A 42,401-nucleotide genomic window follows, 5' to 3' on the forward strand; every position below is an offset into this window, starting at 1 on the left:
AGGGAGAAGCCGGAGTCGGCGTGGCTGATCAGGCCCTGCACGTACGGGCGGTAGTCCGCGGCGGGGTCGTAGTAGTCGACCTTGCCGCCGGTGATCGGGAAGATCAGCGAGCCGTCGGTCAGGGCCGCGGTGCCCACCACGCCGGGGGTGAGCTTGAGGGTTTCCAGGGCCTTGGCGAAGGAGGCATCGAGCTTGACCGCGGTGGAGGTCCCGGTCAGTGCCGGGATCGCGGCCAGCGGCTTGGGCATGGCGGCCATGGCGGAGGAGGAGGCCGTAGAGGTGGCCGGGGCGGAGGAGGCGGTGTTCGCCGGGCTGCAGGCGGCCAGGGAGAACATGAGGGAACCGGCAGCGGCAACGCCGGCGAAGGTCTTGAGGGATGTGCGCATGGGAGTGCTCCTTGAAAGCTGTGGGGTGGTGACCGTTCCCGCGGGTGGTGCTTTACCGAGTGACTCGGGGCGGGCCCGGTGCTTGTCTGTCAGGAGTACTTCGACAGCACAGCCGTCCCGGATGGGTCAGCCCCGATCCGTCACCAATCCGTTACCTCGGGCAACGGGACCGAACAAGGGTCACGGCCACGGCCGCCGTATAGCGGGAACCGGTCGCCGTCGGCGCTACGAGGAGCCCAACGACGTTGTCAGGAGGGTTCCCCCCACCCCGACCAGGACCGCACCGGAACCACCGACGATGAGCCGGTGAACACGGGGGCGGGCGAGAACGGCGGTCACTTGCTTCAACGCATGGACCAACAGCACGTACCAGGCCAGGGCGATCAGCAGGAAGATGCCCGCCATGAGGGCGTGCTGGCCCAGGGACGGCAGCGGCGCGAGGTTGAATTGCGGGAACAGCGACAAGTAGAAGACGGCGACCTTGGGGTTGAGGAGGTTGCTCACCATTCCCTGCACAAAAGGTGAATTGCCGCCGAAGTGGCGCCGGTCCACAGGCACCGCGGGCCGGCTTCGCGCCCGGGTGAACGCCTCCCGGAGGGCGCGGGCACCTAGATAGAGCAGGTACGCGGCACCGGCGATCCTGACGACCGTTCCCAGAATCTCCGATGCGCCCAGCAGCGCGGTGACGCCGAGGATGGCCAGCAGGGCAAGAATCGTGTTGCCAGCCATGATGCCGGCGGCAGTGGTGGCCGCTGACCCGGGTCCGCGGGGCGCGTTTCTCAGCACCAGGGCGAAATCCGGACCGGGCACGAGCACCACGACCAGGCAGGTCAGCGCGAATGCGACTAACTGCTCAAAAATGTTGGCTGCCTCCGGCGTCTGGTTCTCAAGGCGATGCGGGATCCTGCATGGAACACAGCCCGAATTCCCAGTGCATCACTTTAGCCCATCCGGCGCCGTGGATCCGGGCGCCCGGCGGGGCATACGCGTCCTTCAACCCATCCGGCAGGCCCTACCAGTTGCAGGCATCGCTAAGGCTACAGCTCTGGCTGCTGCATTGCCGGTCGCTGACGCGCCAGTCCGGCTGGGTGGCAGCGACGGAACGCTCGTCTTTCCAGATCGGAATTACCCGCGCACCGCACACCGGGCACCGCGGCTCGACGTGCGCGCGCCTTTGCGCTTTGTTCATCTATCCCCCCAAAGATTCTCCCCGCCCGTATGCGTTCGATGTACGTCCCTCATCCAGGCGGTAGGACGAACCTAACGGTAAATCCACCGAATCTACAAACACGAATGGGGCTGCCCGTGATGGCCCGTTCCCCAGAAGAATACGCAGGGCCACCGGGGTGTTCTACCGGCCGGGGCGTCCGACGCCGTCGTCCGCGGCGAAATGTCCTCATGCCGCCCAGGTCCGGCCTCACAGGAGTAGGGTGTGGCTAACTGACGAAGGGGTCATCATGAGCTACAAATTTCGAACGGTCCGGGTTCGCGGCACCGACCTGGTGGGAACCATTGCCCGCAAGCACGGAAGCGCGGGCGAGATTTACGAAACGTCGAAAGACCCAAGCACGTCGGTAGTACCAGTATTCTTCCCGGCAACGGGGGAAGTCCGCTTTTTCGACAGGTCGGCGCTGGAGGACGTGGTGCCACCGGCCGGCTAGCCGGATATCGCTTGACATGACGCAGGTCACCATCCAATATGGATCATATACGATGTTGTACATGATCTGGAGATGGTCTTGAGCGAAAATATCAGCAACCAGCACGCCGGGCTTCCCGCCGTCGACGCGGCAACTCTCCGGAGGGTCCGGAAGGTCCTGGCTGTCCACCTCTCCTATCCGTCCCGCGCCGCCCAGCGGGGACGCGTCCCGCAGGAGCCGTCCTACTTCATGAAGGCGACGTCCTCGCTGAGCGTCACGGGCTCGACCGTGGAGCGCCCCGCCGGGACCGAACTGCTGGCCTTTGAAGGCGAAATCGCCCTCATCATCGGCCGCACGGCCCGCCGCGTCGGCGTCGAGGAAGCCTGGAGCCATGTGGGCGCCGTGACGGCCGCCAACGACCTCGGCGTCTACGACCTCAAATACGCGGACAAGGGCTCGAACGTCCGTTCCAAGAGCGGGGACGGGTTCACCCCGCTGGGCACGTACCTGGTTCCCGCCGACAGGGTGGACCCCACAGCTTTGCGGATCCGGACCTGGGTCAACGGGGAGCTGGTGCAGCAGGACACCACGCAGAGCCTCCTGTTCCCCTTCGCGCAGATTGTTGCCGACCTGTCGCAGCTCATGACCTTGGAGCCCGGCGACGTGATACTCACGGGCACCCCGGCGGGTTCCTCAGTGGTGGTGCCTGGGGACGTCATGGAGGTCGAAGTCGACACGCCAGCCCACGACGGCGGCACTGCGCTCAGCAGCGGCAGGCTGACGACGACCGTGGTCCAGGGCGAGAGTGCCTTCGCCGATTTTGGTTCCACCCCTCGAATCACCGACCAGGACCGGGTGGAAGCCTTCGGTTCCGCGGCGGCTGCAGGGCTGACACCGGAGGCCCCTGTCCTGACACCGGAACTCAAAGCCAAACTCGGATCCGTTGCCACCGCCACCCTTTCCTCCCAGCTTCGGCGGCGGGGGCTCAATAACGTCAGCATCGACGGGCTGCAGTCCACCCGTCCGGAACGGCGCGTCGTCGGACTGGCACGCACCCTGCGGTACGTGCCCAACAGGGAAGACCTCTTCACAAGCCACGGCGGCGGATTCAACGCCCAGAAACGGGCCATTGACTCCGTCAACGAAGGGGACATCCTGGTCATGGAGGCCCGGGGCGAAAAAGGAACCGGCACCATCGGCGACATTCTGGCGCTCCGCGCCCAGGTGCGCGGGGCGGCCGCCGTCATCACCGACGGGGGAGTGCGGGACTTCACCGCCGTCGCGGGACTGGACATGGTCACCTATTTCGCGAACCCGCATCCGGCGGTCCTGGGCCGCCGGCACGTTCCGTGGGACACGGACATCACGATTGCCTGCGGCGGGGCCACCGTCCAGCCGGGGGACATCATCGTTGCCGACGCCGACGGTATCCTCGTGATCCCGCCGGCGCTTGCCGAGGAACTCGCCGACGACTGCATCCGGCAGGAGCAGGAGGAGGCCTTCATCTTCGAGATGGTCAAGGAGGGCAACAGCGTGGACGGGCTCTATCCGATGAATGCGCAGTGGCAGGAAAAGTACGCCCAGTGGCGCGCCGCTTCCGGCCGGGAACGCTAGGCCACCTCATGGGCATCAGCGCACTCGAAGCCGCCGCCCCCGAGGGCTCCAAGTCCGAGCAGGCCTACCTAAGGCTCAAGCAGCGCATCACCGGCGGGGAACTCGGCCCGGGATACCGCCTGGTACTTAGCACGATTGCCCGGGAACTCGGGGTCAGCGTGGTTCCGGTCCGTGAAGCGATCCGGAGGCTGGAGGCGGAGGGCCTGGTGACTTTCGAACGGAACGTGGGCGCCACCGTGGCAGGGGTGGATCCCACCCTGTACCTGCATACGATGCAGACCCTGAGCATCATTGAGGGTGCGGCCACCGCTTTGGCGGCGCCGCTGATCGATGCCGCCGACCTCGCCCGCGCCAGGGGGCTGAACGAGGAGCTGCGGGCGTGCCTGGCGGATTTCGAACCGGCCCGGTTCACCCGGCTGAACACCGAGTTCCACGCCGTACTCTATGGCCGGTGCCCCAATCCGCACATCCTGGACCTGGTCCACCGGGGCTGGAACCGGCTCGGCGCCATGCGGACCTCAACGTTCAGCTACGTTCCCGGCCGCGCCCATCAGTCGGTGCTCGAGCACGACGCGCTGCTTGAGCTGATCGAGGCCGGCGCTGCCGCCCACGACGTCGAAATGGCCGCCCGCGCCCACCGCACCAACACACTGAACGCTTTCCTGGCGCAGAGCCACCAGCCGCCGTCGGCGCTCTAACCACACCCGAACCCACGCAGAAGGAAGGCCCATCATGGCCGAGCACTACATCCCCGACAACCTGCCCACCCACATCCGGCACTTCATCAACGGCGAGTTCGTCGACTCGATCAACGGAGCGACGTTCGAGGTCCTGGATCCGGTCACCAACGTCACGTACGCGACGGCGGCCGCCGGCCAGAGGGAGGACATCGACGCCGCGGTCCGGGCAGCGCGGCAGGCCTTCACGTCCGGGCCGTGGCCGGGCATGAAGCCGCGTGAACGTGCCCGGATCCTGAACCGGATCGCCGACGCCGTCGAGGCGCAGGAACACCGGCTCGCCGAAATGGAAACCTTCGACACGGGTCTGCCGATCACCCAGGCGAAGGGCCAGGCGCTCCGGGCGGCGGAGAACTTCCGCTTCTTCGCCGACCTGATCGTGGCCCAGTTCGACGACGCCATGAAGGTCCCCGGCGCGCAGATCAACTACGTCAACCGCAAGCCGATCGGCGTCGCCGGCCTGATTACGCCGTGGAACACGCCCTTCATGCTTGAGTCCTGGAAGCTGGCGCCCGCGCTGGCCACCGGCAACACTGTGGTGCTCAAGCCCGCCGAGTTCACGCCCCTGTCCGCGTCCCTGTGGGCGGACATTTTCACCGCCGCCGGTGTCCCCGCCGGAGTGTTCAACCTGGTCAACGGGCTGGGCGAGGAAGCAGGAGACGCCCTGGTCAAGCACCCGGACGTCCCGCTGATCTCCTTCACCGGGGAAACCACCACCGGTCAGACGATTTTCCGCAACGCCGCGGAACACCTCAAGGGCTTGTCCATGGAGCTCGGCGGCAAGTCCCCGTGCGTGGTGTTCGCCGACGCCGATCTCGACGCCGCGATCGACTCCGCGCTGTTTGGCGTGTTCTCCCTGAACGGGGAGCGCTGCACCGCCGGATCGCGGATCCTGGTCGAGCGCGCCATCTACGAGGAGTTCTGCGACAAGTACGCCGCACGCGCCCGGAAGATCGTGGTCGGCGATCCGCACGACGCGCAGACCGAAGTGGGCGCCCTGGTCCACCCGGAGCACTATGACAAGGTCATGGGCTACATCGAAATCGGCAAGACCGAAGGCCGGCTGCTGGCCGGCGGCGGACGGCCCAAAGGCCTAGCGACCGGCAACTACGTCGCCCCGACGGTGTTCGCCGACGTGAAGCCCGACGCCCGGATCTTCCAGGAGGAAATCTTCGGACCGGTCGTGGCGATCACCCCCTTCGATTCAGACGCGGAAGCGCTTCAGTTGGCCAACGGCGTCAAGTACGGGCTCGCTGCGTATATCTGGACCCGGGACCTCTCCAGGGCCCATACCTTCGCGCAAAACATGGAGGCGGGAATGGTGTGGCTGAACTCGCACAACGTGCGCGACCTCCGCACCCCGTTCGGCGGTGTGAAGTCCTCGGGCCTCGGCCACGAGGGAGGCTACCGCTCCATCGATTTCTACACCGACCAGCAGGCCGTCCACATCACCCTCGGACCCGTCCACACGCCCAAGTTCGGCGCCTGAGCCCCCGGGCCCCCAGCCACACACGACACCTCACGACTCGCCTCAACGAAGAGAGAACACCATGAGCACCGACATCCCGACGCCCTCCCTACCGGCACCTGACATCGTGCGCTGCGCGTACATGGAGATCGTGGTCACGGACCTCGCCAAATCCCGCGAGTTCTACGTCGACCTGCTGGGCCTGCACGTCACCGAGGAAGATGAGGACACTATCTACCTGCGTTCCCTCGAAGAGTTCATCCACCACAACCTGGTCCTGCGCAAAGGCCCGATTGCCGCTGTGGCGGCCTTCGCCTACCGGGTTAAGTCACCGGCCGAGGTGGATGCCGCGGAGGCCTACTACCGGGAGCTGGGGTGCCGCACCGAGCGCCGCAGGGACGGGTTCACGAAAGGCATCGGCGACTCGGTGCGGGTGGAGGACCCGCTGGGCTTCCCCTACGAGTTCTTCTACGAAACCGAGCACGTGGAGCGCCTCACCCAGCGCTACGATCTCTACTCCGCCGGCGAACTGGTCCGGCTGGACCACTTCAACCAGGTCACCCCGGACGTGCCGCGCGGCCGGAAATACCTCGAGGACCTGGGCTTCCGGGTGTCCGAGGACATTAAGGATGCCGACGGCGTGACCTACGCGGCCTGGCTGCACCGCAAGCAGACCGTGCACGACACGGCCCTGACCGGCGGGGACGGGCCGCGGATGCACCATGTTGCCTTTGCCACGCACGAGAAGCACAACATCATCCAGATCTGCGACAAGATGGGCGCGCTGCGCATCTCGGACCGGATCGAACGCGGGCCCGGCCGGCACGGCGTGTCCAACGCCTTCTACCTCTACATCCTGGATCCCGACGGCCACCGCGTGGAGATCTACACCCAGGACTACTACACCGGAGACCCGGACAACCCCACGATCACGTGGGATGTGCACGACAACCAGCGCCGCGACTGGTGGGGCAACCCCGTGGTCCCGAGCTGGTATACCGAGGCCTCCCTGGTCCTGGACCTGGACGGCAATCCCCAGCCGCTGGTCATCCGGACCGAGAACAGCGAGATGGCAGTGACGGTGGGCGCGGACGGCTTCGCGTACACGCGCGAGCCGGCCGAGGAACGCGGCTTCAAGCTGGGGAACCAGCTCTGATGCTGGACCGCAAGGCTGTTGCCGCCATAGCCGACGAGCTGCTTGAGGCCCGAAGGACGCGCACGCCAATCCCGCGGCTGACGGCCCGCTACCCGGAGATGACAGTGGAGGATTCCTATGCCGTCCAGAGTCTGTGGAGCAATCGCCTGCAACAGTCGGGCCGGACCCTCGTCGGCCGGAAAATCGGCCTGACCTCGAAGGCCATGCAGGCCGCCACCGGCATCACGGAACCTGACTATGGCGTGATTTTCGATGACATGGTGCTGGAGAACGGTGCCGCGCTGGCGTGGGAGCAGTACACCCACCCGCGGGTCGAAGTGGAACTGGCCTTCGTGCTCGGCAAACCGCTGTCCGGTCCGAACTGCAGCATCTTCGACGTCCTCGACGCCACCAACTACGTTGTTCCGGCCCTGGAAATCCTGGATTCCCGGATCGAGATGGAGGGCCGGACCATCGTGGACACCATCTCCGACAACGCGGCCATGGGTGCCATGGTGATCGGCGGCAATCCCGTGAAGCCGCGGGACATCGACCTGCGCTGGGTTGCGGCGCTGCTCTACCGGAACCAGGTGATTGAAGAGACCGGGGTGGCGGCCGGGGTGCTGAACCACCCCGCCGCCGGGGTCTACTGGCTGGCCAACAAACTCGCGGCCCACGGTACCGCCCTCGGCGCCGGAGAAATCATCCTGGCCGGATCGTTCACCCGCCCCATGTGGGTCTCCAAGGGCGATTCGGTCTACGCGGACTACGGACAGTTGGGAACCATCACATGCCGCTTCGAGTAGAACCCGGGGAATCCTTCGGCGCGCGGCTGGCCCGCGCCGGCAGTCCCCAGACCGGAATGTGGGTCTGCTCGGGCAGCTCACTGGTCGCCGAAATCTGCGCCGGTTCCGGCCTGGACTGGCTCCTGATCGACGCCGAGCACAGCCCCAACGGGCTCGAATCCATCCTTGCGCAGCTGCAGGCCGTCCAAGGGTATCCGATCCAGGCCGTCGTCCGGCCGCCGGTCGGCGACACCGTGTTGCTCAAGCAGTACCTGGACCTGGGCGTCCAGAACCTGCTGATCCCCATGGTCGATACCGCGGAGCAGGCCGCCGCCGTCGTCCGTGCCGTCCGCTATCCGCCGCACGGCGTCCGCGGGGTCGGCAGCGCCCTGGCGCGGGCCTCCCGCTGGAACCGGATTGATGACTATCTGGGCCGCGCGGACAAGGCCATCACCGTCCTAGTGCAGGTCGAAACGGTGACTGCGGTCAGCAACGTGGCGTCGATCGCCGCCGTCGACGGCGTTGACGGGGTATTCATCGGGCCCTCCGACCTCGCCGCGTCGATGGGACACCTTGGCCAGCAGGACCATCCGGAAGTGGTCTCGGCGGTCGAACACTGCATCAGGACCGTCACCGGCCTGGGCAAGCCTGCCGGGGTGAACGCCTTTGCCCCAGCCACCGCCCGCCGGTACCTGGACGCGGGCGTGGACTTCATCCTGGTCGGCGCCGATGTGGCACTCCTGGCCCGGGGGAGCGAGGCCCTGGCCGAACGCTACGGCGCTGCTGCCGACGGGGAGTCCCGGCCGAGCTACTGACTGGTCGTGGCCGGACGGCCAGCGTCCTGTTGGTGCGCGGTTCGAGTACGGGTTTCGCCGCGCCGCCGGATGCGCTTCTTGACGCGGTACATGTCCAGGTCCGCCTCGGCGAGGAGCCGCCGGGCCAAGTCCTGCCGCAGTCCGGAGTTCAGTGGCAGGACCACCGGGCTGATGGCCCTGCCGACAGAGAGGCTGACTCTCATGGTCTCGCCTTCAACGGTCATGGCTTCCTCGAGGCTGGCGTGGATGCGTCCGGCGACAACGTCCAGTTCAGCCGGGTCGCCAAGCCCCGGGACCACGACGACGAACTCGTCCCCGCTGTACCGTGCGGCCGTATCGGCGGTGCGGATGGCGTTGCGGAGTCTGCCGGCAATATTCTGCAGCACGGTGTCCCCGGCCGCGTGGCCGAGGGTGTCGTTGACGTGTTTGAAACCGTTGACATCGCAGAACAGCAGACCGGTCCTGGTTGCCGCGGCTCCGGCCTGTTGAAGGGCTGCGTCGATCCGCTCCTCCAGCAGCCGCCTGTTAGGCAGCCCGGTGAGCTCGTCGTGCGTTGCACGGTGCCGTGCATCTTCCAGGAGCTGAGTGCGCTCTGCCTCGGTTTCTTCCAGCTTCCTGAGGGCGTGGGCCAGTTCGCGTTCGTAGAGCCTGCGTTCGGGGACGGCGAAGAGGATGATCCTGTCGGTCGCCGCAGCTGACTGGTCCGCCTGGGCTGACTGGTCCGCAGGGGCCGGCGGGGCCGGCGAACGGGAAATGGAGAGTAGAACGGGCTTTCGGGTGCCCCCGGGGCCCAGAATTTCTACCGACAGCTCGGTCAATCCGCCCGTGGCGTCGAGCGTGGGCGTGGCATGGCTTCGAAACATGAACCTGTCGCCCGCGGGCATGAGCTCCAGAAGGCTAGCCCCGAAGAGTTCGTCGCGGGAGCGTCCTGTCCACGCGCAGATGGTGTCATTGGCCTCGATGATGACGCCATCAGCGTGCGCCACGAGGTATCCGGCCGGAGCCCCGTGAAACAGGGCCTGGAAGTCCGTTCCGCCGGGGGAACCGTGGTTCATGTCGCCGGCTGCAGGTAGTTCAACATTGCGGCCGCGGTTTCTTCCGGGGCGCTGGACTGAGGGAAATGCCCGGTGGCCGTCAGCCGCGTCAGGACGCTGTCCTTGATGCCTTGATGGAGATAGGTTCCGACGTGGAACGGGGTCACAACGTCGTCGGAGCTTTGCAGGACCTGGACGGGGATTCGGATCTGGCCGAGGAGGTGCCTGACATCGGACAGGAAAGCTACCCGGGCGAAGTCCCGGCCGATCCGCGGGTTGATGCGGCAGAAGCTGCCCTGAATTTCTCGGTCGAGGTCAGGGGCGTGCGGGGCATTCATGAAGACCGGCGACATGGCGTTGGCCCACACGACGTAGTTGGCGTCGAGGGACTCAAACAGCTCATCCAGATCCTGCCGGGAAAAACCGCCGACGTAGCCGTCGTCGGGGTGGTCCAGGTAGCTGGGCGAGGCGGCGAGGAGCACCAGCCGCGACAGACGCCCCTGTACGTCCTGGGTGGCGGCGCTTACTGCCATCATGGCGCCCACGCTGTGGCCGATCAGCGTCACGTCCCGCAACTCAAGGTCTGCACAGATTTCCAGCAGATCATTTACGTAGGCCTGCAGATCTGAATACCTGTCCGATGCGTAGGCTGACTGGTCCGACTGGCCGGAGCCGACGTGGTCGAAAAGGACCACCCGGTAGCGGTCGATGAAGTGGGGCAGGATCTTTCCCCACATACCCTGATCCGTGCCGAAGCCGTGCGCGAAGAGGAGAACCGGACCGTCCGCGGGGCCGTATACCTGGACGTTGTTTCGTGCCCTGACCCCGGTGACCAGCAACATACATTTCCTCCCAGATCCGGATTTTAGCGACCCGTCCAATCTAGTCGATGCAAAGGTCCCGCGTGGCCCGCCGTCGGGGAGATCATTCCTCTTCACCCGGCGGCAGTCTTTCGACGTTTCGGCGTCTCCTCCCCTCCACGGCAATTCCCACAAGTGCCAGCAGGGCAGCGGCACTCACGGCGTAGAGCAGCCCGCCCCAGGGGGTGTGATCGCCGCCGGACGTATTAAAGGCATCCGCGATGCCCATGCCTCCGGGAAAGGCCACGTACCAGTGCGTTGGCGCTGCCAGGACCAGCAAGCCCAGATAGCCGGCAATGACCTGGCGAACCACTGGCTTTCTGGCCAGAAGCGTGCCGATAAGCACGCCAACTGCCAAGGTAATCCCGGCCAGGCTCCAGGCGAAAACCAGCGGCGCGGCCAGAGATTCACGGGCGGATTCCATGGCCGCGTAGATCTCGCGAAGACTTGCCCCCGGGACAGCCGCCAGCGGATTCCACACCAGAATCTGCAATGCGCCGGCAATCGCGTACGTTGCCACTGCCGCGAAGCCCACGCTGGCCGCGGCCACCGGGGTGCGCTTGGAATCCCTGACCCCATGTTCCATGCAACGAGTGTAATCGCCGTGCGGTTGTGGTTCCCCGACGACAGCCACCCGTACCGGGAACCGGCTGAAGCGGCGGGCCGCACTTTGTGGGCACAATGAACAGGTGACTTCCCTGCCCGTCCCCCTGCACCCTTCCTGCGCCCGCGGCGTGTTCGACGTGGATGCCATCGGTGCCGGCCTGGCCTTTGCGGACGCGTTGGGGGAGCTGGCCGCCGCGCTGCGGGCCGGCGGACCGGCGGCAACGGCAGTGGTCCAGGCTCCCCCCGGCACGGGCAAGACCACCCTGGTTCCGCCGCTGCTGGCCAACATCTTGTCCGCGCATGGGGCGGGGGAGGGCAGGGCGCGGGTCGTAGTCACGCAGCCGCGGCGGGTCGCCGCACGCTCCGCGGCCCGGCGCCTCGCCGCCCTGGACGGAAGCCGGCTGGGGGACCGCGTTGGTTACACCGTGCGCGGCGAACACCAGGCCGGCCCGGGCACCCTGATCGAGTTCGTGACCCCGGGTATCCTGCTCCAGCGGCTGCTCGCGGATCCCGGCCTGGGCGCCACCGACGCCGTGATCCTCGACGAGGTCCACGAGCGCGGGCTCGACACCGACCTGCTGCTCGGCATGCTCGGCGAGGTCCGGGAACTGCGTGGAGACCTCACGGTCGTTGCGATGTCGGCCACGCTGGACGCCCCGCGCTTCGCCGCCCTGATCGGTGACCACGACGGCGGCGGCCCTGCTCCCGTCGTCGACTGCGCGTCTGCGCTGCACGCGCTGGAGGTACAGTGGGCGCCCGCCGCCGTGCCGCGGCTGGACGAACGGGGGGTGGCGCGTGCCTTCCTGGACCATGTTGCGGACACTGCCGCGTCCGCACACAGTGACGCTCTCGCCGGCGGCAAGGACGTCGATGCCCTGGTGTTCGTTCCGGGGGCCTGGGAAGTGTCCTACGTCGCCTCCCGCCTCCGGGGCAGGGTCCACGCGGAGGTGCTCGAGCTGCACGGCCAGATCGGTCCGGCGGAGCAGGACCGGGCCGTCTCCGGGCGGGATCCGGGCGCTCCCGCCAGGATCATCGTGTCGACGGCCCTCGCCGAGTCCTCCCTGACGGTTCCGGGCGTCCGGCTGGTCATCGACTCCGGACTGTCCCGCGAGCCGCGACGCGACGCCGGCCGCGGCATGTCCGGGCTGGTCAACGTGTCCTGTTCCCGGGCATCCGCCGCACAACGCGCCGGACGGGCTGCCCGCCAGGGACCCGGCCGGGTAGTCCGCTGCTACGACCAGAAGGCCTTTGGCGCCGCGCCGGCCCACCGCACCCCCGAGATTGCCGTGGCGGACCTGACCGCCGCAGCCCTGATCCTGGCCTGCTGGGGATCACCCGGCGGGCGGGGCCTCGCCCTCCCGGACGCCCCGCCGGCGGGGTCGATGGCTGAGGCCCTCGAAGTGCTGCGTGAACTCGGCGCAGTCCAGCCGGACGGCCACGCTACAGAGCTTGGAAAGACCTTATCCCGGGTTCCGGCTGACCCGCGGCTGGCCCGCGCCCTCCTGGTCGGTGCCGCCGCCGTAGGCAACCGGAGCGCGGCGGAGGCAGTCTCCCTCGTCGCCGGGGACCAGCGCGCCCCCGGCGGGGATCTTACCCGCCTGCTGTTGTCGCTGCGGAGCGGAAAGGACCCGGCGTCCCGGCGCTGGGCGGACGACGTCCGGCGGATGGAGGCAATCGCACACGGGGTAAGGTCCGGCGTCGTTCCTTCACCCGTTGCGGCTCCGGTGCCGGCTGCGGAGGCGGTGGGCTTCGTCGTCGCACTTGCCTTCCCGGATCGGGTGGCACGCCGCGTTCCCGGTGACGGGCCGGCGCAATACCTGCTTTCCTTCGGAACACGGGCGGGGCTGCTGGCCGGCAGCGCCCTGTCAGGGCACGAGTGGCTCGCCGTCGCCGAAGTTTCACGCGCCCGGGGACGTGCCGCGGCGGGGACCGGGGCTGTCATCCGTTCAGCGGCTCCGCTGGCGGCTGACACGGCGGAGGCCGCCGCCCGTCATCTCCTGAGGGACAGTGTGGAGGCCCGGTTTGGCCAGGGCCGGGTTACGGCCCGGCGGGAACGCCGGCTGGGTGCGATCGTCCTGTCGTCGACACCGGTGCGTCCGTCCGCTGCGGACGGACGTGCGGCCGTGGCCCGCGCCCTCGCGAAGGAGGGGCTGGGAACCATCGGATGGTCGACGGCGGCCGATGCGTTGCGCCGCCGCCTCGGCCTCCTGCGCCGGGAACTGGGGGACCCCTGGCCGGACGTTTCCGAGCCGGCCCTGCTGGCCAGGCTGGACGAGTGGCTCGCGCCTGAACTGGAGGCACTGGCCGGCGGGGCCGCGACGAGCGGGATCGATTTGGCTGATCCGTTGCGCCGGCTGCTTCCGTGGCCTGATGCGGCCCGTCTGGGGGAGTTGGCTCCGGAACGGCTTGAGGTGCCCAGCGGCTCCTGGGTGAAGATCAGCTACCCGGACGTGGACGACGCCGGCGGCCGACCGGTGGTGGCCGTCAAGCTGCAGGAGTGCTTCGGCTGGGACCAGACGCCGCGGCTGGTGGGCGGAAGGGTCCCGGTGCTGTTCCACCTGCTCTCGCCCGCCAGGCGACCCTTGGCCGTGACGGACGATCTGGCTTCCTTCTGGTCCGGGCCCTACGCGCAGGTCCGGGCCGAGATGCGGGGCCGGTATCCCCGGCATCCCTGGCCGGAGGACCCGTGGACTGCGCCGGCGACGGCGCGGACGAAAAGCAGGAACTGAACGCCCGGGCCGCCACGGTGTTACGCAATTGTGACGTAGCACACGGCGCGTTGGGTATCCTAGAGGCGGTCAGGAAGTCGGCCGCCAGTGCACTACAGGGGGCTTTTGACCATGACCAGCAAACTCGGCACTACAGTCGCCGCAGACCTCACGTGGCAATCAGTATTGAAAGCACCAGGGCGGCAAGGGAGCCGGGCCGTCCGGACACACGCGGGGACACGGGCGGGGACGCGCGCGGCGGGTCGGGATTCGGCGGCATGAGGCCGGAATTCGCCTGGGGCTACGGAGCCCTGGCCCATTCGCACCGCGCGAACCCGCTTTTTGATTCCTTCCGCCGCTGGCCCTTGGTACCTTCTTCCCAGCTGCTGCGCCTCCGTACCGCGCTGTTGCAGTGCGTCGAACTGGCGTCCCCGGACAACGGCCGGGATCTCTCGGATTCGGCGAGGAAGCTGTTGCGGCTGGTCACGGATGAGCTGGACCGGCGCAGCGGTGCACCGGCGGGCCCGGCGGTTCCGCCTGCCGGATTCCGGCAGGCCAGGCGCCGTCCGCACGTCTAGGCGGCAGTCTCGAGTACCTGCGGGGCGGGACCTCGGAGCATGTCTTATTTCGACACGTGAATGCCCGCCGCCTTCATCGCGTACGTAACATTGAAGCTGATACAGGCCCCGGCTTGCCATATTTGCTGAAATGGACTAACGAAGATGCCTCTCGAATCATTGCCCGTCCTCGATTTTTCCCGTCTGAATGCGGGGCCGGACGAAGCAGCCCGGTTTCGTGACGAACTCCGTGACGCCATGCACGAAGTCGGTTTCCTCTACCTGGCCGGCCACGGGGTCCCGCAGGAACTGACGGACGCCATGCTGGAGGTCTCCCGCCGCTTCTTCGACCTTCCCGAGGACCAGAAGCTCGCGGTTGAGAACGTCCGCAGCCCGCAGTTCCGCGGCTACACCAGGGTCGGCGGGGAACTCACTGACGGCGCTGTTGATTGGCGCGAGCAGATCGACATCGGCGTCGAGCGCAGTACCGTGGAGCCGGGTCCGGGAGTGGCCGAGTACTGGCGGCTCGAAGGGCCCAACCTGTGGCCCGAGGCGCTGCCCGAAATGCGTGCCATTGTCTCGGAGTGGACCGCGCGGCTGAGCGATATTTCACTCACCCTCCTGCGGGCCCTGGCGGTGTCCCTCGGGGCGCCCGAGGATACCTTCGACGCCGCGTTCGCCGAGCGGGCCTTTCCGTTGCTCAAAATTGTGCGTTATCCGGGGGAGTCCAACCCGGAGCCCAAGCAGGGTGTTGGCTCGCACCGCGACGGCGGCGTGCTGACGCTGCTGCTGGTGGAGCCCGGAAAGGGCGGGCTCCAGGTCGACTATCAGGGGAAGTGGATCGACGCGCCCCCGGTGCCGGGAGCCTTCGTGGTCAACATCGGCGAGATGCTCGAGCTGGCCACGAACGGTTACCTGAAGGCAACGCTGCACCGCGTGATCTCACCCCTCAAGGGCACCGACAGAATCTCGCTGCCGTTCTTCTACAATCCGGCGCTGGACGCTACCATGCCGCAGCTTGCGGTGAACCCGGACTTCCAGGCCCGGGCCCGCGGCCTGTCGGTCGATCCGACGAACAGTCCGATCCTGGAAACCTACGGCGACAATGCCCTCCGCTACCGGATGCGGGCGCACCCGAACGTCGTCGAGGAACACCACATGGACCTGCTGACGAGCTGAGCGCCGGTTCCCGGCTGGTGCGGGGCACTGGGGCGCCCGGAACATCAGTGGTGATGGAGCACCGGCTGTGGAAGAAGTGGGTCAGCTCCGAGGCCTGCCCGGATCACCGTTGTGTAAGCAGATGCTTACAGATAGGCTCGCGGTATGAGCACCGCTACGACTGATCTGACCGCTTCACTGCATGCCCTGGGCGATCCCTCGCGCAGGCAGCTCCTGCAACGGCTCGCCCTCGGTCCGGCAACAAGCGGACAGCTGGCGGACGTCGTGACGGTCAGCCGCCCGGCCGCCTCCCAGCACCTCGGCATCCTGGTGCAGGCCGGCCTCGTCCGTTCGAGCAACGCCGGCCGCAACCGCTGGAACGAGCTCAATCCCGAACCCCTGGTGGACGTGGAGACCTGGATCCGTGCGCTGCTGGACACCTGGACGGACTCGCCCACCCTGTCCACTCCCCGCAGTCCCGTACGGAAGGAAATCCGATGACCGAACCCGTGTACTTCATGGAAATCAACAGCCCCAACCACGCGGAGTCGGCCGAGTTCTTTCGCGCCGTGTTCGGCTGGGACCCCCAGCCGTTCGCCGCGCCGGACTACCTCGTGGCGCCGCGCGGGGACGCCGGCGGCGTGGACAGCGCCATCCTTCCTTCGCGGGACGGCCAGCCCAGAGCCGTCCCCGTGATCCGGGTCGCCGATCTCGACGCAACCCTGGCGGCCGTTCAGGCCAACGGCGGCAGCGTGGTCGTTCCTGCATTCGAACTCGGCCAGATGGGGAAGGCCTGCTACATCAATGACCCGGCCGGCGTGCTCGTCGGGCTGCATTTCTACTACCCGCCGCAGTAGGGACGTGCCGGGACCCGCTATTCCCTTGACGATTGCCCCGGGGGTAGCTTGTCCCCATGGCCAGGGAAGAAACCACGCTCACCGTCAGCAGCCCGCACGGAACCCGCGACGTGCGGATCTCGAGTCCCGGCAGAGTGCTCTGGCCCAAGCACGGACTGACGAAGCTGGACCTCGCGCGGTACATCGTCGACGTCGGGGACGCTTTCCTCGCAGCCAACGGCGACCGACCTGTGACGCTCCAGCGGTTCGGGGACACTATCGAGGGCGACCAGTTCTACTCCAAGAACCCGCCCAAAGGTGCGCCGGACTTCGTGCGGTCCGTGCCCGTGGTCTATCCGAGCGGACGCTCCCATCCGCAGCTGGTCATCGACGAGGTCGCGGCGGCTGTCTGGGCGGTGCAGATGAATACGGTGGTGTTTCATCCCTGGCCGTCGCGGGCCGGCAATCCGGACAATCCCGACCAGTTGCGGATCGACCTCGACCCGCAGCCGGGCACTGGGTTCCAGGAGGCCATTCCGGTCGCCCAGGAACTGCGGGACGTCCTGGCCGAGGCGGGGCTGACGTCCTTCATCAAGACCTCCGGCAACCGCGGGCTGCACGTTTTTGCCCCGATCGAACCCCGGCAGGAGTTCCTGGAGGTGCGGCACGCCGTCATCGCCGCCGCCCGCGAACTGGAACGGAGGATGCCGGAGAAGGTCACCACGGCGTGGTGGAAGGAGGAACGCGGTCCCCGGATCTTCGTTGACTTCAACCAGGCGAACCGCGACCGGACCATGGCTGGCGCCTACAGCCCGCGCGCGCTGGAAAACGCCACTGTTTCCTGCCCGATCGGCTGGGATGAACTGGAGCACGCCGACACCCAGGACTTCACCATCACCACTGTTCCGCAACGGCTCAGGACTACCGGGGACCCGTGGGCGGACATGCATGCCACCGCCGGCAGCATCGATGTCCTGATGGGCTGGTGGGAGCGGGACGTCGCAGCGGGTCTGGGGGAGCTGCCCTTCCCTCCCGATTTTCCCAAGATGCCCGGGGAACCGCCGCGGGTGCAGCCCAGCCGGGCCCGCAGCAAAGGGTAGGTGGCCCGAACGTCCTTGAAGGCCCCTGCGAGAGATGAGAGGGCACTTGTCATAGCCACCGCCGCACGTATCCCACCGGGGGGGCAGTGCCGCCCGCAAACCGGGTGCGGGGGACCCTTGGTGGGTCTGGGACGTCTGGCCTCTGTTCGAAGGCCACCGCTGCGAATAGATTGGGGCAAAAGGACGCCGTCGGAAGAGAGGCAAGCGCCATGACGATAACCACAGGTGTGGCAGCACGGCTGGCCGAGGGGCTGGCCATTGTCCTGGGCACTAAGGAAATCCCGGTCCGGCTGCAGGCCTGGGACGGCTCCGAGGCCGGTCCGGCGGGCGCCCCGGTGCTGGTGTTCCGGACTCGCCGGGCTTTGCGCCGGATCCTGTGGTCACCCGGGCAGCTGGGCCTCAGCCGCGCCTATGTCGCCGGGGACATCGATGCTCCGGGCGACATCTTCGAGGCCTTCACGGCGCTGAGTTCCGCCGGCAAGTTCGCGGAACCGGGTCCGTTCCGTCGGCTGACCGCCCGGGAGCTGGGAACGCTCGTCAAGACGGCCGTCCGGCTCGGGGCGCTGGGGCCGAAACCTGCGCCGCCGCCCGAGGAAGCGAAGGTTGTCCGTGCCGGCCGCCGGCACTCCAAGCAGCGCGACGCCGCGGCCATTTCGCACCACTACGACGTCGGCAATGATTTCTACGCCATGGTCCTTGGGCCGTCGATGGTGTACTCCTGCGCGGTCTGGGAGGCAGAGGACGCCGGCCTGGAGGCCGCCCAGGAGGCCAAGATCGACCTCGTCTGCCGAAAGCTGGGGCTGCAGCCGGGCATGCGGGTGCTCGACGTCGGCTGCGGCTGGGGCAGCTTCGCCCTGCACGCCGCCCGGCGTTACGGGGTCGACGTCGTCGGCGTCACGCTCTCTACGGAACAGGCGTCACTCGCCGGCAAGCGCGTCGCGGAGGCCGGGCTGGCGGACCGCGTGGACATCCGGGTCCAGGACTACCGCGACGTCGAGGACGGCCCGTTCGATGCGATCAGCTCCATCGGGATGTCCGAGCACGTCGGCCGCGACCAGATGCCCCACTACGCCTCCCGGCTGCACGGGCTCCTGCGCCCCGGCGGACGGCTGCTCAACCACGCCATCTCCTGGAATGCCGGGCCCGCCGCACCGGACCCGGATTCGTTCATTCCGCGTTACGTCTTCCCGGACGGGGAGATGCTCAGCCTCGCGGAGACCGTCGTCGCGCTGGAGTCCTGCGGGTTCGAAGTGCTCGACGTCGAGGCCCTGCGCCGCCACTACGCCTTGACCCTCCGGGCCTGGGTGCACAATCTCGAGGAGCGCTGGGATGAGGCCGTGCAGGCCGCCGGCGCTGGACGGGCCCGGGTATGGCGGCTCTACATGGCCGCGAGCGCCCTGGGCTTCGAGACCGGAATAACCGGCGTCAACCAGGTCCTCGTGCAGCGGCCCGGCGGCGACGGACCGCCGATGCGCCGTAGCGCCTGGATGTGAGGCCGCCCCGGCCCCCGATTTCCACTCCGTGGCCGGACGCTGATCACACGGTGTGCCGCTTCATGAACGCCGCAACCGGCCCGGCGAGTGCGGCACCGACCTCTTCCGGGGTGCGCTTCAGGCCCGCGACCTCGAAGGTGTGGCCGCCGCCCTCGCACCACTGAAGGGTCGCCCGCGATCCGATCCGGGCAACCACGGCCTCGAGCAGCCCAGGAGTCGCGAACGGATCCCGCGTGCCCTGCAGGAATAGCATCGGCAGCGACAGGCCATAGAGGTGTTCATCCCGGATCTTCTCCGGCTTGCCCGGCGGGTGCAGCGGGTAGCCCAGATAGACCAGACCCGCGGCCTCCATCCCCTCTGCCACGGCCATCGAGGCCATGCGCCCGCCAAAGGACTTGCCGGCCGCCCAGACCGGCTCCCCGTCCGAGCGCGCCCGGGCCTCGGCCATGGCGGCCCGCCAGGCGGATATCGCCGCCGGGGGGCGGTCCGGGAATTTCCTGCCGGCCTCCCGGTACGGAAAGTTGAACCGCAGCGTCGCGACGGATTGCGCGTTCAGGGCTCGGGTGAATCCGGCCAGGAAGGGGTGCTCCATGCCGGACCCCGCGCCGTGCGCCACCACCAGCGACGCGAAGGGATCGCCGGGGCGGGCATAAACGCCCGAAACGGCTGTCTCGCCGACGGCAAATGTGAGGGGGGACTCCGGGATGCTCATGGTTCCATGATGGGGTCTGCGCGTCGTGTGCGCCGATCGGTAGGCTGTCACCATGAGCAATACCGAAGTTGCCCCTCAGGAAATGCTCTGCGCATCCGGCGCCGATTGTGCCGGCGTCGAAGTACTGGTGCCGCGGCAGGTTCCGTTGGGCGGCCCGCGGGCCATGGATGTGCGGCGCACCCTTCCCCAGCGCCAGCGCAGCCTGATCGGAGCCTGGTGCTTCCTGGACCACTACGGGCCCGACGCCGTCGGTGTGTCCGGCGGGATGCAGGTGCCGCGCCACCCGCATACGGGGTTGCAGACGGTCAGCTGGCTGTTCACCGGTGAGATCGAGCACCGCGACTCGGCGGGCTTCCACGCTGCGGTGCGGCCCGGGGAAGTCAACCTGATGACGGCCGGCCGCGGCATCAGCCATTCCGAGTTCTCCACCCCGGGAACGACCGTCCTGCACGGCGCCCAGTTGTGGGTGGCCCTTCCGGACAGCGCCCGCCATATGGAACCGAGCTTCGAGCATTACCGTCCCGAGCCGCTGGCCGGGGACGGCTGGACCCTGCGCGTGTTCCTGGGTTCGCTCGCCGGCTCGCGCTCCCCGGTCACCACCCACACCCGGCTGCTGGGCGCCGAGATCGTGCTCGACGCCGGGGCGGCGCTGACGCTCGACGTCGATCCGGGCTTCGAACACGGCGTGCTGGTAGACCAGGGGAGCCTGGGCCTCGACGGGCACCCCGTTGCCAGGGACCACCTGGCGTATCTGCCCGCAGGGAGGGACTCGCTGACGCTGGGCGCCGGCTCCGAACCCTTGCGGGTGCTTCTGATCGGCGGGGAACCCCTGGGCGAGCAGATCGTGATGTGGTGGAATTTCGTCGGCCGCAGCCACGAGGAGATTGCGGGCTACCGGGCGCAGTGGCAGGCCGAAATCGGCGCCGAGGTCCGTCCCGGTGGGGCAGATGAGGCCGGGGATGTCCCGCGATTCGGCACCTTCCCGCCGGGCGAACCCTCACCGCTGCCCGCCCCTGTCCTGCCGAACGTCCGCATGCGGCCCCGCGGCTGAGCCGGCTCGAACGGAAAGCGATGATTGCGGGACCCGCGGCAGGGTTTTAGTTGTGGGATTCAGCCCCGGAGCCGGCCGGGTGCGTGAGGAACCGTTCAACGCGCCGGTCCGGGATCAGCCACAGGGCGGCCACACCCGAGTAGACGGCGAGGCCCAGGACGGGGTTCACCAGGCTAAGCCCCATGCCCAGAAGGTAGAGGAGGGGGGACGCTTTCCCTTTCCAGTCCCGGCCCATCGCGCGCTCAAGCGGACCATCCCGTCCCTGCTGCCGGATCAGGGTCAGCTTCAGCAGGTAATAGGCGATGGCGGCAAGCAGCAGGTTCAGGCCGTAGACCAGGACGGGGACTTCCATCCAGCCGGCGCTGTTCATCCACCGTGTGGTGAACGGGAACAGCGACAGCCAGAACAGCAGATGAAGGTTGGCCCAGAGAACCGCTCCGTTGATCTTGCCGGCCAGATGGAGCAGGTGGTGGTGGTTGGCCCAGTAGATCCCGACATACACAAAGCTCAAGAGGTAGCTCAAGAATGTGGGGAGTTCATCGAGCAGCGCCTGCCAGGTCGGCTCCGCAGGGATGTGCAGTTCCAGGACCATAATGGTGATGATGATGGCCAGCACACCGTCGCTGAAGGCCTCCAGCCGGTTCTTGTTCATGAGGGCCTCCCAACCTTCATATGTCTGCGAGGAGTCTACGCCGGGTGCATGGCCGCGGCCAGATTGTCGCGGCGCAGCCGCTCCAACTCGACGACGTCGCGGCCGAAGGAAAGAGCCAGCAGCACCAGCGCCAGGGCCACCGCAGCCGCTCCCGGCCCACGCTGGACGCCCGGTGTCAGGGCAAACAGCAACGCGGCCGACTGGAGGGCGCCGATGATCTTACGGGCGGCATTCGGTGGAAGGGGTTCCCTCAGTGAGGGCCGGAACCATCCCGCGGCAAGGAACGCATAGTACAGCAGCCCGATCCCCAGCGTCCACGGGCCCGTGACTGTGGCGGCCGCGCAGGAAAGCACCAGGACGAGGGCGCCGTCGGTATCAGTGTCCAGGCGCGAACCGGCGGCGGAAGCGGTGCCGGTGGCCCGCGCCACCGGACCGTCGACGGCGTCGAGGAGGTAAGCGGCCGTGCCAAGCGGGACGAGGAGGCTGCCGGAAGGGACTCCGGCCAGCAGACCGGCGGCAGTCAGCGAGGCACAGCAGGCCACCAGCACGGCACGGACCAGCGTGATGCGGTCCGCCGGTGTGCAGACCGGGGGCACGCGGCGGAGGATCGAGGCTGCCGCACGGCCGATCACCGCGCCGCCGGCGGCAATCGCGGCGGCAAGGAATACGTACTGTCCTGGGACGGGGAAAGCCGAGACGCAAAGCCAGGTTCCGGCAACCAGGAATGCTGCCACCGCGGCCGTCACGTCAGCCACCGCTCGCGGCGCTGACCTTCCGTCCACCAACCATCTCGCCGCCATGCCAGCAAAACCTTCCGCGCCGGGTTCAGCACGCTCAATCTACGTGCGGGGCACCAGCGTATCCGGTGGCGGGGTCAGGACGAGCGGCTCTGCGCGCGCGTCGTGCCAGGACGTGCGGTCCGCGGCGCACGGGCGAAGCCGATAGCCGCCAGGACAGCCCCGGCGGCCTCCGCCACCGCACTGAGGGATTTCTCGAAGAACCATGTCGGATCGTACATGGCCGGAAACGGTCCGAAGGCCGGGATGTTGACGTATCGGTAGGTGATGACTGCGGCGAAGGCGCTCAGGGCCACCACGAACGCGACCGCGTAGGCAGCGCGGGTGCCGCGCAGCAGGACGTACGCCGCAGCGAGGATGGCCGCGGCGGCCTCGAGCAGGAACAGGGTGCCCTGGCCGATCCCGCCCGCGCTGGCGGCCTGGTAGCCGGGAGCGAGGTGGATGTGGACGCCGGCGTCGACGAGGAGGGCAAGGGCGGTCAGCACCCGCAGGGCGAGGTCAGCACCCCGCACGGCGGCGGTATTTCCGGTGCTGCTTGGGGCGCTCATCTGACTGTCAGCGTCCCGTGCATGCCCGGATGGAAGGTGCAGTGGTAGGCGTACGTTCCCGGCTGACTCGGCGCGGTGAACGTGCCCGTGCCGCCGTTGCCCTGGACGTCCACGTCAAACGCGGATCCTTCGTCGGCCGTCACCGTGTGCCGGGCACTGTCCATATTGGTCACGGCTACCGTTGCGCCCGGGGACACGGTGATCGGGGCTCCGTAGCCGAAGTCCTTGACGGTGATGGACGTCGCCACCGAGCCGGACGCCGGGGCACCTGTTGTGGCCTGGCCGGCCGGCGACGTCGCGGCCGGGTTTGCGCCGCCACTGGAGCAGCTGGCGGTCCCAGCCAGCACACAGGCCAGCAGCAGTGCCAGCGTGAGGGAACGGAGCCTGCCGGTAGTCATGTCGCCACCATCCTCTGCAGCACCATCCTCTGCAGTGGGAAGGGAAGTGCAGGCGGAGCTGATACCACCCATTCTGCGCCCGCCGCGGCGAAATGGCACCGGCCATCCGGTTTTTTCGATCTGGCCGGAATCCGGCGCCCCGACGGAGCTAGCTCATGCAGTCAGCACAGAACGAGTGGCCGGCCTTCTCGCTGGCCAGCTGGGAGCGGTGCCGGACAAGGAAGCACGAGTAGCACGTGAATTCGTCCTCTTTCTGCGGAATGACTGTCACTGTCAGTTCCTCGCCGGACAGGTCGGCGCCCGGCAGTTCTACGCCCTCCGAGGTGTCTGCCTCATCGAGTTCACGCACGACGCTGCGCGCGTCCGGCGCATTCGCGGAGCGCAGGGCCTCAAGGGAGGCGTTGCGGGATTCTGCGACGTCGGATCGGACTTCGTCATAATCGGTTGCCACGTGTTGGTACTCGTTTCCGTTGTTCTGGGTTTCCCGGGATTGAACGGTACAGCATCCAACCGTTAATACTCTGGGTGTAGGGGGCCTGTGTGCAGTGACCCTCATGACACCGGGCAACGGGCCGGCGGATCAGATCACGCTCCAGCCGCCGTCGTTGTTGATCCATGATGGTCGCCCGGATTTCATGTGGCGTTAATGGCGCAGCCCTATCCTGATTCCTTAGGCACCATCCGCCGGAAGGGAATCATCATGGCCGATATCGCTGTAGTGCTGGGGCGGCTCACCCCGCCCGAACTCGACGGACTTCGGTCCCTCGGCCCCCACGGGCATCTCACGAGGCCCCTCATCGAGGCCCTGGACCGTGCCGCCGGCGGCCCCGGTGCCGGACGCGGATACTACGTTCCCAACGGCAACGTCAGCGCCACGGGCGGGCCGCACCTGGTTCTGCGCAGCGACGTCGCCGGCTGGCTCTTCGACTCCGTGCCCCAGATGACTCAGGTCCAGGGAGACGGCTAGGAATCGGGGGTTCGCACCCCAGATCCACCCGGAAGCGGCATACTGTCCCTGAGGAGCTGTCCCTGAGGAGAGGAGTCGCGCCATGAGGGTTCTGATGGTGGAGGATGAGAAGGTTCTGGCCGATACCGTCCGCCGGGGGCTGATCAATGAAGGGTTCGTCGTGGATCTTACTCACGACGGCGTCAGCGGACTCTCCGCCGCCACGGAAAACCCGTATGACGTCATCCTGCTCGATCTGATGCTGCCGCTGAAGAACGGCTACGACGTCCTGAAGGAACTGCGGCAGCGGAAAGTCTGGACGCCGGTGCTGATGCTCACCGCGAAGGACGGCGAATATGACCAGACTGATGCCTTTGACCTTGGCGCCGATGACTACCTCACCAAGCCGTTCAGCTTCCTGGTGCTGGTGGCGCGGATCAGGGCCCTGATCCGCCGGGGAGCGCCCGAGCGGCCCGTGGTGCTGACGTTGGGGAGCCTGACGCTGGACCCGGTTGACCGCAGCGTCCGCCGCAGCGGCCGGCTGATCAGCCTGACCGCCCGCGAGTTCGGGTTGCTGCAGTATCTGATGCGCCGGCACGACCAGATCGTCTCAAAATCGGAGATCCTCGATAACGTCTGGGATTCAGCTTATGAGGGCGGGGACAACGTGGTGGAGGTGTACATCGGCTACCTGCGGCGGAAGATCGATGCTCCGTTCGGCGTCAGCAGCCTCGCGACGGTCCGGGGGATGGGGTATCTGCTCAGCGCCGAGAAGATCCCAGAGGGCGCAGCCGGGCAGTAGCCTGGGACGGGACCTGCGGCGGAACCGGCGTCTTCGTAATCGGGAAGACCACCTCGGGGAAGACCATCTCGAAACGGCATTCGCCCGCAGGGCCCTCGGTTGCCCGAATGGTCCCCTGGTGAGCTGACATGATGCCCGCCGCAATGGCCAGGCCCAGCCCGCTGCCTCCGCCCTCCCGGGACCGGCTCTCATCGAGCCGGACAAACCGCTCGAAGATCCGTTGCCGGTCGTCCTCCGGCACCGGATCGCCGTCGTTATCGACCGACACGAGAGCCCCCTCGGGGGTGGTGCGCAGGCTGACACGAATCATCGAGAGCGCATGCCTGTCCGCATTGTCGAGGACATTGCGGAGCACCTGCGCCAGCCGCCGGGCGTCGCCCTTGATCCTGACCGGGGTGAGATCGGCGCTGACCTGGTGCCGGCTTGCCGAGCGCAGGTGGCGGACTTCCTGTGCCACGACGTCGTCGAGGTCCACGTCCACACTCTCAATGCTCACACCGCCGTCATTCGCCTTCGCCAGCGTCAGCAGGTCGTCGACGAGGTAACGCATGCGGGCAGTCTCGCCGGCCAGGACATCCTTCATCTGCAGCCACATGGCACCGGACGGATCTGCCGCGGCAATCTCCACGCCGGCGCTCAGGGTCGCCAGGGGGCTCCGCAGTTCGTGGCTGGCGTCGGAGACGAATTGCCGCTGCTCCCGGTCCGAGGCCTGCAGCCGGTCCAGCATCATGTTCATGGTCTGCGCCAGGGCCTGGAGTTCGTCCTTGGTGGGCGGAACGTCGACGCGGCCATCGAGGTGCTCGGCGTTGATCCACGCGACCTGGCCGCGGATCTTCTCGACATGTCGCAGCGACCCTCCCACCAGCAGCCACACCGCAACCGCGACCACGGCCAGCAGGAGCGGCATGGCGGCAAGCATGAGCCAGGCCACGGTGGCGACGGTCTCGGACTGCACCTGCACCGACGAGGCGACCACAACCGTGTAATCCCGGACGCCAACCCGGACGCCGGTGGCGACCACATGGAAGTCATCGTTGTTGCCGATGTTGGGGAGGCTGGAAACGTCCTGGATCGCGGTCTTTCCGGGGCCGGGACGCAGGCCCGTGAGGGGCAGGACGGAGATCTTCGGCTGCGAACCGGCAACCACATCGCCGGCCGGGCCCAGAAGCTGCACGAACTGGCCCGCGTAGCCGGTCGACAGGATGTACTCGATCGCATCCTCGATGTCCTGGTCCACCGCGAGCTGCGCTATGACGTCCTGTGCTTTCTGCCGGGCGGACGATTCGGTCGAGGCGGTCAGCGTCGTCTGCAGGAGGACCAGCCAAATCAGGCCCCCCAGCAGGAGCGCCATCGCGACGACGCCAACGGCGGCCGCCGTCGTGCGCTTCCGCACGCCCCAGCTGTTCCGGCCGCGGCGGGGCCCGGATTCCGGGGGATCGGACGTCACGTGGTCCATGTTCCAAGAATGCGGCACCGGCGGCCTCCCGACAACAGTCGGGAGGCACTATTCTTCCGGCCGCTCTTCCCGCCGGTTCACCCCGGCGGCAGCGGTCCGGTCCTCTCAGCGTCCTCTCAGGTGCTCTGGGTCACAGTTAGTGCAGGACGAACTGAACAGGTTGCGGGATCGGATTCCCTCAACCAAGGACCCCGGCCACGTGCAGGGGACCACGACAGGCTACCGGCCGCACGCTCTCCTCAACCAGTGTGCGGCCGGTCATCGTGTGTCCGGAGTTCGTGCAAAGTGCGCAGATGCTTTCAAAGCGACGAAGTAGATCCGCTGCCTGCTTGCCCGGCGGCTGAACCTGGGACCCGGATGATCAGCGGGTCCAGGGGCTGGCCCGCTGCGTACTGTCCGTCGAACAGCTCGGACCCTTCGGGGGAGACCACCACCTCGACGTGCTCCCAGACAAGGGACCCCTCAAGCTCGCGGGGTTCAGCGGCCCGCACGAAAGCGACCGTGATCCGGTCCCGGCCGCTGCCGCCACCGGTGCTGATGGACAGAACCCCCGTGCTGCCGGTGAAGGTGATCCACGGATCCAGCAGCCGCAGCAGCAGCATGCCGTGATGGCCGCCGAGGCGGACGTCGCCGCGAAAGCGCAGGGACCCTGCAGCGCTTGCGGGGTTGTAGCCGGGGTCGTCTGCGCCCCTGGTGTCTGCGGCGTCGTCGGGGGCGAAACAGAACAGGCCGGATTCAAGCACTTCTGCACCGTCCGCCGCCGAGACCGAACCGTCCGGCAGGCTGCCGATGTAGTCGATGAAACTTCGCTTGATGCCCCAGGTCAGGCCCAGCGGAGACATCGGATGAGGCGAGGCGGTGGGTGGGTTCACGAAGGTACTCCTGTGGCTAAAAGACTGGTCTCCCCACGAGCCTAACGGCGGAACGGCGGCGCGGTGAACCGCGGCCCGGCGCCGCGGCGTCGGGCGTATTTCTCTCACGGCGTACGCCGTGCCGGTCTAAGGCAGGGTGCCCGGTGGTTGACTTGGATAAGAACCGCTTCAAGGAGGTGCACCGTGGCTACTGCGATCAGCAGGGCGTCCGGAGCAGATGCGAACGATGAGTCAGACCCCACGGAATCCCTGCTGGATTCCTATTCCGCAACGGTAATTCGCGTGGCCGAGACGGTTACGCAGCACGTCGCCGCACTCGAAATGACGGCCGGCAGCGGACGCAACGGCAGGTTCCGGGTGGGGGCGGGCTCCGCGGTCCTTTTCACCGCGGACGGTTACCTCGTCACGAATGCGCATGTGGTCGGTGGTCTGCGGAGCGGCCATGCGGTCTTCGCCGACGGGACCAGGACGGCAGTGGAGCTCGTGGGTGCAGACCCCCTCTCGGATCTCGCCGTCGTCCGGGGCAAGGCGCCGACGGCGACGCCGGCGGACTTCGGTGACGCGGAAGGACTCAAGGTGGGGCAGTTGGTGATCGCCGTGGGCAACCCCCTGGGCCTGTCCGGTTCCGTCACCGCCGGTGTGGTCAGTGGGCTGGGCCGTTCCATTCCGGTCTGGTCGGGGCGCAACCGCCGCGTGATCGAGGATGTCATCCAGACGGACGCCGCCCTCAACCCGGGAAGCTCAGGCGGTGCGCTCGCAGACGCCCGGGGGAGGATCGTTGGCATCAATACTGCCGTCGCGGGGGCAGGCCTTGGCCTGGCGGTCCCCATCAATGCCACGTCCCGCCGGATCATCGCCGCACTGCTCAGGGACGGCCGCGTCAGGCGGGCCTACCTGGGCCTCGTTAATACGCCCATCCAGTTGCAGCCCAGCGCCGTGGTCCGGACCGGGCGCCGCGACGGACTGCTTGTGGTCGAAGTCCTCGCTGACTCGCCGGCGGAACGGGCGGGACTGCGTGCCGGAGACGTGCTCTTGAGCGTTGGCGAGAAATCCGTGTCAAATGCGGAGAGCCTGCAAAAACTCCTATTTGCTGAGGCGATTGGCGAGCCACTGGAACTGGCCGTGCTGCGGGAGGGAACGGAAATGCGTGTCGTGGCGGTTCCCGATGAAATGACCGAAAAGCAGCCGTAAGGTGTGTATTGCCGACTGCCGGAATTTGCCGAACTTCCGCCGGCGAATTAGCCGTTGTAGACGGTGGCCCGGGGGGATTTCGGCGGATCGGGAGACGGCTCGTCGAGGAATGGGTTTCTCCACGCGCCGGCCATCAGGAGATCCTCGGGCGGCGTGCCGCGTAGTCCACGGTTGACCGGCCCTAGACCGATCGGCAGCCTGCGGATCATCCCGCCTAGCCGGGCACGGCACTCGCGAAGGTGCCGGCCGCGGGGGCGGGGCACCTGGACGGACGTCAGGCCGAAAGCGCCGCCGGGAGTTGTATGAGCCATGTCCGTACCCTTCTGGGCTGGGGGGACTTCCGGACGCTCCGACCGTACGGGTCCGGCCTTCTGAAAATCTGGACGCGGCAGTGCGTCATCCACAGGAGCCTGGGTGCGGTTTCGCGGGTTCGTGCGGCCGGACGCACGATTACTTGGTGCTTAAATTCTCAGCGGCGTAGGGCTACTTGGCAGGCCGGGCGGATACCTGCAAAAGCCGTTCAGGAACTTACCCGGCAGTACTTCCCGGTGTACCCGACTTTCCTCCGGGTAAAGAACGCGTAGTTTCATTCCTTGTTGCGCCCCTTTTGGCATGTCACGGTTTCAATGGAAAGCCGGAAGGAACAGGGGTCTCAGCACCGCAAAGTTCCGTTGAGGATTCGGCTCTTCGAGATGCGATTAGGTTCGTATTGTCTGGGGAAAACGGAGAACATCGTGGAAAATTTGACAGGTCCATCACCAACTATTTCTGTGCGGCTTTTTGGAACCTTTGAAATTCACCGGGAGGGCAGCACGCTCACCGCGGCGGACATGGGCGGCTGCAAGCCGCGGCATATCCTTGAAATTCTTTTGCTCAATCTGGGGACACCGGTGTCCAAAACCCGTCTGATTGAAATCCTGTGGGGCGCCGGCGCCACGGATGGCGCCGTCGCAACCCTGGAGAGCTACGTCAGCGGCATCCGTCGGGCAATCCAGCCGGGCCATACGAAGACCGGCCCGCTCCGCACCGCCAACGGCGGCTACGTTCTGGACCCGCAACTCGTGGACCTGGACCTCTGCAACTTCCGCCGGCTGGTCCGTGCTGCCGGCCAGTCATCTCCGGACGAGGCTTACGCGCTTCTGCTCCAGGCCCTGGAGATCTCGGCCGAGCCGCTGCTGGGCTTTGAACTCGCAGCAGACTGGGCCGATGAGGCCCGGACCCGCCATGCCGCTGAAAAAGTGGCGGCGCAGATCTTCGCCGCGGAGACCGCCGCCTTCCTGGACAAACCGGACGCCGCCATCCATCTGGCACAGGCCGCCATCCGTTCCGAGCCCCTCAACGAGAGAGCCTGGACGGTCCTCGTGGCCGGGTACGAACAGTCGGGGCTCCCGGTTGAGGGCCTGTCGGCCTACGATCGTTGCCGCCGGCTCTTCGACCGCGATCTCGGCTGCACGCCGGGCCCTGCTCTTCAGGCCGCGCATCTGAGGCTCCTGAGGCAACGCGCCGAGGGGAACACCGAACTTTCGGAAGTCCTGGCCGCCTTGCTGTACCTCGGCGATCGGCTCCATGGGCCCAAGTGTCCGCAGGTGGCCGCGCCCGAATCGCGTCGAATGCAGGAGAATGCCGGCCGCGTCCTCGACTCATTCCTTCAACGGGTCCGTGCCGCTGTGTGAGCACGCTCAATCCCTGTCCGCCGATGACATTGCCGACCCCGTAGATGCGGGCCGGCTAGGGTTCCGGCGCCGCACTCCGGAGTTAGCTTCATCACGTAGAACGGATTCGTGAAAAGCTAAGTCCCGGCGGGCCCCATACTTGAAATGACCCCGGCGAATATTCCCACCGCCAGGCATGAGGAGGGTCCGTGAAAACCTTGAGAATTCTAAAGAGTACCGCCACGAACGAGTACTTTCCGGCCGCGGCCGTGCTGTCCGTCGTGGTTCTGTTCTGGGCCCTGGGCTTGGTCGGCGGGCTGTCGCTGCTGAGCAAGCACCAGTCGCTGCTGGCGACGATCTCATGGCTGCTGTTCGTCTACGCAGCTGCGGTGCTTTCACCGCTGGCAGGCCTGCTGGCCGCCGGCGACCTTATCCGTCGCTGGCTGCGCAACAGACAACGGTCCGGAGCAGCGCCGTCCGGCGCAGACCCTGCCCGCGCAGAACCTGCCGGCACGGCCTCCGCGTAGGCCCGGGCCCTACTCGAACCGGGAGGGGTCACCCATGCCGCGGCGCACGACTTCTGCGACGCCGCTGGAGAAGTCGATGACGGTGGTGGGCTCGGAGCCGCAGTCGCCGGAATCAATCACTGCGTCCAGCACATAGTCCAGCCGTTCCTTGATTTCCCAGCCCTGGGTCATGGGTTCCTCCTCATCCGGCAGCAGCAGCGTGCTGGACAGCAGGGGTTCGCCGAGTTCAGCCAGCAGGGCCTGGACCACCACGTTGTCCGGGATGCGCACGCCGACCGTTTTCTTCTTCGGGTGGAGCAGCCGGCGAGGGACCTCTTTGGTGGCCGGCAGGATGAAGGTGTAGCTGCCCGGGGTGACGGCCTTGATGCTGCGGAACACATCGTTGTCGATCTGCACGAACTGGCCCAGCTGGGCGAAGTCCTTGCAGACCAGCGTGAAGTGGTGTTTGGCATCGAGATGGCGGATGGTCCGGATCCGGTCCAAAGCGTCCTTGTTCCCAAGTTGGGCGCCCAGTGCGTAACAGGAGTCGGTGGGATAGGCGATGAGGCCGCCTGAACGCACGATTTCCACGGCCTGGTTGATGGAGCGCGACTGGGGGTTCTCGGGGTGTACGTCAAAGTATCTCGCCATGGGACGAGCTTACGCCGGGGGGCGGTCCGGCTGCCGCACCCGGCCGGCGTCGTGGAGCTCGTCATGGTGGATCCGTTCCCCGAGCCGATGGAGGGGCTCCCCGCTGCCGCACCACTGCTTCGCGATGATCTCCGCGGCGATAGACACTGCCGTTTCCTCGGGGGTACGGGCGCCCAGGTCCAGCCCCACCGGGCTGTGCAGCCGGGACAGCTGCGCGTCGCTCAGTCCTGCGTCACGAAGCCGCGCAATCCGGTCCTCATGCGTCCGTCGCGACCCCATGGCGCCGATGAATGCGACCGGGCTGCCCCGCAGCGCCACCTCCAGCAGCGGGACATCGAACTTGGGATCATGCGTCAGCACACACAGCACGCTCCGCTCGTCCACGAGACCTTTCGCCAACTGCTCGGCCAGATAGCGGTGCGGCCACGCGTTGACCACTTCGGCAGCATCAGGAAAGCGCGCCGCGGTGGCGAAGACCGGCCGGGCGTCGCAAACAGTGACGCGGTAGCCCAGGAAGGCACCGAGCCGGGCCAGTGCCGAGGCGAAGTCAATCGCCCCGAAAACGAGCATCCGCGGAGGCGGGGCGTAGCTTGCGAAGAAGACGCGCATCCCGGCGTCAAGGCGTTCGCCGTCGAGCCCGTAGTTCAGGATGCCGGAGCGCCCGGCGGCGAGCATCCCCTGGGTGTCATCGCCGACTGCCTGGTTGGCCCGCACGGAGCCGAGGTCACCCTCAAAGCCGCCGGGCCGTACGACGAGATGCCGTCCCAGCCAGCGGCTGTCCGCGTGCTCGATTACCGTAACGACCCCCACCCGCCGTTCGGCGGCGATGTCCGCCCTGACGTCATCAAGTTCGGCGAAGCTCCGCTGCGAGACCGGCTCAACGAAGATGTCAATGATGCCGCCGCAGGTCAGGCCGACAGCGAAGGCGTCGTCGTCGCTGATCCCGTAGCGGACGAGGACGGGGGTGCCGTCGCCCATGACCTGCGTGGCGAGGTCGTACACGGCACCCTCGACGCAGCCCCCGGAGACCGAACCGACGGCTTCCCCTCCGGCGGTGACTACCATGGAGGCGCCCGGGAGCCGCGGGGCGGACTTGAAGGTGCCCACCACGGTGGCCAGGCCGGCGGTGCGGCCCTGCTCCCAGTCCGGCATGATGGCAGCGAGCACATCACGCATGGGCGGCCCGCCACGTGCCGTACATCTTCATGGTGCGGAAGGCCGACCGCCGGCCCGCCCAGTAGGCGACGCAGGCCACCACCGCGACGACGGCAAGGATCTTCCCGGGGCTGGAGAGCTGGTCCGCGGCGATGCCCCGGGCCAGGCTCAGGGCGTCCAGGCTGCCGGCGGCCGCGACCGGCGACGGCGGCAAGGCGGCGGGCGTGGCAGCAGGCGCCGTCGGTTGGCCGGCCGAGGCGGGAGCCGCAGGTCCTGGCACCGGCGCATGCTCCGCCGCCACCGGCGCCGCCTCCGGAGCCGCCTTTGCCACCGGCTCCACGAGCATGGCCTGCAGGTTGCCAGCGAAGAGTGCCATCATCTGTTCCGTGACGCTGCCGATCACGCCCTTGCCCATGGCAGCCGCCTTTCCGGAAAGCGCAACGTCAGCCGACACGGTGCCCTTCGTGCTGCCGCCGGGCCCGTCGGCCAGGGACATGACAACGGTGGCCTCCGCGGTGCCTTGGCCGCGCGTTTCCTGCGCCTTTCCCCCGAGTACGGCGCGGTGCTCGGCGGCGTTGCGTTCGATGACGTTCAGCAGGCCCTTGTACTGCATATTCACCGGTCCCAGCTTCACGGTCATGCCGACTTGGTAGGCGTCGTCGGAGAGTTTGTTGAGGATCTGAGCGCCGGGCACACAACCTGCCACCCGTTCGAAGTCCATCAGGGTGTCCCAGACCTTGTCTATCGGTGCGACTACCGAGAATGTGCTGTCGATCTGCATTAGTTCGTCCTTCTTTCAGATGATGCCTGGCCGACGCCGCGGATTGCGGCCGCAACCTCGGTCAAAGCCGTGTAACTGTGCCCGCTGACGAAGGCATCGCAATACGGCAAGGCAGCTGCCATTCCGCCAGCCAGCGGCAGGTAGCCGGGAGCTGCCTTGCGCGGGTTGACCCACACGATCCGGTAAGCAAGCCTTCGGAGCCGGGCCATCTGGGCCCCCACCTGCGCCGGATCCTCCTGCGCCCAGCCATCCGAGAAGATGACCACCACTGCGCCGCGGGCCAGCCCGCGGCGGCCGTGTTCGTCGACGAAACGGCGGAGGCTATCGGCGATCCGGGTCCCGCCGGCCCAGTCGGGGGCGGTGGCGGCGGCTCGGGCCAGGGCCTCGTCGGGATCACGCAGCGAGAGCTGCCTGGTCAGCCGGGTCAGGCGGGTGGAGAACACAAACGCCTCGGCCCCGGCCTTGGCCACCGCCCCCTGGAGCACTGAGACGAAGATCCGTGCGTAGGGCTCCATCGAGCCGGAGACGTCGCAGAGCATCACCAGTTTTCGCCGCTGCTCCCGACGCCGGGCGAACAGCAGCCGGGTGGTGTCCGAGCCGGAGCGCCGGGCCGCGCGGACCGTGGCCCGCACGTCCAGCCTGGCGCTGCTGTGGGCGGACTTGCGGCTACGGCGGCTCAGCCGCGTCGGCGTGGCGAGCAGCATCCGGGCTGCCAGCCGCCTGACGTCCTGCAGCTCCGCCGCGGAGAGGTCGGCGAAGGACATCCCGTGCAGGTGCTCGTCGGGTGAGGCCATCGCCAGCACGGCTTCCCTTTCCTGGGCATCGCTGTCCTCCGGCCCGTTCTGCCCGGCCGAGGCAACGGCCGGGTGCGGCTGCCGCAGCGAAGGCGCGCTCCGTGCTGCCCGGTTGTCGGCGGGGGAGGGCCGGGTGCGGGCTTCTTCGGGGGCCGCCGGCAGCGGGGCGGGCGTCGCTGCCGGCCCTGCGAGCGGCATGGCAGGGTTGAAGCCGTTAAGGAACACGGCGGTGAAGACGGCGTCGAACACCGGGAGCTGCTCGCGCGCGGACATCAGCACCACCCGCGACGTCCAGTAGAGCGTCTCCACGTCGCGCGGAGGGACCAGCCGGAGGGCTTCGGCGAGCCGGACAGCCCGGTCCGGGGAGCAGGCCAGGCCGGCCCGGCGCAGCGCGGTGATGAAGGCGGCGGTAAAGACGGCAGCCTGCACCGGCGGTGGCAAAGTCGCGGTGTCCTGGCTTACCTCACTCATCGGTCCCCTAACCCACCGGTGCCGCCCACGAGCCAGGCCGCCCCGCGGGCGCCGACCAGCTCCAGGTCGTCCCGGTTCTTGACGATCGAGCCCCACGTCTGCTCCGCCGTCGCGGCGTCGATGCGTTCGATGCCCAGCACGGCGAGGGCGGAAACCCAGTCGATGGCCTCCGAGATCCCGGGCGGCTTGGCCAGGTCCAGCGTACGCAGCTTCGTCATGACCGCTGCGGCCTGCAGCGCCAGCGCTCCGCTGCTCTCCGGCACCCGGCGGCGCACGATCTCCGCGATCCGTTCCGGTCCCGGGTAGTCGATCCAGTGGTAGAGGCAGCGGCGGGTGAGCGCATCGTGCAGGTCCCTGGTCCGGTTGGAGGTCAGGATCACGATCGGGGGATGGGTGGCCCTGACGGTGCCGAGCTCCGGAATGGTGACCGCCGCCTCGGCCAGCAGCTCAAAGGTGAAGGCCTCGAATTCGGCGTCTGCCCGGTCGATCTCGTCCAGGAGCAGGACCGCGGGGCGCGGGCCGGGGTGCTCGATCGCCTGCAGCAGCGGACGGCGCAGCAGGTATTCCGGGCTGAAAAGGTCAGCTTCGGTGACGGCGGCGTCGCGCACCTCCGCCAGCCGGATCCCGAGCAGCTGCCGCTGGTGGTTCCACTCGTAGAGCGCCTCACCCGCATCAATGCCCTCGTAGCACTGCAACCGGTACAGCGGCGTATCCAGCAGCTGCGCTAGCGCCTTCGCCGCCTCCGTCTTGCCCACCCCGGCCTCACCCTCCAGGAGGATGGGCTGCGGAAGCCGGACGGCGAGGAACAGGGCTGTCGCCAGCCCGACGTCGGCCAGGTAGTCGTTCCGGTCCAGCTCCGCCATGAGCGAGGGGACATCGGGCACCCTGCGCTGCACCTCCAGCTCGGCGCCCGTGCGTGCCGCCGTGTTCACTTCACTCCGTCCAGCTCGGCCATGACCTGGCGGTAGTCTTCTTCGGTGTCGACGTCCAGCGGGACGGGCCCCGCGACGGCGAGCTCGACGACGTCGTCCGCCCGTTGCTCCAGCAGCTTCCAAACCGCCTTGTCGCCGTGCAGGACGGACAGCCCGGGCAGGAACTCTCTGGCAAATGCAATGGGATGGCCGAGGCCGTCGTCGTAGCGGCAGACTGCGATGCCCGGGCCGGGCCGGTCCCCGGAGCCCTGTTCGGGACTCCCCGGCTTCCGTTCCGCCAAGAGGGCGGAAAGCAGTGCCCGCACTGTCGCCGCCCGGACGCCCGGCTGGTCCCCGAGGAGGAGAACCACAGCATCGGTGTCCGGGTGCAGCACGGCCAGCCCCGTGGCGATCGAAGAGGAACAGCCTTCGCCGAAGTCGGGGTTCACTACGATGTCGCAGCCGCTGGTGTCAGCGGTGCTCTGCACCTCCGCGGCCGCTCCTCCCAACGCCAGAATGGTCTGCTCGAAGCCGCAGTCCCGGGCGGTGGCGAGGACAGCGTCGAGCAGCACGCCGGAGCCGTAGGGCAACAGCTGCTTGGGCCGGCCGAGGCGGCGGGAACCTCCTGCCGCGAGGATCAGCCCGGCGGTCCTGGCTTCAGCGGGTGACTGCTCAGGACGTGAGGGCATAACGCTCCGGATCCTTGCGGAAGCCGGCACGGCAGCCGGGTGAACAGAAGTACACGGTAGCGCCGTCGTGCACCAGGTGAAGCGAGGTGTCAACGGCCGCGACGGCCATGCCGCAGACCGGGTCGATCGCCGTCGCCTCCGCCGGGGAGGCAGCCGGCACCGGCGGTGCCGCGTGATGCCGGGATGTGGCCCGCTCCTGGATGAGCTGGGCCAGGATGGAGAGCGCGATCTCGCCGGGGGTGCGGGCACCGAGCTGCAGTCCCGCCGGGGTGAACACCCGCGAGCGCAGCGCCGCGTCGACCTCCAGCGAGTCCAGCACCGCGGCGCCCCGGGCAACGCTGGCCACGAGCGCGACGTAGGGCACGCCGGCACGCAGCCCTGCCTCGAGCGCGGTTTCCTCGGCCTTGCCATGGGAGGCGACAATCAGCGCCGCATCGTCCGCCCGCGGCACCGCCGATTCCCCGTCGGTGAGCTCCACGGCCAGGCCGACGCCAGAGCCCAGCGTCTCCAGGGCCTGGGCTACCGGAGTCGTGCCGACCACCAGGACCCGGGGTGCCGGAACGCGAGGCTGCAGGAAGATCTCGATCGCCCCGCCGCTCAGGCAGGGGTTGGAGACCTCGACGGCGCCTTCCCCGGCGGTGCGGGACGGCTCACCGGGGACCACGCGCAGCAGGAGCGGTTCCCCGGACGCCAGCACCTGGAGGCTGTACTCGCGCACCGAGGACTCGACGCAGTGTCCGCCGACAAAGCCCAGGATCTCGCCGGTGGGCAGCACCAGCGCGGTATCCCCGGCGTGCGAGCTCGTGGGGTGCTGGGCGCGGACCACGGTGGCGTGGACGAACGGTTCACGGCGGGCGGCGAGCTCCTCCGCCCGGGCCGTCAGGGGCTCTCCGGTCGGGGCCATATCAGATCGGCGGCCTTGCCCGGCCCTGCATCGCCGCCCAGACCCGGGCCGGGGTGCAGGGCATGTCCATGTGCACCACTCCGTAGGGCGCCAGCGCATCGACAACGGCGTTCACGATCGCCGGCGGCGAACCGACCGTGGCGGACTCGCCGATGCCCTTGGCCCCGATGGGGTGATGCGGGGACGGGGTGACGGTAAAGCCGGTCTCCCAATCCGGCACCTCCATGGCCGTGGGGATCAGGTAGTCCATGAAGGACCCGCCGAGGCAGTTGCCATCGGCATCGAACTCGATGATCTCCATCAGCGCCATCCCGACGCCGTCGGTGAGTCCGCCGTGCACCTGGCCTTCGATGATCATCGGGTTGATCCGGGTGCCGCAGTCATCCACCGCGATGAAGCGCCGCACCACGACGCGCCCGGTGCCGGGATCGACGTCGACCACGCAGATGTACGCGCCGAAGGGAAAGGTCAGGTTCGGCGGGTCGTACGTGACCTCGGCGTCGAGGTTGCCGTCGACCCCCTCGGGCAGGGCGACGGTGCCGTGGGCGCCCATGGCGATTTCGGCGATGGTCTTCCCGGCGCCCGGATCGCCCTTGACGAACCAGCGCCCCTTCTCCCACTCGAGGTCCTCGGGCCGGGTCTCGAGCATGGCCGCGGCGATGAGCTTCGCCTTCTCCCGCACCTTGCGGGCGACGAGGGCGACGGCGCCGCCGCTGACCGGCGTCGAGCGGCTCCCGTAGGTGCCGAGTCCGAACGGTGTCTGGTCCGTGTCGCCGTGGACCACGTCGATGTCCTCCGGCGGGATGCCGAGTTCCTCGGCGACGATCTGCGCGAACGTCGTCTCGTGGCCCTGGCCCTGGCTCTGCACCGAGAGGCGGACCACGGCCTTGCCGGTGGGATGGACGCGCAGCTCAGCGCCGTCGGCCATGCCCAGGCCCACAATGTCGAAGTGCTTGCGCGGCCCGGCGCCCACGACTTCCGTGAAGAACGAAACCCCGATGCCCATCAATTCACCCTTGGCCCGCTTTTCCTGCTGCTCGCGCCGGAGGTCCTCATAGCCGGCCATTTCCATGGACAGCCGCATGGCGGGCTCGTAGTTGCCCGAGTCGTAGACCCAGCCGGTCTTGTTCGCATAAGGGAACTGCTCGGGCTTGATGAAGTTCTTCAGCCGCAGCTCGGCCGGGTCCATTTCCAGCTTGCGGGCCAGGATGTCCACCAGCCGTTCCACCAGGTAAACGGCCTCCGTGACGCGGAAGGAACACGCATAGGCGACGCCGCCGGGGGCCTTGTTCGTATAGACGCCGGTGACGCTGCAGTAGGCGGCCTTGAGGTCGTAGCTGCCGGTGAAGATGGAGAAGAAGCCAGCCGGGGTCTTGGTCGGCTGGGCCGTGGCGTTGAACGCGCCGTGGTCTGCCAGCACGCTGGTCCGCACCGCGAGGATCTTGCCGTCCCTGGTGGCCGCGATCTCGCCCTGCATGATGTAGTCGCGGGCAAACGAGGTCGACATCAGGTTCTCCGAGCGGTCCTCCACCCACTTCACCGGCCGGCCGGTGACGATGGAGCCGACGACGGCGAGGATGTAGCCGGGGTAGATGCCGACCTTGTTGCCGAAGCCGCCGCCGATGTCCGGGGAGACAATGCGGATCTTGTGCTCGGGGATCCCCGCGACGATCGCGAACAGCGTGCGGTGGGCGTGCGGGGCCTGGGTGGTCTCATACAGGGTCAGCCGCCCGTCGACAGCGTCGAAATCCGCGACGGCCCCGCAGGTTTCCATCGGAGCCGGGTGCACGCGGGGGTAGACGACCTCCTGGCTGACCACGACGTCGGCGGAGGCGAAGACGGCCTCGGTTTCTGCTTTGTCGCCCATTTCCCAGTCGAAGATCCGGTTGTCCGTCCGGCCCTCGATCTCGTCGCGGATCACGGGGGCGTCCGCGTCGAGCGCTTTGCGGGCGTCGATGACAGGCTGGAGGACGTCGTATTCGACGTCGATCAGTTCCAGTGCGTCCCGGGCCGCGTAGCGGTCCTCGGCCACGACGAACGCGACTTCCTGCCCCTGGAACCGGACCTTGTCCGTCACCAGCACGGCCTGGACATCCGCGGAGAGCGTCGGTGCCCAGGCGAGGTTCAGGCCCAGCAGGTCCTTCCCGGTGATGACGGCCAGGACTTTCGGGTGGGCCAGGGCATTGGTGGTGTCGATCGAGACGAGCCGGGCGTGCGCCACGGGGGCGCGCAGGATGGCGCCGTGCAGCATGCCGGGCAGGACGATGTCGTCGAGGTAGTGGCCCTTGCCGCGGACGAAGCGCGGGTCTTCTTTGCGCTGGATCCGGCCGTAGCCGATGGGGCGGTCCTCGTCGCCGGCCGCCGGATTGCTGGGCCGTTCATGGATGACGGTCATGCCTTCACCTCTGTGTCCACTATCTCGGTTGCGAAATCCGGGACCGGAGTGTCCGTGCCGTCGAGGACTTCGTCGGCCGCCGGTGCATCGTCCACGCCGGTACCCGCAGGGTGGGCGGCTGCCCACTGCACGGAGCGCACGATCGTGGCGTAGCCGGTGCAGCGGCAGATCTGCCCGGAAATGGCCTGCCGGATCTCGGTGGCGTCAGGATGCGGATTCTTATCCAGCAAGGCGCGGGCGGTCAGCATCATGCCTGAGGTACAGAAACCGCATTGCAGTCCGTGTTCCTCCATGAAGCCCTGCTGGACAGGATCCAGGGATCCCCCGCTGGCGAGTCCTTCCACGGTGCGGATATCGTGCCCGGCGGCCATCGCCGCCAGGACGGTGCAGGATTTCACCGGCTGTCCGTCCATCAGGACCACGCAGGTGCCGCAGTTGCTCGTATCGCAGCCCCAGTGGGTGCCGGTCAGGCCGAGGACCTCGCGGATGTAGTGGACCAGGAGAACACGCGGTTCAATCTCGTTCGTGACGTCGTTTCCGTTGACGGTCATGCTGACCTTCATCCGCTTCAGCCTTCCTGGGTCTTGGCGGCGCGGGTGCAGGCAAGCCGCAACACCCGCCGTGTGAGTTCGTCGGCCAGATGCCGCTTGTAGTCGACGGGGCCGCGCTGGTCGTCCACCGGGTCACAGGCTGCCGCAGCCAGCCGTCCGGCCTCAACGAACAGCTCTTCCGCGGGATGCCGGCCGCGCAGCACGTCTGCGGCCTCAGCCAGGGTGCCGTCAAGGCCGAGTGCGGTGAGTCCGACGGCGGCGTCGGAAATCGTGCCGTCCGCGGCGAGCGTGATTGCGGCGCCGGCGGCGCCGACGGCCCAGTCGCCCACGCGGCGTTCCACCTTCTCGTAGGCGCTCGACGAGCGGGGACGAAGGGGGAATCGAAGCTCGCACAGGAGCTCATCCTGGCCCACAGCTGTTTCGTAGGGGCCGCGGTGGAAATCGGCCATGGTCAGGATGCGCTCGCCGGCCGGACCGCGGATGACTGCTTCCGCGCCCAGGACATCGCAGACGGTGGACAGGTCCTCGGCCGGGTCCGCCTGGCAGAGGGAACCGCCGATGGTTCCGCGGTTCCGGACGATCGGGTCGGCGATGACCGACTCGGCGTCCCGGACGATCGGGAAGATCCCGGCGATCTCGTCGGATTCGAGGAGGGTGGTGTGCCGGGTCATGGCGCCGATCCGCAGCGTGTCGCCGTCGCGGAGGATGAAATCGAGTTCGTAAAGGTCGTTGATGTCGATGAGCCACTCGGGCCGGGCCAGCCGGAGCTTCATCATCGGCAGGAGGCTGTGCCCCCCGGCGATGACCCGGGATTCCGTGCCGTGGCGCTGCAGGAGTTCCAGTGCGTTGTCCACCGAACTGGCCCGCACATAGTCGAATGGAGCCGGAATCTGCATAGTCCCTACCTCACTCCCGGGCGCTCGCAACGTCGCGGAGCGCCGATTTGAGGCAAGTCTTGCCCCGCCTGACATGGAGTGTCAACATCGTCATAAGCGAAAGGTTATGACGCCGTGTCCATGACATTGAGCCAACTGCGCACCTTCGCCCTCGTCGCCAGGCTGGGCTCGCTGCACGCCGCCGCGGAAGCGCTCGGAGTCAGCGAACCGGCCGTCTCGGCGGCACTGGCGGCGCTGCGGCAAGACCTCGGCGACCCCTTGTTTGTGCGAGCCCAGGGCGGGGTAGCACTGACTCCGGGCGGCCGGGCCCTGGCGGACTACGCCCAGAACATCGTCGGGCTGGCGGATCAGGCACGCTGGGAGGTCGCCCACGCGAAGAACGACGCCGGACGGCTGAAGATCGTCGCCACGGCGCCTTTTGCCGAACATGCCGCCGGCCGGCTGCTGGACCTTTTCACCAAGCGGGTTCCCGGCGCGTGGGTTGATGTGGTGGTCGAGGCGGCGGAGGACCTTGACCCGCTCCTGCACGAGCGGGCCTACGACATCGCCCTGGGCGCACGGCCGACGGCGCCAGCTGGCACGGCTGCGTCGGAGCTCGACCTGGAGTCCGTTCCCTTCCTGCGTTACCAGCGGGTGTTCGTGGTGGCCTCGTCCCATCCGCTGGCCCGGCTGCACGGTCCGCTGTCTGTGGCCACGCTCCTGGGCAGGCCCTGGTTTGCCGGACCTGCCGGGATCCAGGCCGGCACGGAAGAGGGGCGCTGGCTGGCGTCCGTGGGCGTTGCGCCCGACATTATCCGGTTGAGCAGCGAGACCGATGCGCTGGCTGCCGTGCGGGCGGGGGAAGGGATCATGCTGGCGATCGGCCATATTGTGCGCGCCGAGGTCCAGAGCGGGGCACTCGTCCGCCTGCCCGTCGTCGGGACCCCGTTCACGGGACTGTGGTGGGCCAGCACGCTGGACCACCGCCGGACCACCACGATGGCGCAGACGCTGCAGCGCTTCGTCAACACCGCGGACGCGACTGCCGCGATGGTCGCGCCGGGAGGATCCCGCGGACTTGAGCGCCGGGGCTCGAAGTTCCACGTTGCGCTGTGGAGCTGAAGAAAAGGTAGCCACTGCGCCGCGGGGCCCTGTGTCGCGTTGCACATGTGGGTGGTCGGTGCTACCCCTTGTGGAGTAGACGATCGACGCACACACCCTACAAACACACTTTACAAAGAGGAGTAGCTATGACTTTGACCCGTGACGAGGACAGCTCGCTGAGGCACTGGAGCAGCCGGCTGATCCAGGCGCTGCAGATCCTCGACCTGGAAGTTGACCACGAGAAAATCGTTGAAGTTGCGGAGGAATCGCGGAAGGCAGTCGGACCGCACGCGGACGCGATCAGCGCCTTCATCGTCGGCTTCGCTGCGGGCACAGCGTCCACGGACGGCCGCAAGAGCACCCAGGAGGCCGTTCACGCCGCCTCCAACAAGGTCATTGAGCTGTGCGAGCACGGCGAATCCGGCGGCCCCGACGAAGAGGGCTGGGCCAAGAGGGCCCAATAGCAGCTCCACCCCGCTCCCACCCCGGGGGACATGCCCAGCCTTTGAGCCCGGGACTGGACATAAAGGCACTATGTCCGGTGCCCGCGGGCAGGACTGGACATGTCCCGCGGGAGGGTCAGGACGACCCGCCGCAGCACCCCC

45 protein-coding genes and 1 pseudogene are annotated in these 42,401 nt (G+C 67.8%); 22 read left to right on the forward strand and 24 right to left on the reverse strand.

Features of this window, described 5'->3' with window-relative positions; genetic code table 11:
• Positions 1-386, reverse strand: a pseudogene (locus tag BJG92_RS04230) (hypothetical protein); the annotation flags it as partial.
• A gap of 225 nt (positions 387-611) precedes the next feature.
• Entirely contained in the window at positions 612-1,196 is a 585-nt protein-coding gene (locus BJG92_RS04235) for a LysE family translocator (RefSeq protein WP_232082774.1), read from the reverse strand.
• A gap of 647 nt (positions 1,197-1,843) precedes the next feature.
• On the opposite strand from BJG92_RS04235, the gene BJG92_RS04240 reads away from it, so the two are divergent.
• From BJG92_RS04240 to BJG92_RS04270, 7 genes are all read left to right on the forward strand, one after another.
• Positions 1,844-2,047, forward strand: coding sequence for a hypothetical protein (locus BJG92_RS04240; protein WP_232082775.1), 204 nt, complete (start codon positions 1,844-1,846; stop codon positions 2,045-2,047).
• 72 nt (positions 2,048-2,119) lie between these two features.
• The gene (locus tag BJG92_RS04245; protein ID WP_232082776.1) at positions 2,120-3,640 is read left to right on the forward strand and encodes a fumarylacetoacetate hydrolase family protein; all 1,521 of its coding nucleotides are present in this window, start codon (positions 2,120-2,122) and stop codon (positions 3,638-3,640) included.
• Positions 3,641-3,648: 8 nt separating this feature from the next.
• Positions 3,649-4,338: a GntR family transcriptional regulator gene (locus BJG92_RS04250; RefSeq protein ID WP_232082777.1), complete on the forward strand. Its 690-nt coding sequence runs from the start codon at positions 3,649-3,651 to the stop codon at positions 4,336-4,338.
• A 34-nt stretch (positions 4,339-4,372) separates the two neighbouring features.
• A complete protein-coding gene (gene hpaE / locus BJG92_RS04255) occupies positions 4,373-5,866 on the forward strand; it encodes a 5-carboxymethyl-2-hydroxymuconate semialdehyde dehydrogenase (protein ID WP_232082778.1) in 1,494 nt (497 codons plus the stop codon).
• A gap of 61 nt (positions 5,867-5,927) precedes the next feature.
• Positions 5,928-7,001 (forward strand): 3,4-dihydroxyphenylacetate 2,3-dioxygenase, encoded by a 1,074-nt coding sequence (gene hpaD, locus BJG92_RS04260; protein WP_232082779.1) that lies wholly within the window; start codon positions 5,928-5,930, stop codon positions 6,999-7,001.
• Positions 7,001-7,786, forward strand: coding sequence for a 2-oxo-hept-4-ene-1,7-dioate hydratase (hpaH, locus tag BJG92_RS04265; RefSeq protein WP_232082780.1), 786 nt, complete (start codon positions 7,001-7,003; stop codon positions 7,784-7,786). Before hpaD ends, hpaH begins: the two co-directional genes overlap by 1 nt.
• Positions 7,771-8,580: an aldolase/citrate lyase family protein gene (locus BJG92_RS04270; RefSeq protein ID WP_232082781.1), complete on the forward strand. Its 810-nt coding sequence runs from the start codon at positions 7,771-7,773 to the stop codon at positions 8,578-8,580. The genes hpaH and BJG92_RS04270 overlap by 16 nt, the downstream gene beginning before the upstream one ends.
• Here BJG92_RS04270 and BJG92_RS04275 read toward each other — a convergent pair.
• The 3 genes from BJG92_RS04275 to BJG92_RS04285 all read right to left on the reverse strand — a co-directional run bounded on the left by BJG92_RS04275 (position 8,574) and on the right by BJG92_RS04285 (position 11,060).
• Positions 8,574-9,635 carry a sensor domain-containing diguanylate cyclase gene (locus tag BJG92_RS04275; RefSeq protein ID WP_232082782.1) on the reverse strand — a complete coding sequence of 354 codons (1,062 nt, stop codon included), beginning with the start codon at positions 9,633-9,635 and terminating at the stop codon, positions 8,574-8,576. The genes BJG92_RS04270 and BJG92_RS04275 overlap by 7 nt on opposite strands.
• A complete protein-coding gene (locus tag BJG92_RS04280; RefSeq protein ID WP_232082783.1) occupies positions 9,632-10,456 on the reverse strand; it encodes an alpha/beta fold hydrolase in 825 nt (274 codons plus the stop codon). Before BJG92_RS04280 ends, BJG92_RS04275 begins: the two co-directional genes overlap by 4 nt.
• Before the next feature lie 82 nt (positions 10,457-10,538).
• On the reverse strand, positions 10,539-11,060 hold the full coding sequence (locus tag BJG92_RS04285; protein ID WP_232082784.1) for a hypothetical protein: 522 nt from the start codon (positions 11,058-11,060) through the stop codon (positions 10,539-10,541).
• Between the two features lie 103 nt (positions 11,061-11,163).
• Between BJG92_RS04285 and hrpB the strand changes: the two genes are divergently transcribed.
• The 7 genes from hrpB (at position 11,164) to BJG92_RS04320 (ending at position 18,932) form a co-directional block, all read left to right on the forward strand.
• Positions 11,164-13,809, forward strand: a complete 2,646-nt coding sequence (gene hrpB, locus BJG92_RS04290) for an ATP-dependent helicase HrpB (RefSeq protein ID WP_232082785.1) — start codon at positions 11,164-11,166, stop codon at positions 13,807-13,809.
• A 257-nt stretch (positions 13,810-14,066) separates the two neighbouring features.
• Positions 14,067-14,366: a hypothetical protein gene (locus BJG92_RS04295; protein WP_232082786.1), complete on the forward strand. Its 300-nt coding sequence runs from the start codon at positions 14,067-14,069 to the stop codon at positions 14,364-14,366.
• Between the two features lie 144 nt (positions 14,367-14,510).
• Complete coding sequence (locus tag BJG92_RS04300; RefSeq protein WP_232082787.1) at positions 14,511-15,524, forward strand: isopenicillin N synthase family oxygenase; 1,014 nt, start codon at positions 14,511-14,513, stop codon at positions 15,522-15,524.
• A gap of 144 nt (positions 15,525-15,668) precedes the next feature.
• Positions 15,669-16,004 (forward strand): helix-turn-helix transcriptional regulator, encoded by a 336-nt coding sequence (locus BJG92_RS04305; protein ID WP_232082788.1) that lies wholly within the window; start codon positions 15,669-15,671, stop codon positions 16,002-16,004.
• The gene (locus BJG92_RS04310; protein ID WP_232082789.1) at positions 16,001-16,360 is read left to right on the forward strand and encodes a VOC family protein; all 360 of its coding nucleotides are present in this window, start codon (positions 16,001-16,003) and stop codon (positions 16,358-16,360) included. Before BJG92_RS04305 ends, BJG92_RS04310 begins: the two co-directional genes overlap by 4 nt.
• 56 nt (positions 16,361-16,416) lie before the next feature.
• Positions 16,417-17,439 carry a non-homologous end-joining DNA ligase gene (gene ligD / locus BJG92_RS04315; protein WP_232082790.1) on the forward strand — a complete coding sequence of 341 codons (1,023 nt, stop codon included), beginning with the start codon at positions 16,417-16,419 and terminating at the stop codon, positions 17,437-17,439.
• Positions 17,440-17,648: 209 nt separating this feature from the next.
• The gene (locus tag BJG92_RS04320; RefSeq protein WP_232082791.1) at positions 17,649-18,932 is read left to right on the forward strand and encodes a class I SAM-dependent methyltransferase; all 1,284 of its coding nucleotides are present in this window, start codon (positions 17,649-17,651) and stop codon (positions 18,930-18,932) included.
• A 43-nt stretch (positions 18,933-18,975) separates the two neighbouring features.
• Here BJG92_RS04320 and BJG92_RS04325 read toward each other — a convergent pair whose 3' ends face one another.
• Positions 18,976-19,644 carry an alpha/beta family hydrolase gene (locus BJG92_RS04325; protein WP_232082792.1) on the reverse strand — a complete coding sequence of 223 codons (669 nt, stop codon included), beginning with the start codon at positions 19,642-19,644 and terminating at the stop codon, positions 18,976-18,978.
• Between the two features lie 52 nt (positions 19,645-19,696).
• On the opposite strand from BJG92_RS04325, the gene BJG92_RS04330 reads away from it, so the two are divergent.
• Positions 19,697-20,695, forward strand: a complete 999-nt coding sequence (locus tag BJG92_RS04330) for a pirin family protein (protein ID WP_232082793.1) — start codon at positions 19,697-19,699, stop codon at positions 20,693-20,695.
• Positions 20,696-20,741: 46 nt separating this feature from the next.
• On the opposite strand, the gene BJG92_RS04335 is transcribed toward BJG92_RS04330, so the two are convergent.
• The 5 genes from BJG92_RS04335 to BJG92_RS04355 form a co-directional block, all read right to left on the reverse strand.
• Positions 20,742-21,347 carry a TMEM175 family protein gene (locus BJG92_RS04335; protein ID WP_232082794.1) on the reverse strand — a complete coding sequence of 202 codons (606 nt, stop codon included), beginning with the start codon at positions 21,345-21,347 and terminating at the stop codon, positions 20,742-20,744.
• 35 nt (positions 21,348-21,382) lie between these two features.
• Entirely contained in the window at positions 21,383-22,102 is a 720-nt protein-coding gene (locus tag BJG92_RS04340) for a CDP-alcohol phosphatidyltransferase family protein (RefSeq protein WP_232082795.1), read from the reverse strand.
• Positions 22,103-22,221: 119 nt separating this feature from the next.
• The gene (locus BJG92_RS04345; protein ID WP_232082796.1) at positions 22,222-22,692 is read right to left on the reverse strand and encodes a hypothetical protein; all 471 of its coding nucleotides are present in this window, start codon (positions 22,690-22,692) and stop codon (positions 22,222-22,224) included.
• Positions 22,689-23,090 carry a cupredoxin domain-containing protein gene (locus tag BJG92_RS04350; RefSeq protein WP_232082797.1) on the reverse strand — a complete coding sequence of 134 codons (402 nt, stop codon included), beginning with the start codon at positions 23,088-23,090 and terminating at the stop codon, positions 22,689-22,691. Before BJG92_RS04350 ends, BJG92_RS04345 begins: the two co-directional genes overlap by 4 nt.
• 148 nt (positions 23,091-23,238) lie before the next feature.
• Complete coding sequence (locus tag BJG92_RS04355; protein ID WP_232082798.1) at positions 23,239-23,541, reverse strand: DUF4193 domain-containing protein; 303 nt, start codon at positions 23,539-23,541, stop codon at positions 23,239-23,241.
• A gap of 249 nt (positions 23,542-23,790) precedes the next feature.
• On the opposite strand from BJG92_RS04355, the gene BJG92_RS04360 reads away from it, so the two are divergent.
• Both BJG92_RS04360 and BJG92_RS04365 read left to right on the forward strand, forming a co-directional pair.
• On the forward strand, positions 23,791-24,057 hold the full coding sequence (locus tag BJG92_RS04360) for a hypothetical protein (protein WP_232082799.1): 267 nt from the start codon (positions 23,791-23,793) through the stop codon (positions 24,055-24,057).
• A gap of 82 nt (positions 24,058-24,139) precedes the next feature.
• Entirely contained in the window at positions 24,140-24,838 is a 699-nt protein-coding gene (locus tag BJG92_RS04365) for a response regulator transcription factor (RefSeq protein ID WP_232082800.1), read from the forward strand.
• On the opposite strand, the gene BJG92_RS04370 is transcribed toward BJG92_RS04365, so the two are convergent.
• The gene (locus BJG92_RS04370; RefSeq protein WP_232082801.1) at positions 24,798-26,294 is read right to left on the reverse strand and encodes a cell wall metabolism sensor histidine kinase WalK; all 1,497 of its coding nucleotides are present in this window, start codon (positions 26,292-26,294) and stop codon (positions 24,798-24,800) included. The genes BJG92_RS04365 and BJG92_RS04370 overlap by 41 nt on opposite strands.
• A 299-nt stretch (positions 26,295-26,593) precedes the next feature.
• Positions 26,594-27,166, reverse strand: a complete 573-nt coding sequence (locus tag BJG92_RS04375) for an HtaA domain-containing protein (protein WP_232082802.1) — start codon at positions 27,164-27,166, stop codon at positions 26,594-26,596.
• A gap of 195 nt (positions 27,167-27,361) precedes the next feature.
• Here BJG92_RS04375 and BJG92_RS04380 point away from each other — a divergent pair, with 195 nt between their 5' ends.
• Positions 27,362-28,357: a S1C family serine protease gene (locus BJG92_RS04380; RefSeq protein WP_232082818.1), complete on the forward strand. Its 996-nt coding sequence runs from the start codon at positions 27,362-27,364 to the stop codon at positions 28,355-28,357.
• A 47-nt stretch (positions 28,358-28,404) separates the two neighbouring features.
• Here the strand turns inward: BJG92_RS04380 and BJG92_RS04385 are convergent, their stop codons facing one another.
• On the reverse strand, positions 28,405-28,668 hold the full coding sequence (locus BJG92_RS04385; protein WP_232082803.1) for a hypothetical protein: 264 nt from the start codon (positions 28,666-28,668) through the stop codon (positions 28,405-28,407).
• Between the two features lie 459 nt (positions 28,669-29,127).
• On the opposite strand from BJG92_RS04385, the gene BJG92_RS04390 reads away from it, so the two are divergent.
• Both BJG92_RS04390 and BJG92_RS04395 read left to right on the forward strand, forming a co-directional pair.
• Positions 29,128-30,030 (forward strand): BTAD domain-containing putative transcriptional regulator, encoded by a 903-nt coding sequence (locus tag BJG92_RS04390; protein ID WP_232082804.1) that lies wholly within the window; start codon positions 29,128-29,130, stop codon positions 30,028-30,030.
• Positions 30,031-30,218: 188 nt separating this feature from the next.
• Positions 30,219-30,536, forward strand: a complete 318-nt coding sequence (locus BJG92_RS04395; protein ID WP_232082805.1) for a hypothetical protein — start codon at positions 30,219-30,221, stop codon at positions 30,534-30,536.
• A 9-nt stretch (positions 30,537-30,545) separates the two neighbouring features.
• Here the strand turns inward: BJG92_RS04395 and BJG92_RS04400 are convergent, their stop codons facing one another.
• Genes BJG92_RS04400 through BJG92_RS04445 form a run of 10 tightly spaced genes read right to left on the reverse strand, consistent with a single transcriptional unit; the run spans position 30,546 to position 40,713 of the window.
• Positions 30,546-31,166, reverse strand: a complete 621-nt coding sequence (locus tag BJG92_RS04400; protein WP_232082806.1) for an L-threonylcarbamoyladenylate synthase — start codon at positions 31,164-31,166, stop codon at positions 30,546-30,548.
• Positions 31,167-31,175: 9 nt separating this feature from the next.
• The gene (locus tag BJG92_RS04405; RefSeq protein ID WP_232082807.1) at positions 31,176-32,342 is read right to left on the reverse strand and encodes an XdhC family protein; all 1,167 of its coding nucleotides are present in this window, start codon (positions 32,340-32,342) and stop codon (positions 31,176-31,178) included.
• Positions 32,335-33,102 (reverse strand): SRPBCC family protein, encoded by a 768-nt coding sequence (locus BJG92_RS04410; RefSeq protein WP_232082808.1) that lies wholly within the window; start codon positions 33,100-33,102, stop codon positions 32,335-32,337. The genes BJG92_RS04405 and BJG92_RS04410 overlap by 8 nt, the downstream gene beginning before the upstream one ends.
• Positions 33,102-34,367: a VWA domain-containing protein gene (locus BJG92_RS04415; protein WP_232082809.1), complete on the reverse strand. Its 1,266-nt coding sequence runs from the start codon at positions 34,365-34,367 to the stop codon at positions 33,102-33,104. The genes BJG92_RS04410 and BJG92_RS04415 overlap by 1 nt, the downstream gene beginning before the upstream one ends.
• A complete protein-coding gene (locus tag BJG92_RS04420; RefSeq protein ID WP_232082810.1) occupies positions 34,364-35,299 on the reverse strand; it encodes a MoxR family ATPase in 936 nt (311 codons plus the stop codon). Before BJG92_RS04420 ends, BJG92_RS04415 begins: the two co-directional genes overlap by 4 nt.
• Positions 35,296-35,967, reverse strand: a complete 672-nt coding sequence (locus tag BJG92_RS04425; protein ID WP_232082811.1) for an NTP transferase domain-containing protein — start codon at positions 35,965-35,967, stop codon at positions 35,296-35,298. The genes BJG92_RS04420 and BJG92_RS04425 overlap by 4 nt, the downstream gene beginning before the upstream one ends.
• Complete coding sequence (locus BJG92_RS04430) at positions 35,951-36,871, reverse strand: XdhC family protein (protein ID WP_232082812.1); 921 nt, start codon at positions 36,869-36,871, stop codon at positions 35,951-35,953. Before BJG92_RS04430 ends, BJG92_RS04425 begins: the two co-directional genes overlap by 17 nt.
• 1 nt (position 36,872) lies before the next feature.
• Complete coding sequence (locus tag BJG92_RS04435) at positions 36,873-39,266, reverse strand: aerobic carbon-monoxide dehydrogenase large subunit (protein WP_232082813.1); 2,394 nt, start codon at positions 39,264-39,266, stop codon at positions 36,873-36,875.
• On the reverse strand, positions 39,263-39,817 hold the full coding sequence (locus BJG92_RS04440; RefSeq protein ID WP_308011626.1) for a 2Fe-2S iron-sulfur cluster-binding protein: 555 nt from the start codon (positions 39,815-39,817) through the stop codon (positions 39,263-39,265). The genes BJG92_RS04435 and BJG92_RS04440 overlap by 4 nt, the downstream gene beginning before the upstream one ends.
• Positions 39,818-39,834: 17 nt before the next feature.
• A complete protein-coding gene (locus BJG92_RS04445) occupies positions 39,835-40,713 on the reverse strand; it encodes a xanthine dehydrogenase family protein subunit M (protein WP_232082814.1) in 879 nt (292 codons plus the stop codon).
• Between the two features lie 120 nt (positions 40,714-40,833).
• Between BJG92_RS04445 and BJG92_RS04450 the strand changes: the two genes are divergently transcribed.
• Both BJG92_RS04450 and BJG92_RS04455 read left to right on the forward strand, forming a co-directional pair.
• Entirely contained in the window at positions 40,834-41,814 is a 981-nt protein-coding gene (locus BJG92_RS04450) for a LysR family transcriptional regulator (RefSeq protein WP_232082815.1), read from the forward strand.
• 128 nt (positions 41,815-41,942) lie between these two features.
• Complete coding sequence (locus BJG92_RS04455) at positions 41,943-42,260, forward strand: DUF6457 domain-containing protein (RefSeq protein WP_232082816.1); 318 nt, start codon at positions 41,943-41,945, stop codon at positions 42,258-42,260.
• Positions 42,261-42,401 lie beyond the last annotated feature (141 nt).

This window comes from Arthrobacter sp. SO5, from assembly GCF_020532805.1.
GTDB lineage: Bacteria > Actinomycetota > Actinomycetes > Actinomycetales > Micrococcaceae > Arthrobacter.

Bases quoted from the DNA above. Each gene is read 5' to 3' on its own strand.
- BJG92_RS04240 (WP_232082775.1), top strand. From the start codon at position 1,844: ATGAGCTACAAATTTCGAACGGTCCGGGTTCGCGGCACCGACCTGGTG.
- BJG92_RS04245 (WP_232082776.1), top strand. From the start codon at position 2,120: ATGGTCTTGAGCGAAAATATCAGCAACCAGCACGCCGGGCTTCCCGCC.
- BJG92_RS04250 (WP_232082777.1), top strand. From the start codon at position 3,649: ATGGGCATCAGCGCACTCGAAGCCGCCGCCCCCGAGGGCTCCAAGTCC.
- hpaE (WP_232082778.1), top strand. From the start codon at position 4,373: ATGGCCGAGCACTACATCCCCGACAACCTGCCCACCCACATCCGGCAC.
- hpaD (WP_232082779.1), top strand. From the start codon at position 5,928: ATGAGCACCGACATCCCGACGCCCTCCCTACCGGCACCTGACATCGTG.
- hpaH (WP_232082780.1), top strand. From the start codon at position 7,001: ATGCTGGACCGCAAGGCTGTTGCCGCCATAGCCGACGAGCTGCTTGAG.
- BJG92_RS04270 (WP_232082781.1), top strand. From the start codon at position 7,771: ATGCCGCTTCGAGTAGAACCCGGGGAATCCTTCGGCGCGCGGCTGGCC.
- BJG92_RS04275 (WP_232082782.1), bottom strand. From the start codon at position 9,635: ATGAACCACGGTTCCCCCGGCGGAACGGACTTCCAGGCCCTGTTTCAC.
- BJG92_RS04280 (WP_232082783.1), bottom strand. From the start codon at position 10,456: ATGTTGCTGGTCACCGGGGTCAGGGCACGAAACAACGTCCAGGTATAC.
- BJG92_RS04285 (WP_232082784.1), bottom strand. From the start codon at position 11,060: ATGGAACATGGGGTCAGGGATTCCAAGCGCACCCCGGTGGCCGCGGCC.
- BJG92_RS04295 (WP_232082786.1), top strand. From the start codon at position 14,067: ATGAGGCCGGAATTCGCCTGGGGCTACGGAGCCCTGGCCCATTCGCAC.
- BJG92_RS04300 (WP_232082787.1), top strand. From the start codon at position 14,511: ATGCCTCTCGAATCATTGCCCGTCCTCGATTTTTCCCGTCTGAATGCG.
- BJG92_RS04305 (WP_232082788.1), top strand. From the start codon at position 15,669: ATGAGCACCGCTACGACTGATCTGACCGCTTCACTGCATGCCCTGGGC.
- BJG92_RS04310 (WP_232082789.1), top strand. From the start codon at position 16,001: ATGACCGAACCCGTGTACTTCATGGAAATCAACAGCCCCAACCACGCG.
- ligD (WP_232082790.1), top strand. From the start codon at position 16,417: ATGGCCAGGGAAGAAACCACGCTCACCGTCAGCAGCCCGCACGGAACC.
- BJG92_RS04320 (WP_232082791.1), top strand. From the start codon at position 17,649: ATGACGATAACCACAGGTGTGGCAGCACGGCTGGCCGAGGGGCTGGCC.
- BJG92_RS04325 (WP_232082792.1), bottom strand. From the start codon at position 19,644: ATGAGCATCCCGGAGTCCCCCCTCACATTTGCCGTCGGCGAGACAGCC.
- BJG92_RS04330 (WP_232082793.1), top strand. From the start codon at position 19,697: ATGAGCAATACCGAAGTTGCCCCTCAGGAAATGCTCTGCGCATCCGGC.
- BJG92_RS04335 (WP_232082794.1), bottom strand. From the start codon at position 21,347: ATGAACAAGAACCGGCTGGAGGCCTTCAGCGACGGTGTGCTGGCCATC.
- BJG92_RS04345 (WP_232082796.1), bottom strand. From the start codon at position 22,692: ATGAGCGCCCCAAGCAGCACCGGAAATACCGCCGCCGTGCGGGGTGCT.
- BJG92_RS04350 (WP_232082797.1), bottom strand. From the start codon at position 23,090: ATGACTACCGGCAGGCTCCGTTCCCTCACGCTGGCACTGCTGCTGGCC.
- BJG92_RS04360 (WP_232082799.1), top strand. From the start codon at position 23,791: ATGGCCGATATCGCTGTAGTGCTGGGGCGGCTCACCCCGCCCGAACTC.
- BJG92_RS04365 (WP_232082800.1), top strand. From the start codon at position 24,140: ATGAGGGTTCTGATGGTGGAGGATGAGAAGGTTCTGGCCGATACCGTC.
- BJG92_RS04370 (WP_232082801.1), bottom strand. From the start codon at position 26,294: ATGGACCACGTGACGTCCGATCCCCCGGAATCCGGGCCCCGCCGCGGC.
- BJG92_RS04385 (WP_232082803.1), bottom strand. From the start codon at position 28,668: ATGGCTCATACAACTCCCGGCGGCGCTTTCGGCCTGACGTCCGTCCAG.
- BJG92_RS04400 (WP_232082806.1), bottom strand. From the start codon at position 31,166: ATGGCGAGATACTTTGACGTACACCCCGAGAACCCCCAGTCGCGCTCC.
- BJG92_RS04405 (WP_232082807.1), bottom strand. From the start codon at position 32,342: ATGCGTGATGTGCTCGCTGCCATCATGCCGGACTGGGAGCAGGGCCGC.
- BJG92_RS04410 (WP_232082808.1), bottom strand. From the start codon at position 33,102: ATGCAGATCGACAGCACATTCTCGGTAGTCGCACCGATAGACAAGGTC.
- BJG92_RS04415 (WP_232082809.1), bottom strand. From the start codon at position 34,367: ATGAGTGAGGTAAGCCAGGACACCGCGACTTTGCCACCGCCGGTGCAG.
- BJG92_RS04425 (WP_232082811.1), bottom strand. From the start codon at position 35,967: ATGCCCTCACGTCCTGAGCAGTCACCCGCTGAAGCCAGGACCGCCGGG.
- BJG92_RS04430 (WP_232082812.1), bottom strand. From the start codon at position 36,871: ATGGCCCCGACCGGAGAGCCCCTGACGGCCCGGGCGGAGGAGCTCGCC.
- BJG92_RS04435 (WP_232082813.1), bottom strand. From the start codon at position 39,266: ATGACCGTCATCCATGAACGGCCCAGCAATCCGGCGGCCGGCGACGAG.
- BJG92_RS04440 (WP_308011626.1), bottom strand. From the start codon at position 39,817: ATGACCGTCAACGGAAACGACGTCACGAACGAGATTGAACCGCGTGTT.
- BJG92_RS04445 (WP_232082814.1), bottom strand. From the start codon at position 40,713: ATGCAGATTCCGGCTCCATTCGACTATGTGCGGGCCAGTTCGGTGGAC.
- BJG92_RS04450 (WP_232082815.1), top strand. From the start codon at position 40,834: ATGACATTGAGCCAACTGCGCACCTTCGCCCTCGTCGCCAGGCTGGGC.
- BJG92_RS04455 (WP_232082816.1), top strand. From the start codon at position 41,943: ATGACTTTGACCCGTGACGAGGACAGCTCGCTGAGGCACTGGAGCAGC.